Below are 42,507 nucleotides of genomic sequence, written 5' to 3'. Positions count from 1 at the left end.
AATGTTGCTCTACGTTTTTAAAATTAACTATTTTAATAAGTTTTTGATGGTTTGTGAAATTAGGTCTGGAAAGATTTCAAAGCTTATTGGAACATGCAGTCTCTCTGTCCATTGGTGGGCATCCTTCCCAAACGGACCTACATTTAACACAGGCACCTGAAGCTTTTCTAATTCATCAACAGGTAAATCATACCCTTTTTTGAAGAGTGGCATGTTCAATAATAGCGGATCCAACTCCTCTTTTTTCCCTCTGAGTCCTACAAAACTTAAGTCAGATAGACCGGAAAAATAGTGAAGTGGTTTTATGGTCATATCATATGTATCCTTCGCATAAGCTAATAGCTTGTCCTTTGTAGAAGAAATTAACTCTTCTCCACTAGATAGTACAGAAGGATAGTAAGGGGCACTATAGAACAAAACGATCATCGGTGATTGTTCTTTACAAAGTGTCACAACATCTTGAGCTAACTTTATTGAAAATTCCCGATCATCTTCCCCTGAACGTGCAGACACTAACTCACGTTGTCTTTTCTCAATCACTTCACTACCATGCTTATCTACCGCAAGTTTTAATAGCTGTTGATATGTATACACATTTACCTTCATTTTATTTTCGCTAAAACTCTCAAGTTGACGATACTTTTCAACTTGTTTTTCATAATGAAGTTCAATATTTTTAGCAGCAAGATTGACTTGCTGTAACAATAGATCTGTTAATTCCTGTAAAGACCGCTTCATAAATAACACATTGAATAGAGCAGAAGCCATATGAGGAATTTGAACGGAGTATTCCTCTTTCAAATCACGCTGAAAAAGACTCGTTGGTGGTGGTGTAACTTCTCCTTCTACCACCTCACAAAAATCTGTATTAAGCTCTAATACTTTAGTTAATTCTGAAACCATTAAGTTTGCATTTAACCCAGAGAATGGCTCCCCTACATGCGTCTCCTTCCCAGAGCATAAAAAACCCGGAAGGACTTTTCCAATGGAACCTGTATACATGTAATAGTGCTCATCACCTGGGTATTTAGAAAACATAGGTTCAGAATTTAGACAAGCTGCATACTCGATATCATATGAAGCCGCCAAATTAACTAACGTAGGCACAGCACCTATCATCCCAGCAGAGTTTACTTCTTCATCAGGTACAGCTACTAACAAAAGGTTTCCGTCAAATTCTCCATTCGCTGCCCGCTCAAGCATCGACATCTGCAGGGCGAGTCCTGCTTTCATATCCATCGTCCCTCTTCCAAATAACCAGTTCTCGCTTTCTAGGTCCTCTCGAACAGTTTTTGGGAAAAGTTGCTTGTGTTTCTTATATTCTTCAGTCAACTCTTTCGGACGGAACGCTAAATCTTTAAAGCTTCCGTAATCCCCTACTTCCACCACATCAAAATGACTAAGCAAAATAATCGTTTTCTTTACGTTTGGCTTCTTAACCAAAGCTGTAACAAAAAGACGTCCGTCCGTTATTGATTTCAGTTTTAGATGATCTGGATTCTCGTGAAAATACGGTAATTCTTGAAGGGTAGAATGAATAAGCTCTGCCATTTCAATCTCTTCATTGGTACCTGTGATACTTTCCTTCTCTACTAGCTTAGATAGTAAGGCTACAAGTTCTTCCTTTGACTGCCACATTGACATATCGTGCACCTTTCTTTAGACAATTTTTCATACATAGTATACCACTCCCCGTGAGCACTTAACTATGTATATAAAAATGATGGATGCTATAATAGTGGAAGAAAATAGAAAGCAGAAAAGGAGATTGTACATGGAATCAATGCTATTTAGTCCTTACCAAATTAAAAACGTTACATTAAAAAATCGGATTGTCATGTCTCCGATGTGTATGTATTCTTCTCACAATGAAGATGGAAAAGTTGAAAACTGGCATCTTACTCACTATGTGAGCCGTGCCGTTGGCGGAGTAGGGTTAATTATGGTGGAAGCCACTGCCGTTACGCCTCAAGGTAGAATTTCTAGTGGAGACCTTGGAATTTGGGACGATGAACATATTCCTGGACTGTCTAACTTAGTTTCGATGATCAAGGAACAAGGTGCAGCTACGTCTATTCAAATTGCTCATGCAGGTAGAAAAGCAACGGTTGCAGGTGAAATCCATGCCCCTTCTGCTTTGGCATTCAATGAAAAAATGAAAACACCAAAGGAAATGACCGTTGCTGAAATTAAAGAAACGGTTCAAGCTTTCAAAGATGGTGCTAATCGTGCAAAACAAGCAGGCTTTGACATCATTGAACTTCATGGTGCTCATGGCTACTTAATTAATGAATTCTTATCACCGCTTACCAATAAACGTGAAGATGAGTATGGTGGAAGTCCTGAGAGACGCTATCAATTTCTCCGAGAAATCATTGAAGCTGTAAAAGAGGTCTGGGATGGTCCATTATTTGTAAGAGTATCTGCAAACGATTATCACCCAGAAGGACTAACTCCTGAAGACTATATTACATACGCATCTTGGATGAAAGAACAAGGTGTTGACCTAGTAGATGTAAGTTCTGGTGCTGTCGTTCCTGCTCCGATCAATGTCTTCCCTGGTTATCAAATTAGATTTTCTGAGACGATTAAACACGGAGCAAACATTCCAACTGGAGTAGTTGGTTTAATTACAACTGGCATTCAGGCGGAAGAGATCTTGCAAAATAATCGTGGAGATTTAATTTTCATTGCTCGTGAGCTGTTAAGAGACCCATATTGGCCAAGAACAGCAGCTAAACAGCTTGGAGTTTCCATTGAACCGCCGAAACAATATGATCGAGGTTGGTAATGTTTAAGCCGAAGTAACGAAACTTCGGCTTTTTTTTAGTTTATATTATTGGAGATGATTGTTTGGTTGCTTTATTTCATGGAGCATTGCTAGCCATTGGGCTTATCCTTCCTTTAGGAGTCCAAAACGTATTTGTCTTTAACCAAGGTGCTTCCCAGCCAACCTATTTTCGAGTCTTACCTGTCATTTTAACGGCAGCCTTATGCGATAGCTTACTTATAGCTTTAGCGATATCAGGTATTTCCATCTTAATTTTTAAGATCGTTTGGCTAAAAAGTGTGTTTATGTTTATCGGTTTAATATTTCTAGTTTATATGGGATGGACAATTTGGCGTTCGGCAAGTCAGACGCAACTTACAGAGAAACAGAAGCCACTTTCACCTAAACAGCAAATCAGTTTTGCCTTATCTGTTTCCCTATTAAACCCTCACGCCATTTTAGATACAATTGGTGTCATCGGGACGAGCTCCTTGACCTATACAGGAGCAGAAAAACACCTGTTTACGATTGGTTGTATTACTGTATCCTGGCTCTGGTTTTTTCTTTTAGCCTATATGGGTAAATTAGTAGGTAATTTAGATCCAAGTCATCGTCTTCAACGAAATATCAATCGCCTTTCTGCCATAATTATTTGGTTGATTGCTTGTCTATTAGGTTATGATCTAGTTTCTAATATACATAGTGAGTAAGATTACCAGAATGAAGCATCTCCTTTACGGAGAATGCTTTTTTTGTGAGCAAATACTAGTTAACAACAATAACATTATATAATTCAACAATATTTTATTGTAAAACAATAAATAATCCATTAGAATCAATATAACAATATATGTGAGGTGTTTATTATGAAACGAGGTTCCACAATCTTTTTAAAAGTAGCTCTTTTTCTTATCGGTCTTCCGATCCTGGCTTTATGTATGTTTCTCGTGCAAGAGATAGGTAATTATACGGTAGAATTGTATCCTGAGTTTTTTTACATCAAGTATTTCGTATTCATCGTTTTTTATGGAGCAGCCATTCCTTTTTACTTTGCTTTGTACCAAGCGTTTAATCTTTTGACCTATATTGACAAAAACAATGCGTTTTCGGAGCGATCTGTTAAAGCTTTAAAGAAAATTAAATTATGTGCAATTATGATCAGTAGTATTTTTGTGCTAGGTATGCCCCTCTTTTATCTCGTCGCGGAGAAAGATGATGCACCAGGCATCATTATTATTGGAATGATCCTTATCTTTGCTTCGATGGTAATTGCTGTGTTTGCTGCAGTTCTCCAGAAACTACTACAAGAAGCGATCAACATTAAATCTGAAAATGATTTAACGGTCTGAGGTGATAAAAAATGGCGATTATAATTAATATTGATGTAATGTTGGCTAAGCGAAAAATGAGTGTAACCGAACTTTCAGAAAGAGTTGGGATTACGATGGCAAATCTTTCTATACTAAAAAATGGAAAAGCAAAAGCAATTCGATTATCAACTCTAGAAGCAATATGTAAGGCATTAGACTGTCAGCCTGGAGATATTCTAGAATACCGAAGTGAAGAGGATGAGTAAGAAAGCTCCATACAATCATTAAGCATGGGGAGGTTTAAAAGATGAGAACAATCACACAACTCATTCGTTTTGGTTATGAGCAGGCCCTATCATGTTTGTTTCCTGTAGTCATTTTTGCTGCATTGGCCCTAACTCAATTCATCTCCCTCCCTATCCTACCAAGATATGATTGGTTACTTCTAATTTGTCTACTCATGCAGTGGTATATGTTGCGTTCTGGGCTTGAAACACGTGATGAACTGAAGGTCATTACCTTGTTCCACCTGATTGGCCTTGCCCTTGAATTATTTAAAGTCCATATGGGCTCTTGGTCTTATCCTGAAGACGGGTACTCCAAATTCTTTGGAGTGCCTTTATATAGTGGTTTTATGTACGCAAGTGTAGCAAGTTATCTTTGCCAAGCATGGAGAAGGCTTAAAGTTGTATTAGTGAAATGGCCACCGTTATTCATTGTTGTGCCCCTTTCTTCTTCCATATACTTAAACTTTTTTACCCACCATTTTTGGATAGACGTTCGTTGGTGGCTTGGTGGTCTTGTGATAATTGTATTTTGGAAATCATGGGCCACTTACGAGGTGGGAGGAACTCGTTATCGTATGCCACTTGCCCTTTCATTTATACTCATTGGATTTTTTATATGGATTGCTGAGAATATTGCTACTTTCTTTGGTGCTTGGGAATATCCTAACCAAACTGAAGCATGGAGTCTTGTACATTTAGGGAAAGTGAGTTCATGGCTCTTATTAGTAATTGTTAGCTTTCTTATCGTCGCCACGTTAAAGCAGGTCAAGGGAAAGACCCCTACTAAAATTGAGGTGAATAAATCCTTATGACAAATAACTAGTATTAGAAGGAGAAACATATCACTTTGTTGAACTGTTAAAATGTAAAGGCTCTTTTCTAAAACTTGGTTGCCTTTTAGACTATTTTATCTGAAGTTAAGCTTATTTAAATCGATAAAAAGACGTATTTATCGTTAGAAAAGAGCGACTGTCTAGATGAAAAGTAGTAGACATTATACTAGTACAAAAGCAACTATTTATACGAAAATAGCCAAAGTAAAACTAAACTTAGTAAATTAGGAGTTATTATGCAAAGGTATCGTTTTATAGAATCATGCCTATTTTTACCTACCTACTTCAATCATAAAAAGTTAAAAGCCCATCTAACAGGAAAGACTGTCCTTATAACTGGTGCAAGTTCTGGCATTGGCGAACAGGTTGCCTATCAATTAGCAAGCATTAGTTGTCATTTAGTTTTAGTTGCTAGAAGACGAGAAAAGCTTTTACAGATAAAAAATAGAATAGAAACAAAGTCAGCTACTGTAAGTATTTATAAAGCTGATTTACGAAATGATCATGAGATGAATGAGTTCCTGACATTTCTTCATGATTTACCGAATGGTTTAGATATCGTCGTCAGTAATGCAGGTCTATCTATTAATCGTTCTATCTATGATTCTTTAGACCGTTATCATGATTTCACACGAACGATGGCTATTAATTACTTCGCACCGGTTCAATTATTGTTATCTATTTTACCAATTCTTAAGAAGAACCATGGACAAATTATTAATGTTTCGACCATCAATGCGCTACTAGCCCCTGTACCTTATTTTGCAGCTTATCAGGCCTCCAAATCAGCCTTTGATGTTTGGTTGAGGTCCATTTCAACAGAGTTAAGGGCCGAAGGAATAACAACCACAACTATATACTTACCACTAGTGAGAACACCTATGATACAACCAACCATATCATATCAACATATGCCCGCCATGACACCAAGCCATGTTGCCAAGATCATTTGTAAATCCATGTATACACAAAAAAAGAAGTACCAGCCATGGTGGTTACTAATTGGACAGCTAGCCTCTGTTTTCCTTACTAGTTTCGGGGACTTTTCAAATAAGACGAAAAACAGGAAGAAATCATGAAAATAGTTAAGTTTATCTATGTCCTATACAAAATTCAATTGCTATCCCCCATCGGAATTTATAGTCTATTCTCATCAATCTACAGTTCTGGAATAAATTTAATGACTCTACTCCATATTGCAGGAAAGAAATACGGTAATAATATTGCACTAATAGATGACCGTGAAACTATTACTTATCAGCGACTCTTAGCCGAATCTATTAATCTCGCTCACTGTCTTAAACAAAAGACACATCTCCATAGTGGACAGAAAGTAGGCTTTTTATGTAGAAACCATGTCTCTCTCGTTAAATCTATTTTTGCCGTTTCGAGGCTAGGTGCGAATGTCTATCTGTTAAATACGGAAATGAGTAAAAATCAACTCAATCAATTTGTTGCACGTCATGATTTCGATTTAATCATCTATGATGAAGAATTAAGCGAACTACTTGAACAATCTCATTATTCTAAGAAAAAAGTATTAAGCTATCACGACAGATTACCTGCAATTAATAATCTCCAATTAGAGAGTTATGCTTTGCCGGCAATACCAAGAACATATGGTAGTAAGATTGTTCTACAAACTAGTGGTACGACAGGTATTTCTAAAGATGCCGCCCATAAGCCATCATTATTTAACTACTTACATCCATTCATAGCCTTTATTAAACGTTTAAGAATCCTAAAGTATCACTCGGCCTATATCGCTACTCCCATCTATCATGGATACGGTCTTGCCGTCTTACTACTATTCATACCTTTAGGAAAAACAGTAGTAGTTAGTTGTGGATTTAATGCTAAGAAGGCTTGCAACCTAGTTCATGAACATCAAGTTGAGGTCGTCACGGTTGTACCCTCAATGTTACAAAAAATGTTAGAGTCTGATGCAGAAAAATTAGCCTCCCTTCGCTGTGTCGCATCGGGTGGTGCTAAACTACATACAAAGCTTGTGAATCAGACGTTTATGATTCTTGGGAGAGTACTCTACAATTTGTATGGTACATCTGAAGCTGGATTAAACTTTATTGCAACCCCACAGGATTTAGAGTATTCTCCTCTAACTGTCGGGAAAAAGATAAAGGGTATGCGCGTTAAGTTTCTAGATCGTGATATGAATGAGCTTAATAACGGAAAAATAGGGCAGTTATGTATTCAAAATGACTGGTCCATCAAAAATAGAAATAAATCATGGATTCAAACGGGCGATTTAGGGTACCAGGATGAAAATGGGTATTATTTTTTATGTGGACGAACCGATGATATGGTTGTTTCCGGTGGTGAAAATGTTTATCCTATTGAGGTTGAACAAGTGCTAATGGAGCACACTCTAATTGAGGATGTTGCGATAATAGGAGTTCAAGATGATTTGTTTGGCCAGAGGTTACAAGCATATGTACTTCCTAAGGAAAATCAAAATCTTACCGAAAAAGAGTTACTAGAATGGTTACGGCCGAGAGTCGCTAGATTTCAACTACCTAAAGAAATAAAGATTGTTAACAGTTTGCCCTATACTTCTCTGGGGAAACTTAATAAAAAACAGCTCATAAGCGTAAATATGGGTAAAGAGGCCAAGATGTAAATGCTGGCCTCTTTCTGTTTGATATAAACATGGATTAACTTACTGCTTCTGTTACCTCTTTATCATGCTTACGATTAGTTTTACGTCTACTTTTGCCAAGCCTTGTAAAGCTACTTCCTATTGCATCAAATAAGCGATACACAGAAGGGATGAGTAACAATGTAATGAAAGTGGCAAACATTAACCCAGAGATAATAACTGTCGCCATTGGTGCTTGATAGTTCCCCGAGGTACCAGTAGCTAATGCTAAAGGAAGCATCCCACCAACTGTTGTTAATGTCGTCATAAAGATTGGACGCACGCGATTCTTCCCTGCCTCAACAAGAGCATCCTCTACTTTATAGCCTACTTTTCGTAATTGATTTGTACGGTCAATGAGCAGAATGGCATTGTTCAGAACAATCCCTATTAGCATTATTACACCCATTCCAGACATAATACTTAGTTCTCGTTGTGTTAGCAGAAGTCCTAAAATAACACCAACTACCGTCATTGGTATAACAGACATGACAACAATAGGATGGGAAAGGCTATTAAATTGCACAGCCATGACTAAATATACTAGGAAAATAGAGATGGCTAATATCATAATCATTTCCTGCATCAGCTTTTGTTGTTGCTCTAAATCACCCGATGGAGATATTGTATAACCAATTGGAGCTTGGAAATCTTCAATTAAATTTTGAACATCGCGATTAATAGCGCCTAAATCACGTTCTTCTATATCTGCAGAAATTGAAATGAATCTTTCTCCATCATCATGAGAGATTTCATTCGGTGTATCCACACTTTTTAGTGAGATAAAGTTTGAAAGCTTCTTCTCTCCACTTGAGGTTGGAATCTGTAAATCTAAAAGATTAGATTTACTCTCAATCTGCTCATCCCATTTTACCATCATTGGTAATCTCTCTTCTTCAAAAGTCACTTCCCCAACAGGCATCTGTAAAAAGCTAGTTTCAATAAATTGCTTGACTTGAATTTTAGTTAATCCTGCTTCTTCAATGGCTTGTTCATTTAGTTCAATTACTTCTTCTATTGAGGTGCGTTCAATTGAATTGCTAATTCCGACTATTCCTTCGACCTTTTCAAGCTCTGGAATAAATTCAGTCGCTACCGATTGAAGCTCTTCAAAACTCTCACCTTTAATATTTATTTGTACAGGAGATCCTCCACCAGCAGACATAGCGCCCGCAACATTTTTAATAGGTAATACTTTTTCTAATTCACGTAATGATCGGAAAATATCTTCATTAACTTCCTTTTGTTCTCTAGTAATGGCTTCACCTTTTGTCATATTAATAATTGTATATAACATATTTCCATTGTCTAAAACATAATTCGATTCTACATCCTTTACTGAAGAAAGCGCCTGATTTATATTAGCCACAATCTCTTCCTTTTCTTCCAGCGAAACCCCTGTTTCAACCGTAACCATTAATTCTTGATAACGGTTTAACATGTCTGGCATAATCGTCATTGGAATCTTTGTGACAAACGTTAATGAACCGGCGAACATTAAAAAGAAGATGGCTACCACAGCAAAGCTATATCGTTTTTTCTTCACTGCCCAAGCAACTGTTTTACTATATCCGCATAAAAGAAACCCTTCCTTTTTAGGCTTCTTTTTCTTACTCAGCTTTAAAAAGTTTTCCGAAAGAGAAGGTATTAATGTAAATGATACGACGACAGAAGCTATTAATGTTATAGCCACTACAGCAGAAAGCATGACCATAAATTGTCCCATTTCCCCACCAAGTAAACCAATTGGGAGAAACACAACAATAGTCGTTAGCATAGAAGCAATAACCGCTGTTGCCACCTCTCTTTCGTCCCTTCAATGACGGCACTGAAGTTTGGCATTCCTTGCTCTTTTTTACGATAAATGGATTCTAAAATGACTATTGAGGAATCTACCATCATTCCAATTCCTAATCCAAGTCCAATCAACGTAAGAATGTTAAAGCTATAATCAAACAGCCACATCGATGCGAACGTTAGTAAGACAGAAGTTGGAATGGAAAGACCTACAATAATGGTTGCTCTAATATTGCGTAAGAATAGTAATAGAATGATAATTGCAATAAATCCACCGATTAAAATATTACTCGTTACTCCATCAATTGAATTTTTTACATAATCTGCCTGAGCCACCATTTCATTTAGCTCAAACCCATTGACAAGCCCTTCTTCACGAATCTTTTCAATTTCTGCACGTACCGCTTCTGCCATTTCAATTTGTGTTGCATCGGAAACTCGCCCAATCTGAATAAAAATAAAATCTTTTGTTCCATTTTTCCAAACTAAGCTTGAAGTCTCTAATGGTTGAATAGAGACAGCAGCAAATTCCTTCACTTTTATGGTTCCGGTTAGGCTAGGTATTTTCAGATTTTTAATCTCCTCAACGTTTTCAAGTTTCGTATTCCATCGTAATGATGGTGAGCCTTTCTCGCTACTAAATTCTCCAACTGTGGCCTCACTATTCCCTTGTTGAATCATACTAACCACTTGCATAATATCAAGGCCTAATTCATTTACCTTTTCTCTGTTAAACTCAATTGTTACCTCTTTTTCTTCCACTCCTGCAAGTAATACATCATTTACTTCTGGTAACTCTTCTAATCTCGGTTCAAGTATGTCCTTCGCAAAGGTTGTCATCTCTTCCATATCACCGTTAGATACATCCATAAAAAATTCATAACTTTGTGATGTGCTCATTTGATCTGTGACAGCCTCTTTTACACCATTTATAGATGCAGTCTCCGAATTGACAACGGACTGAATTTCTTTGGTTACATCTTCTCCACGGCCACTTTCAATCTTGACCTGAATAGAGCTGCGCCCTATATTAGTTGTAGAAGATACACCTTCTACCCCATCCAACGCTAAAATACGTTGCTCTAATGGTGTGGTAATCGTACGTTCTACCTCAATCGCAGCCATCTCACCCGCATTTACATGCACATAGGCAGCATCGAATTCAATGGCAGGCATCAATTCTTGATCCAATTTTGTAATGGAAAAACTACCTACCATCAACACGAACATGACCATTAGACCAATTAATATCTTTCTCTCAACAAAAAACTTTAACAGCTTCATATTTCTCCCCCGTTCATTTACCTTATAATCTGGTAAAAATGGAAAAAACTAACACAGTTACTAATTATAAATCATTTTTAGGAAAATACTACCATATTTACAATTAGTTTACGTTAGGGAGAAAAATACATCTATTATGAACAATGTGAATATTATAACTTTCTACACAAAAAAAGCATCCATGGTCTGTTACCATGAATGCCTATTATAAAGGTAAAAATACATAAGTCTTATAGAGAATACTCTGCTAACTGCTCACCCCATGGAGCCATTTCTGTCTCTATAAAACCAGCTTTCTTATAAGTCCACTTTGCACCTATATTAGATGGATGATAACCAATCATGATTAAAGGGATGTTGCTATTATTTCTACTTTTAATATCGGAAATGACTAACTCAACAGCTTTCTTTCCGTAGCCATTCCCCTGATAAGCCTGATCAATCATTAAGCGATATATCCAGTAGTTCCCATCATCTGGATCAATACCAAACATTGTAAACCCTATCATCTTCTCTTCTAGATAGATCCCCATTGTTTTGAAGTTTTTAAGAAATTGTACCTCTGCAATGGAATATAGGTTAGAAGCCATGAACTGCTTTTGTTCATCAGCTACGGACAACGAAATGGCCTTCTCCCAATTTTCTTGATTAATATTATGTAAGGAAATATTCAAAAAACACACCTCAACTATTTAGATTCAAGTACATTAATTATTAGCCATAGGATGCTAGATTCCTTCTCAGGAGAGAACTTTTTTATATAGCTCAAGCCCTAAATTCTGATTTCTAATCCTTTCTTCCTCTATGATATGATTAAAAAGGATACAAACCATTTAAAGGGGGAATAACGAGTGGAGAAATCTGAATTTTTAGAACAACTAAAAGAATTGGCAGCTATTCAAGGGGCACCAGGTCAAGAAATGAATGTGGTCCAAAAGTTGGTCGAACTTTTCAAACCATATGCTGATCAGGTTGAGGTGGACCATATGGGAAATCTTTATGCGTACATGAAAGGTAAAAAGCCAGGTCCGACAGTCATGGTATCTGCACATTCAGATGAAATTGGTTGTGTCGTTCGAGATATTGATGATCGCGGCTTCCTGAAAATAGAACGTACTGGTGGGATGATTGAATCCTTACTTATCGGAAGAAAAGTGAACGTAAATGGACACTTTGGTGTAGTTGGCGTGAAAGCTGGACATCTCCAAACTCCCGAGGAGCGAAAAAGAATTCCTTCTATATATGAGCTTTATATAGACGTTGGTGCCCAATCAAGAGAGGAAGTCCATCAACTGGGTATTCAAATTGGAGATCCCATTACTTACATAAGTGAAATTGAGCAGTTTACAAATTCTGAGCTAATCTGTGGAAAAGCCATTGATAATCGTTCATGCTGTATTCTATTATTACAATTGTTTAAAGCACTTCATTCTGAACGTGACTTCTCTGGAACACTTGTTGGAGTTGTCGCTGTACAAGAAGAAGTTGGCCTTCGAGGAGCAAAGGTTGCAACATACAAGGTAAACCCTGATTACGCGATTGTGCTAGACACCATTCCATGTGCAGATACTCCCGATAGCTTAAATAGCGGCTATCCTATTGGAATCGGACGAGGCCCAGTCATTCCAGCTCTTGCTGGTGGATCGATTCGAGGAAACTTAATGTCACCTCAATTCAAACAATTACTAATCCGGTATGCAACTGAGCTTGACATTCCTTATCAACTTGCCGTCATGACTGGAGCGACTACAGACCTCGCTGCCGTACACATAGAGAGAGAAGGCGTATTAGCAGGAGCAATTACGTTTGCGAGACGCTATTCACATTCACCAGTGGAGGTTGCTCATTTGCGTGACTTTGAGCAAGGATTCACTCTATTAACTAAACTAATAACAGATATTGATAATTGGGGAGATCTTGGATTTATTAAGTAGGCTCTAGCTCTTTTGACTTCATAACAAGACGGCTATCGTGTAAAAGCTATAGCCTCCTTTTGTTCATAGTACCCGTTAATGAAGCAAGTAACATTTTGGTTATTTACAAGAAACAGACCAATTAATTGCTAGGACATCTTTTTTCACTATTGGAGTTTTATTGTTATTAAAACAAGATTCCTTGGCGTATTCAAGAGAGTGAAGATTTGAAATAATTGCAGTAGCAAGAAATAATATCGTTATTAACAATGTTGTATAAATACGTTTGATCTTAAAAACCTCCTTTTATTCTTAATAAACACTCTATAATGAAACAGCTTCTATCCCCTCATGTTATTCTAACGGACTTTTATAGTCTTTTACTTTAAGTAATCCTTTTAACCAGATGCACGGTTCTAGTGTCATCAATCTCCTCAAAGATTAGTTAACTAGTCCCCTCGTGGAAAATATTCCATAGGCTCCGTACAATGAACATAACCATTCTTTTTATAATAATTAATAGAATCCTCACTTGGCCATACAATTACAAACTCAAAATCATTCTCTTTAATCCACTGATTTATGGTTTGAAGCATTTCACTTCCTATGCCTTTATTACGATATTCTGGAACTGTATAAACATTTGTCATATAAGCAAACGGGTATGTGATTCTACCTGGGCGTGGTACCTTTTGTATTAATTCTATGTATATGTGTGATACTACTTTTTCACTTTCTTCTGCAACCCATATATACCATTGTCCACTATTAATGGCTTTCTTTAAGAAAGAATAACATTCCTTTTCAAAATCCTCGTATGACGAGTCGTTTTTACTTTCATCGTATTCAACAGTAAAATCCCATCTCATTTTTATTAATTGATTGATATCGTTTAGTTCAGCAAGCCTGATATTCATATATTCCCTCTCCCTTCAATAGTATCCACTTCATTTGTTTTAACTTCTAAGCCTTCTATCTCAGTCAAGTGAATAAGCTTCCTTTTTTAGTTGAATATCTAGTAGTTTACTATATTTGTTTGGTTGTACTTCTTGGTACACTCTTAAGAAATCAACATTAATTGTAGGAAATGGACTTAACTTTTCTTCTGAGAATCCAGCCATATCTTTTAATTCTAAACTAGTTAATCCCCACTGAGTCTGGCCTAATGTTAAATGAGGTACATAGTCGTCTAATTCCATATATTTCTTAACTAGATCTTTTCCTGGAGATATAGCATTAACGACTTTTCTATGTAACTCATAAATCTCTTTCGAATCAACCGTTAAAAACAGGACATTTTCACAAAAAAGGCTGGTTTATCTATTTTTAGATTAAATGGTGAAGTTTCAGTACAGATCCTTTGAACTTCCTTTAGCCATTCCTTGTCTGCTGTTAATCCACCCTGTGCTTTTATAGTAATATGAGGCTCAACAATGTCTGGTAGTAAATTATTCTTCAAGGAGAGCTGAACTTCTTCTATTTTCTCTTTATACTCTTCTGATGGTACAATCCCAATAAAATATTGCATAGTCCTTCTCCTTACAAAACTTTTTGTTTAAACTTAGCTAATATCTGAGACGATAGAAGAAATACAAATTCCCCCCTCTAAACTTTTTTAGACAATAAGTATTTCAACAATTCATGCGGAAATCCTTCATTATACCCATTATATCCTTGAGACCTATTACAAACAGTAAAAGGCAATGACTATCAAAGTCATCGCCCGATATTACACCCCTTATGAACTTAAGACAGTTTATTCTTCCACAACAGGAAGGTCCACAGTAAACGGTTTTAAATCTTCAGTAGAGACAAGGTTTGAAAAGTCGAAAAGTAAGATTGTATCCTCCAGCTTAAAGTTCTGTATGTTTTCATCACCATTTATATCAAATGTAGATTGGTAGTGTGCTGTTGCTGTATCAATCAGTTTTACTTTATTAAATGCAATTCCGTGGTTTTTAGGAGGCCACGGGTTTTCCGGGTCAATCTTTGATAGATATTTGTCATCCACTAACCAAAAAGCATATTCCAGATTATGATTAATAATATCTAGCTTATGATCACCCAAGTTTTTAGGCAGCCCTGTAAGTTGATAATCTACAACCAGTGTCTCACCCTTTTGCGTAACATCATTTACCTGCAGACCTAAATCAAGACGCTGGCTCTTTAAAGTAAATGTTTTCTCACTCAATAACTGCTGCACTTTTGGATCTTTAATCGTTAAACTTGGGTAGATAGTTAGTGAAGTAGCGTTTGGATCTAGCTTAGTCATCTCCGATCGAACGGTAGTAAGATATCCATTTTCTCGTTCGGAGTGTTCGAGAACTGTTTGATTTCCAAATCTATACACGTTCCCTTTATCATCAACTACTTTTGAAATAGTAATGTCGTCTTCCTTATATTCCTCTATGGTCTCATAAACAAGCGATGATGATGCTTTTGCAGTAAGGATCTCATTAATACGGACTTTAACCCCATTGGCCGGATATACATGCTCTTGATTTATAGCAAGTGTATTGTTTTTTTCTTGTTGAATGGGAATATTAAAGTTCCATTCACCTTGAATGCCGTTAATATTATGAATTGTTATTGGGAGAGTAAAATTCTCCTCAATTGTTTTATAGGGATAATCCATTTTCCACTGAAAGATATATCCATTTTCTACTTTCTTAACTTCTCTCGATCCACCTAACCATGGATCATTATCTCCTTTATAATGTTCAAAATTAACATCAAAGCTTACTTCACCTTTTTCGTTCCCGCCTTTTTCAACTTCTTTGTCTACAAAACCTGTAATAGACACCACGTTGCCATCAAAATAGGCACTTGTCAGTTTTACAGTTACTCCATTTTTCGTCGTAGCTTGGTTTAATTCTGTCACTGCATCCTGATGAGCTAACTCTACACCTGTTCGATCATTGAACTCTTGAAAAATCCCACCAATTATAGGTGTATTAGCCAATACATGATTCATAGTAGAATTAAAAAATCCGGAGGCAATCGTAATGCCAAGAATGGCAGCTGAAGTGGCAACACCAACAAAAACCTTCTTTCTCTTTCCATATCCTCCGTTAACGTCTCTGTTTATCCCTTTGGAAATGGCGTCAAACACTTTCTCTTTTGGGACAGGTATTTGGTCAATCATTTCATTGAGTTTCTTATTATCCATGGCATTTGTCCTCCTCACTTTTATAAGTCTTTCTTAACTCTGCTTTCCCTCTGCTTAAGTAAGTTTTTACGGTGTTCTCTGGGATTTCCATCACACCGCTAATCGTCTTAATTGAGTAATCATAATAGTAGAAAAGAATAATGGCCGTACGGTAATTGAGTCTCAGCTGCTGTATGGCATGTAGGAGCTGTGGATCACCTTCACTGTCTACATTTGATTCATCCGGCAGGTTTGACAGGAATTCATCGCTCATTGCTACAACTTTACCTCTTTTTTTAATGACATCAACTGAGCAGCGAATTACGATCCTTGTAAGCCAGGTCGCAAAATACGCTGGATTTTTTAACGAATGGATTGATTTATAAGCCTGATAGGTTGCTTCTTGAACCACATCCAACGCATCTTCTTCGTTATGTACATAAAGATAAGCTGTCCGGTAGACTCTTTCATAATGTTGTTGAACCAATTTCTCAAAGGCAGTTTTGTTACCTTTAATTGCTTTCTTAACTAATCGTTGGGCTTCCATTTCCATCTTTTTTCCCTCCTTCACCTATTAGTGGACTTTATCATTAAGAAAAGTTTCAAATAATTTAAAAAAACATACACATTTTACAATTCTAGTTCCAAAAAATAAGCAGAAACCCTTAGATAGGTTTCCGCTTTCTATTTTGTTGAAAGCTATACGATTCAATAGTGGTTGATACATTTCCTTGTGAAGCACGTTACTGGTTATTGCTGGGTTTTTTCACCTATTTATATAAGGTGAACATTTGTACACATATTTCTCCTGCTTGCGTATCTATTACATCTCCTCGTTCAGATAATGATCAGAAGCTAATCGTTTAAATCCTTTCTCATTGTGCAATTTCATTACTATTTTTGAAATTGGTTCCATAAAGCTTGATCAACGTTAAAATATCCCTCATGTGAACACACTGCCAATACACATTTCTCATCCTGATAAAACATTAAATCTTCCGGTAGTTTTGGGCTTATCCAATAAAAAAGAGATTGACTATACTCTATAAAAAATTGTTTTGTAGCATAATTAAACTGAAAATAATAAACGTAGGCTGTCCCACCAGATAGTCTTGTTGTTTCCCATTTTCGTTGTACTTTTCGATCGAGTAAATGCCCTTTTATATCCATTATTAATTGATCAACATAAGCAATACGGTCTTCTTCAATCTCCATTATTTCTCTATTCTCCACAAAAGCAAATCGGTTGCAATGTTGTGATAGGTAATGGATGAGTTGTTTATATGAATTTCCTTTTACGTTCTCATAGATTGTTAGCATGCTAGCTCCTTCTAAATCTTATCGTGGGTAAAGATTTTAATCGCCATAAAAGATATATAGCCAATGAAAAAACCTATGCTATTTAAAATAAAGTCATCGATATCAAAACTTCCTCTTTTTGTTAGAAGCTGAAGAGTCTCTAAGATTAGTATACAAATGATAAATAGTAGAAAAGACTGAATTAATCTTTTTCTAGTTACTAAAGGAATGAATATCCCAAATGGCACAAAGACACCAATATTCCCCAAAAGATTCATGACCCATGAATATGTATTGAAATTATCAAATTGCATATAAATGATGATGGTTTCAAATGGAGTTAGATTGTACATAAAATCAGGAGAAACCGTTCTGCCGAATCCAAATAACATCCAATAGCCTACAACTAGAGTATAAGCAACAAGGGAAAACAATATTTTTTGGTGGATATTATTCATGATCTACTACTCCTCTACTCTTCACACTGATTTACTTTCTTGTAGGAGTTTTATCTTGCTTCAAGACAACATCCTCCTCATCAATCTCAAAAAAGACTTACCTCTATAATAAGACTTGGCTATGCTTGAAAAATAAATGCCTCTGCCTGTTTAATACTTTTCTTTAGATAAATGGGTGAATTAGGATGACTTAAAACCTCTTCAGTTGTTAACCACATCACGGCTTCTACCTCATCTGGACTCTTAGGTAAGGATTCACCCGATTCATATTCACAAAGAAAAACAATATTTACAACATGTTCCTCTGTATCTGTTACAAAAGTTGTACTGTGTGTATAGTAGACTTTATCTTTTACTTTCACTCCGACTTCTTCAAGAATTTCCCTCTTAACAGTACTTTCTAGTATATCAGATGAATTCCCTACTAGTTCTACTTTACCTCCTACAAGAGAAAGTAGACCGCCAGCATGTTCCTCTTTTTTACTTCTTTCAATGATTAACCACTTATCATTTCTTCTTATAGCACCTTCTACATTTACAATATACAAAAAGGCTCCCCCTCTTGACACTAAATACACCATATTTTACCACAATTAAAAGAGCCACTCCATAAAAGAGTGACTCAATTTATTAACTACTAATTAATTTTAAATTTATTTAGATTACGATTTAATTCTTCCGCAAGTTCAGCAAGGGAACCAGCAGAGGCAGTTACCTCTTCCATCGTAGCTAGTTGCTCTTCGTTTGCGGCAGAGCTTTCTTCACTGAATTTTGCGCTTTCTTTTGCTAGTTCTGATACTTCCGTTACAGATGATAAGACCTGACTACTTACATGAGTCATTTGCTCAATAGCTGTTGCTACTTCTGATACAGTTGTGGATACCTTATCATTTAGCTGTTGAATGAGAACAAATGCCTCAGAAACATCTTTTGTAAAGCGTATTCCTGTTTCTACACGTTCCTGACCATCCTTCATTGAAGATACAGCTTGTCCAGTCTCTTGCTGTATTTCATGAATCATAGAAGTAATTTGTTCAGCTGACTTACGAGATTCTTCTGCTAATTTACGAACCTCATCAGCAACAACCGCAAATCCTTTACCATGTTCACCTGCACGTGCTGCTTCAATGGCTGCATTTAATGCTAACAGGTTTGTTTGATCTGATATAGAAGTGATTAGCTCTAAGATACTACTAATCTCGCCTGATAATTGACCAAGTTTTGAAATTCTACTTGAAGTTTCCGTTACAGATCCTTGAATCTGATTCATTTGTTCAACGACCATAGATACTTTCTCTGAGCCACTAGTCGTTGCCGTTAAGGCATTCTTAGTTAACCCATTCATCTCTTGGCTATTTTGAGATACCTGATTTAATCCTGCAGACAGCTGTTGCATGGATGCCAACACATCTTCCGTACTTGATAGTTGATTGTTTGCACCTGCTGCAGCTGATTGTGCCATGGCAGATACCTGTTCTGCTGCTCTTGTGCTTTGTTCAGCGCTTGCAGATAGCTCTTCGCTTGCTGCAGTTAACTGATGAGTAGACCCTTCAACATGTCCAAGAAGATTTCTTAGATTATGAGATAGCTGGTTGACGGACGTAACTAGCAATCCAAGTTCATTCTTAGATTTTGTTTTCAACTCTTCCCCACTTAAATCCCCTTCAGCCATGACTGTCACACGCTCTGTTACTTGTAAAATTGGCAATGTAATTCTTCTTGCCATAACAAGAGCCACTATAATTCCTATAATAACTCCTACAGCAGCTAATGAAAGATTAATGACAATTAAGGTATTACCCGTTTTAATAAGGTCGGCTGTTAATTCCTCAATTCTCTTTTCTCTTTTCTCTGCTAACTGAGCAAACCCTTCGTCAATTTCTCTTCCAAGTGGTGTAATATGCTGACGAAGAGCCGATAGGGCAAAGCTTTTATTGCCTGTTTCAACTTGTTGAACTAATCTTTCTTCAATCATGATTAAAAATTGATTACTTTTATCAACAAGTTGTTTAACTTCCTCTGAACCAGAGTATTTAAGTAACACTTCTTCGTATGAATTACTCTCCTCGGTTACCTGCTTAAATCGGTCTAAATACTCCTGATCATCAAATAACACATATCCACGAATTAAACCAATTCTCTCTTGGACATTACCACTTAATTTTACATCATTTAGAAGAAGCTTAGATTCATGCTGAATTAAGTCCTCCACCTGATTATTGTAATTAATAATCACTCCATTTGTTCCTACAGCAACAACAATTAAAATGGCTAAAACAATACCGAACGCTGACAATATGTTCCATTTCAAGCTTTTCATATAAGAGTACTCTCCTCATGGTTGGATTGGTGGTGAATCTAGTTGTCTGTTACATATTTCGATATATTTCAACATTGATAGGTTCATTATCATATGATTCATCTAGACTGTCAATCCGTTTTCAGAATTCTCTGGGTAAGTTTTCAAGCCCTTTTCTTCCCTAGTTGATAGCCAATCCAGAGAAATACGATGCTAAACATGAGGAAAAACATAATGATAATAGGCTCTGATAAAACGGCCAAGATTCCTGATGAAAAAAGTTCCGGAATTCTGCTAGAAGTCATGTAATCTATTAATTTACCATTCTCGTAAAGAAAATAAAAAAAGAAAATCATGATTCCAATTAGTAGAAAAAATGCTGCTCTCATGATTCTAATTGCTACTGTTTTGACTTCATTTACTTTTTTCCGTTTTGTTGCTTTTCCGGTTCTTTTCTTTGTTACATGTCGAATAGCCATTCTATCACCTGCCTTTTTCGTACTATCATATTAGTAAGACGCATTCCATATACGTTGAACTTCAGATGTTTTTAAGTGAACTATAAATACATCAGGATTTGTCATAGCTTCCCATTCTTTAAACCCGTAAGATTTATTAAAATGCCTCAGAAGCAAGGTAAGTAAGTTCCCATGGCTTACTATCACTATATGTTCTTCCTCTAGGTATTTAATTTCATTTAAAAATGAAATAACGCGGTTTTCTGCTTCAGAAGAAGATTCTCCATCTTGTAAAGAAAGAGAAAAATCCTCAAATGAGGCTTTTAAAAAATCATACCACCCTGGATAGTCTCCTTTACTTATGATCCTTTCATGTAACCGTTCATCCATCTCAATTTCTAATTCCACCTTACTTGCAAAGGGTTGAATCGTGTCAATAGCTCTTATGTAGGGACTTGAAAATATTCGCTGAACTGGATACGAAGTAAGAAAATCACATAATTCAAGAGCTTCGTTTCGTCCTTCCTCTGTCAGCTCTGCTTCTCGCTCTTGTCCACTTGCTTTACAATGTCTAATCAAGTAAAGAGTTTTCACAGTTTGTTCTACCTCCTGCGGTTGATTTGAAAAGGAAAAAAGTCAGAAGCAATTTCCACGTCTGAAAAGACTTCCTTTGCCTCCTCCATCAACTGTAACGTATCATCCTTTTGATACCGTGAACTGATATGAGTTAATAGTAGTTTTTTAACATTAGCTTTTAATGCTACTTCTGCTGCTTGCTTCGCAGAAGAATGAAAATACTCGTAGGCAAGCTTTGCTTCTTCTCCACTAAATGTTGCTTCATGGACAAGGACATCGGCGTCCTTAGAAAGTTCTACACTTTTTTCACAGATACGAGTATCTCCGAGTATCGTAATCGTTCTACCTGGAGTTGGTTCACTAACGTAATCAACACCCCTTAGAACTCTCCCATCTTCTAAAGTGACAGTTTGACCTAGCTTAAGTTGTTTAAAATGAGGACCTGAGGGAATTCCTTCCTGTTTTAGTTTTTCTATTAACAGCGCTCCTGGCAAATCTTTCTCTTGAACTCTATATCCGTAACTTGGTATTCCATGTTGAAGTAAGCCTGCTTCTACAATAAACTGCTCGTCTTCAAAAATAACCCCTTCTGCAATCTCAACCACTTTTAAGGGATAACGAAGATGAGTACGACTTACCTTCATTGAAATCTCAATAAAATCATGTAAACCTGCAGGACCGTAGACCGTTAAAGGGCCTTCTCCTCCTTGAAAGGAACGACTTCCCAAAAGTCCTGGTAATCCAAAGATATGATCTCCATGTAAATGTGTAATAAAGATTTTCTCTATTCGTCGAGGGCGTATAGATGTATGTAATATTTGGTGCTGAGTGGCCTCCCCACAGTCAAACAACCAAGTTCCACCTCGTTCTTCAAGTAGTTGAAGGGCAATGGAGGTTACATTCCGTTCTTTGGCAGGTATTCCCGCACCTGTTCCTAAAAATACTAATTCCAAGTCTAACACTCCTTACCGGTCATCTTGCAGAAAATCCTTATTAAAGCTCGTTCCCTTCTTATTAGATTCTTCAGCCTTTGAAGGAAGTCCTTTCTTTATCACATTCTGTCCAAACTTAGATTGAAGTTTTTCAATAGTCTGATACAGAGGTTCTTTTTTTGCATCTTCTTGATAAGAAAATAAATCAAGCTGCTTAAAGGCGGCGTTTTTTTCAACCAAATCCTGAGTGGTGATACCGAGCAATCTTACAGGCTGTTCGTTCCAATGCTTTTTCCATAGTTGGTTAATGACAGCTAAGATATCTTTCGATTCTACGATGGGATTATTTATTTTCTTACTCCGTGTGATTGTTTTTCTATCATGATAGCGAATGGTCAATTGAATCGTCCTAGCCAAGGATTCTTTTCGTTTTAACCTTCTTGATACAGAGTCTGACAGTCGTTGTAAAACGGCGAAGATTTCCTGCTCATCTATTGTATCTGCTCTTAACGTGGAAGAGTTACCAATACTTTTAAACTCATATATGGCATCTGGATCAACCGGTCGGTCATCTTTTCCATTTGCACGTTCCTTTAGACGCTCACCGTTAATTCCTAGTATTGCTTTTAATTGGATCACATTAGCTTGAGCTAAATCACCTATTGTTTTAATTTGCAATGGTTCAAGTTTTTCAGCTGATTTCAAGCCTACTCCGTGCATGTCTGAAACGGGCAGTGGCCAAAGCCTTTCTTGTACATCTCGTTTTCTTAGAACCGTAATTCCAAGAGGTTTTTTCATATCAGAAGCCATTTTTGCTAAAAATTTATTAGGAGCAATCCCTATACTACAAGGAAGTTTTAATTTCTCCATCATCTCTGTTTGTATCCGTTTCGCAATCTCAAGCGGTGACCCTAACTCATAACATTCTGTAATATCCATGTAGCCTTCATCAATAGACACAGGCTGTACCATATGCGTATAAGTTCGCAAGTAGTCAAACATGGCGAGGGATGCTTTCCGATAACGATCAAAATTGGGAGTCATTACAATTAATTGTGGGCATAAGCGTTTAGCCTCCCATAGAGGCATCGTTGTCTTAATTCCCAATGCTCTCGCTTCATAACTACACGTCACAATAATTCCTCGCCGTTCTTCAGGATTTCCAGCAATAGCTAACGGTTTACCTGATAATGACGGATCATATGCAACCTCTACAGACGCATAAAAGCTATTCATATCTACATGAAGAATGACTCGCCCTTTTTTCGGATACATGTTCTTCATCATTACACCCACAAAACCCTTCATTTTACTATTAATATCATAATCCCTTTTTGTTTGGTAAAGCAAATAAGATAATCGACGAGTAAAAATCTTTCCTTAGTTGTAGACTTGCACAGAAATAGACGGGAATTCACATAACCTTATCTTCAATATTAAATTAAAAAAAGGCCCATTACTGGACCTATTTTAGCTGTTTTTTTACTTCATCCATTTCCTCTAATGTATGAATTAATTTTGTAGGATCAATAAGTGTAAGTAGTCGTCCATCCAGGTTGGCTACCCCCATCAGGTACGATGTCTGTAAGGAAGCAATCATATTTAGTGGTTGAACGGAGTTGGCAGGAATGTCTAAGATTTCCTTTGCGTCATCCACAATCAGACCAAAAGATAGCCCCTCTGTGTTTAATATGATCATTCTAGTTTGATCGGTATCTTCTGTTTTATTTCCGTATAAAATTTTGCCAGCATCTAAAATCGGTGTAATTTCACCACGTACTGTTGTCACACCATTCATATACTCAGGCATATTTGGTACTGCTGTCAGTGGTTGAAGCTTTTCAATTGAAACGACAAATTGTATAGGTAGTCCATATTCCTCATCCTGAGCTTGAAAGACTACTACCTTATCTATTAAATAATTTTCTGTCATCAGCTATTCCTCCAACGATAATAATCAATTGCATCTATTATACTATATTTTTGTCGTAATTTGTGTCATCACAAAATATTCCAACAATAAATAATAGAAACTTTAGTGAAAATTTTTACAATCTTGTTCTCAAATCTATGAAATCGCATACATCTTTACTATACATAATTTTATTTACATCAGAGGAATAAAAAAGGAGGAATAACAATGATTTTTTCTCAACCTGGTCAAGATGGAGCAAAGGTAAATTTTAAGAGTCGCTATGAAAACTACATCGGTGGAAAGTGGACCGCACCTGTTAATGGGCAGTACTTTGAAAACATTACACCTGTAACAGGGAAAGCATTTTGTGAAGTGGCACGTTCGTCTGCAGAAGATATTGAACTAGCATTAGATGCAGCTCATGAAGCAAAGACAGCGTGGGGACGTACATCTGTTACAGAGAGAGCAAATATTCTAAATAAGATTGCAGATCGAATTGAACAAAATTTAGAGGTGCTAGCAGTTGCTGAAACATGGGATAATGGTAAGCCTGTTCGAGAAACGCTTGCTGCCGACCTTCCATTAGCTGTTGACCACTTCCGCTACTTTGCCGGTACCGTTAGAGCACAAGAAGGTAGTCTATCAGAAATTGATCACGACACAGTCGCTTATCATTACCACGAGCCACTTGGAGTAGTTGGTCAAATTATCCCTTGGAACTTCCCATTATTAATGGCTGTTTGGAAGCTTGCACCTGCACTTGCAGCAGGAAACTGTGTGGTATTAAAGCCAGCAGAGCAAACACCCGCTTCCATTATGGTATTAATGGAACTAATTGAAGACCTCCTTCCTCCAGGGGTAGTAAACGTTGTAAACGGCTTTGGAGTCGAAGCTGGCAAGCCATTAGCTTCTAGCAGTCGCGTGGCAAAAGTTGCCTTTACTGGCGAAACTACAACAGGTCGTCTCATTATGCAATATGCATCTCAAAACCTAATTCCTGTAACACTAGAACTTGGAGGTAAATCACCAAATATTTTCTTTGAAGATGTGATGGCGCAAGATGATGACTTTTTAAATAAAGCAGTTGAAGGGTTTGTCATGTTTGCTCTAAATCAAGGTGAAGTATGTACTTGTCCTTCTCGCGCATTAATACATGAAAATATTTATGATCGTTTCATGGAAAAGGCGATCGCTAGAGTAGCTGAGATTAAACAAGGAAATCCACTAGATACAGAAACAATGATTGGAGCTCAAGCATCTACAGAACAGCTTGAAAAAATCCTTTCTTATTTTGAGATTGGCAAACAAGAAGGTGCAGAGGTTCTTGCTGGAGGGGAAAGAAACTTCTTAGAAGGTGATTTAGAAGGCGGCTATTATGTAAAGCCAACTGTATTTAAGGGCCATAATAAAATGCGAATTTTCCAAGAAGAAATCTTTGGTCCAGTTGTATCAGTAACAACCTTTAAGGATCCTGCTGAAGCTCTTGCCATTGCAAACGATACTCTATACGGCCTAGGCGCAGGTGTCTGGACAAGAGACGTGAATACAGCATACCGCTTCGGACGTGAAATCCAAGCTGGACGTGTTTGGACGAATTGCTATCATGCTTATCCGGCTCATGCTGCCTTTGGTGGATATAAAGCTTCTGGTATCGGTCGTGAGAATCATAAGATGATGTTAAGTCACTACCAACAAACGAAGAATCTATTGGTAAGCTATAGCCCACAAAAATTAGGATTTTTTTAATACATGGTTGAAAAAGTATTAGCAACTGAGAAGGCCATTCACCTCATTCAGCGGTTAAAAACCTTTCATGGAGACCTCCTCTTTCACCAATCAGGAGGCTGCTGTGACGGTAGCTCTCCGATGTGCTTTGCAAAAGGAGAATTTCTAATTGGAGAAGCGGATGTACTACTCGGACATATAGCCGATACTCCGTTTTACATGAGCAAAGCTCAATATGAATACTGGAAACACACGCAATTAATTATTGATGTTGTTCCAGGCCGAGGCGGCATGTTTTCTCTAGAAGGGCCAGAGGGCGTTAGGTTCCTAACTAGGTCTAGAGTATTTACTGAGGAAGAAAGAAGATTCCTATCCGGTTCTAGTTAATGTAATGCCCTCACGTATGTAAATAGCAAAATAATACGTAAAACGCTTGGTTATTGAACTGCACCCCGATTGTTAGACATAAAACTAACAAGTGGAGGTGCAGTTCATATCCAAGCGTTTTTTTAATAGATTGGTACACTAGAGCATCAAAAGAGATGAAACTACGCAAACTTGGAGGCGGGGCTGTCCGCCAAATCAGTGATTCCACGAAAATATCAATTATCTCAGCTTTATAATCGATATTTCCACGAAATTTTTAGTTATTCCACGTTTTTTTTAATGATTCCATACTTTTACCTTGTAATTTCACAAAATGAGGAATAGCAGAAAATGCAACTAATGCTACTGCACCTACTTTTCGTTGGTTCTTTTCCTAGGACTCGCCTCTTCACAGTAAAAATTATTCTAATGCCCTACTCTATTTCTAGCATTAATACTTATATAGTAGGAATAATAATTTAGATTGAAGATGTAGAATTAGTACAGGGATTAATTGAAAAGTTTTTCATTCCCAAACTGGAAACATTCTGGTAAAATTTCATTTTGTAATGCAAAAAATTGGATAGGAGCCATCTCAATGGTTAACGAACATGAGAAGTTACAATTATATACTCCCAAGGAGCTTAGGCAGAAGATTGAACTTCAGCGCGTAGAGCTTATTGAGACGGGTCAGAAATATGGATTATCTAGCGAACGTACCCTTAGAAAAAGCCAGGAACTCGATATTCTTTTAAGCTTATGTCAGGCTTGCTGTCCAAGAGAAGCTCGGCAATCATCCAAAAAGGCTTCATCCTGTTAGATGCTTTGTAAATTAGAGACTGTCCGATCATTAACCTCAGTACCAGTATTGAGTGTCGACTTGGGTTCAAACAATAGTACATGTACTTCTTCTGCTGCCACTGGTAAATGCTCTATTCCTTTTGGGACGATAATAAATTCACCTTCATTTACAGTAACATCGCGATCTCTAAACTTGAGAAGTAGCGTCCCTTTTACTACTAGAAACATCTCATCTTCTTGTTCATGGTGATGCCAAACAAACTCCCCTTTTAATTTGGCAAATTTGACATGCATATCGTTTATTTCTCCAGCAATTCTCGGACTCCAATGTTCATGAAACATCGCAAACTTTTCATTAATATTAATTTTTTCCATCACACTCTTCCTTTCTTTTTAGGAGGCTTTTTTCTAAAACTTTGTTACTTTCTAATCTACTATATCTGAAGTCAAGCTCACTTTAAACGTAAATGCCGTATTTATCGTTTAGAAAAGAGCAACGATCTAGATGAAAAGTAGATGACATTCAACTAGTATTGAAAGCAACAATCTATCCGAGAAGAGCCTTTTAGAATAAGAAAAGAGGCCAAAATAGGCCCCTGATTACTTTGCTACTTCTTCAATTATTGCCACTACTAGTTCAGCAGTCTTTACTAACTCTTCGATTGGCATTCTTTCATTCGTTGTATGAATTTCCTCATAACCAACTGCTAGGTTTACAGTAGGGATACCATGTCCTGCTATGACGTTTGCATCACTACCTCCACCGCTCTTTTGCAATTCTGACGTACGACCAATAGATGCCGAAGCACGACGAGCCACTTCCACAACATGGTCTCCTTCTCCATACTTAAACCCTGGGTACATAACCGTAACTTCAACTTCTGCACGACCACCCATTTCCTCAGCAGCAGATTCAAACGCTTCTTTCATCTTTTGTACTTGTGCTTCCATTTTCTCGCCTACTAATGAACGTGCCTCCGCCAAAATATCTACTCGATCGCACACTATATTTGTTTGTTGTCCACCCTCAAATCGGCCAATATTTGCTGTAGTCTCTTCATCAATGCGACCTAATGGCATTCTTGAGATGGCTTTTGAAGCAATCGTGATGGCGGAAACACCTTTTTCAGGTGCAACCCCTGCATGAGCTGTTTTTCCAAGTATGGTGGCTTTTACTTTGGCCTGCGTCGGAGCTGCAACAATAATATTTCCAACTTTTCCATCACTATCTAAAGCATATCCGAATATAGCAATCACTCTCTCTGGATCTAGAGCTTTCGCACCAACAAGTCCAGATTCTTCGCCTACTGTAATAATGAATTGGATAGTTCCATGAGGAATATTATTTTCCTTCAGGACCTTCACAGCTTCAAGCATAGCAGCTAGACCCGCTTTATCATCTGCTCCTAGTATGGTTGTACCATCTGTCACAACATAACCATCCTGAACAGAAGGTTTAATTCCCTTTCCTGGAACAACTGTATCCATATGAGAAGTAAAGTAAATAGGATCTACCGAAGCTTTCGTACCTTGAAGAGTACATATAAGATTGCCGGCACCATGTCCTGTTACCTCCATTGTTTCATCATCAAATACATCTACTCCAAGTTCTGTAAATTTTTCTTTTAGCACTTTTGAGATTTCAGCTTCAAACTTTGTTTCAGAATCAACTTGAACTAGTTCTAAGAATTCATTTAGTAGTCTTTCTTGATTAATCATCGATGTCCCTCCTGGTTTTACAATGGAATATTTCCATGTTTTTTTCTTGGTCGTTCCTCACGCTTATTTCGAAGCATCTCTAGTGCTTGAATGAGTTTAATTCTTGTCTCTCTTGGATCAATCACATCATCAACCATACCCATTTTAGCAGCAACATATGGATTGGCAAATTTTTCGCGATATTCTTCGATTTTCGCTGCTCTCGTTTTTTCCGGGTCTTCACTTTCGGCAATTTCTCTAGCGAATATAATATTCGCTGCCCCTTGTGGTCCCATGACCGCAATCTCTGCATTCGGCCAAGCATAGACAATATCAGCTCCAATTGCTTTACTGTTTAAAGCAACATACGCTCCTCCATATGCCTTACGTAGAATAACTGTCAGCTTCGGTACTGTTGCTTCTGAGTATGCATACAGGATCTTGGCTCCATGACGGATAATTCCCCCATGTTCTTGTTTTACTCCAGGGAAAAATCCAGTAACGTCCTCAAAAGTAATAATTGGGATATTAAATGAGTCACAGAATCGTATAAATCTGGCTGCTTTATCTGATGAATCAATATCAAGCCCACCCGCCATTACCTTCGGCTGGTTACATACTAACCCTACAACTTCTCCCTTTATCCTCGCTAATCCAACCACAATATTTCTGGCAAAATCCTTATGTATTTCTAAGAAGGAGTTTGTATCTACTACTTCTTCTATTACTTTTCTTACATCGTAAGGTCTAACTGCATCAAAAGGTATGGTTTCTGTTAATTCAGAACGGTAATCATCCTCATCATCTCCAGCTAAAAGAGGGGGCTTTTCTTCGTTGTTCTGAGGCAAATAACTTAATAAGTGACGGACCTGCTCTAACACTTCTTGTTCAGTCGATCCTGAAAAATGCGCATTTCCACTAATCGAGTTATGTACGTCTGCCCCACCTAGATCTTCCGAAGAGATTTTTTCGCCAGTTACCGTTTCAATTACCTTTGGTCCAGTAATGAACATTTGACTTGTTTTTTCCACCATAAAAACAAAATCTGTGATGGCTGGTGAATAAACGGCACCTCCTGCACAAGGACCCATGATGACTGAAATCTGTGGAATTACACCAGAGTAGATTGAATTTCGATAGAAAATATGACCATAACCATCTAATGATACCACACCTTCTTGAATACGAGCGCCTCCTGAGTCATTGAGTCCCACAATGGGTGCACCATTTTTTGCAGCTAAGTCCATAATGGAAGATATTTTTTTCGCATGCATCTCACCTAGCGCTCCACCGAACACAGTGAAATCCTGAGAAAACAGGTAGATTGGACGGCCGTTCACCTTACCATAACCAGTAACTACGCCATCACCTGGTCCCTCTTTTCCTGCTAATCCAAAATCCTGGGAACGATGCTCAATAAATGGATTTAATTCAACAAAGCTGCCCGGATCCACTAATAGGTCAATTCTTTCTCTGGCTGTAAGCTTTCCCTTCTCGTGCTGTTTATCAATTCGCTCATCGCCACCACCTAGTTCTACCTCACGCCTCTTATCATATAATTCATCTATTTTTTGATAAATATCCAAGCTGAATCCCTCCTATTTCTTCTCACAAAGCTCTACTAATACATTGCCTGTTGACTTTGGATGCATGAATGCGATTTGAGCTCCACCAGCCCCTGGTTTAGGCTGTTCGTGAATCATCTTAATTCCATGTTCTTTCATATCCTTAATACGTTCCTCAATGGAATCTACTCCAAGGGCAACGTGATGAATACCTTCTCCTCTTCGTTCTAGAAAAGCAGCTACGGGACTTTTTTCAGACATTGGCTCTAATAGCTCTAACTTTGTTTCTCCAGCTGATATAAAAGCTACCTTTACTTGTTCTGATTCTACAGTTTCTATCCCTAATAGGGGTAGTTGTAAAATGTCAACATAGAACTTTAAGGAATCCTCAATAGATCTTACCGCAATCCCAATATGATCAATTTTCTTTATCATGGAAAGCCCCCCTCATATAAGTTAAGAAAACGCATACACTAATAGTATAATAGATAGAGACAATCTTCTATGTATTTCTATGTTTCAGTCTCGATTTCCTGCCACTATTTATGACTTGTCCTGTATTAGTCATAACGTTAAAATATTATTAATAGGAATTTATAAAGGGGGAAACAAAATGTCCCGTAAAACTCAAAAAATTGTTGTGTACTTAATGATTGGATCTATGCTATTAACCACTCTGTTTACTGGAGCGGCAATGTTCTTTTAAATAGCACGGGACTAAAAAGAACGACTAACTAGTCGTTCTTTTTAGTAGTCTGATTTTGATATAGAGGTGAGTGAATGGTTTTACTATTGTCAATACTGGGTATTTTAATATTACTAATAGGATTTGTGGGCACTCTTGCTCTTGCTGGTAAAGGCGATCAGGAGTACAGCAAATCTACCAAACAGAATGTAACTAGACTAACCTCCATCTATTTATTGTTAGGAATTTTTGTAATGGCAGGATTTGGTTTATATTTTTATTTTTAATCAAGGCTGTTTTCGTAAAGATTTTTACTAGGTAGTACAACGTCCAGTCCTTTAAATAGAGGGAGTTGCTCTTTTCTAACAATTTTTACTTCGTTCTTTCGTACAAAATAGGGTGGATATTTAGAATTATTAGCTTGAAAGCAACAAAGTTTTAGAAAAGAGCCTTAATCAAAGCGTTTAAATAATCATATTATGCTGAGTGTAATGAATAGATTTTGGCTAAAATGGTACTAGAAATGGAGTGTGAAGCAAATTGAAACGACTACTTCTTCTTTTATCATTTTTTCTATGTTTATATACATTTTGGGGTGTGTGGCAGAAAAAGTCAGAGACCAATCAAGAAATTGAGCTTACTCAATATATAAAAGATCAGGCGGAAACTATAAAAGAGAATGAATTTGTAAAAGAATCAATTACTAGAATGTTAGTCACTTTTGATGAAATGGCTATTCAATTGTCTAACAAGCTAGGTACAGATATCGCACCAAAAACAGAAAACGAACCAGTTGAAAAGCCCGTTTTAGCCACTCCTAGTGAGCAACTATTCTCCGTTCATAATATTCAACTTTATGATACAAAAGAAGAAGCAGAACAAGTATTAGGTGATTCCAAGCGTTCTACACTGAATGAATATGGTATTAATTGGACCACTTATCACCAGAATTATCAAAATTTTGTAATGGTCGGCTATGATACTAATAACCAGATTGTCGCCCTTTATACAAATCAGGATTTAATCTCTTCCTCAAACGGAATTATGCACGGAAGTAATCGGGAAGTTGTTTCACAGGAACTAGGGGAGCCGTTGTCGAGTATTAATAAAGGCATGGTGAATTATCAGTTCGATAAAAAGAAAGAGTTTGAAATGTTTTTAATTAATGATACTTATATCTCAGTTTTCTATGATCAACATCAAAACGATACCGTTACAGCTATACAACTGATTAGTAAGTCCCTTGAGGATCAGAAGAAAGATTACTATACAGAAGCAACCGACCTTCTAAAAGAAGGATTTGAATACCAACTATTTGATCTGACAAATGCAGCCCGACTTAAGTTTGATTTATCAACCCTAACATGGGATGACTATGTAAAAGAAACAGCTAGAAAGCATAGCCAAGACATGGCCGTCAATAATTATTTCAGTCATGAAAATCTTGAAGGGCAATCACCTTTTGACCGAATGCTAGAAGATGACATATCATTTACAATGGCAGGAGAGAATCTTGCTTATGGGCAATATAGCAGTATTTTTGCACATGAAGGCCTAATGAATTCAATAGGCCACCGTGAAAATATACTTCAAAAAGACTTTAAATACCTTGGTGTTGGTGTTGCTTTTAACTCCAAATCCCAGCCTTACTATACACAAAATTTCTTTAGTCATTAAGAAGGACTCTTGAGTAATCAAGAGTTTTTCTTTTCTTCAGTCTATTGACTTTTCGCGAAAAATGTCGATATATAGAAAGTAATCTATACTCTAAGGGGCTGTTTTGTATGACTGATAACCAAAAGCAATTAAAACAGATACTAATTGCTGACATTGAGAGGAAGAACAAACTTGTTTTTATCGTTACTTTACTTTCGCTTCTTTTAGCAATCGTGGTCGAAATTGGGTTAAAACAACCGGCTGTATTAATTATAACCATGTCCATTGGCGGGTTTGCTCTACTATCTTTTCTTATCTTCTTAATTTACAAAAAGCTTTTTACTATGCAAGTTCCCTATATTACTATTGTGGGTCTATCTGTTGTTATTTATTTGATTATGATTAGTACAAAAAGTATTACCATGATCTTAATGCCCTTATACTTACTGTCAACCATTGCTATTTATAATAAAAAATCAACAACGATTATGGGCTCGATTGCCGCACTGATTATCTCTATTTTATTTTTTGTTAGCTCCTTAGAAGTGTTGCCGTTGGACTCTTCACGTGTATTTGCATATTATTTAATTTTCGGACTTATCGTTCTTACCTTATTCTTCCAATTAAAAGTTTCAGAGAAAATGAAGCAGGATATGAACGAACTTCAGGTACAAACTCAACTTCTTGCTGCACAACAGCATGAGCAACATAAGCATCTAGCCATTGGTACACAAACGATTAGTGAAAATATCGCTAAAGTTAGAATACAAAGTGAAGAACAACTATTTTCCTTTAAAGAGATGGGGATTGCTGTTAATGAGATTTCCTCTGGCATGCAATCACAAAGTGAAGCAGCAAATTCTATTACAGAATCCGTTGAAAATCTAAATCAAATGGTAACAAAATTAGTATCTAATGCTCACGTTCTTACTAATCAAGTATCGAGTACTAATCAAGCTTCTACTGATGGTACAAAAACCATTGAAGCACTTCTATCAAAGATGACAGAATTTCAGCAATCTATTCAGTCAATGTCTACTACGTTGAGCAATCTAGCAGATAAAATTGTCGAGACAACTTCCTTTTCTAATAGCATCCGTGATATTGCATCACAAACAAATTTACTAGCCTTAAATGCTTCTATTGAAGCAGCACGTGCCGGGGAAAGTGGGAAGGGTTTTGCTGTTGTCGCTGAAGAAATTCGTAAACTATCTGATGTGACGACAGGAGCCGCTAATCGCATTTCGGAGAATCTTACAGAGGTAAATGAGAAGACTAGATTCTCCCAACAACAAATGAGTGAAAATGCTGCAAATATGACAGATAGTGTAGCATTAACCCAAGAAACACTGGATGTTTTTGCTGATATTAATGAAGCCGTACACCATTTAAATACAACCTTTAAAGAGTACGAGGCCATTACTGCATCCATTTCAAATTCATCTACGACAATTGAAACGACAATTAGTGAATTTGCCGCTATTATAGAAGAAACTACTGCATCTCTAGAAGAAATTTCTGCTTCCATTGAAAACCACAACGAGTCTAATGCTGAACTTGTATCCTTTATCCAAAATACAGATGAGGCAACAACTAAATTAATGGAACTTCAAAAATAGTAGACAAAGAGGTCAGCCAATGGCTGACCCTTTTTCTTATTCATTAACGATTATGAATGCTCTATCATGTCTAAAAGACGTGTTTCATTCTCTGAAGAAAGCCGTTCTCTGCTAACCTTGCTGCCGCAATGATTGGAGCTCATTGTAAATTCGCTTTCTGCTCAACAACTACTAAGGTAATAGTTGCTCCTTAACAAGCACTATCTTCTCTTCAATGATAAAGAAGTTATAAAAACCTTTGTATTGACTATTTTTAAAATCATCAAAAGGTTGGTACACTAAAGCTGAATCTTTTAATAGAAAGATAGATACCTCATTAGAAAGAGAACTATGAACCTCTATTCTCACTTCTTCATCGGTCTTATTAACAAGTTCTCCTCCGTTCGGTGCACTTTCCACTGGTACCCATTCCGCCTCATCTATTACAAAATAAGTTCCATTGTCCATTTCAATTTCTTTAATAAATCCTTGTTTTCGAACAATATTCGGGAGATTTTCTACTAAAATCTCATTCATTCTTGACATATTGTATAAGGCATCTTGTTGATTTTTCAAAAAATGAGTCTCTTGTTCTAAATTCTCGATTAATTCTACTCTCCCGCTTAACTCCACTTCCAGTTCGCTTACCTTGTCATTTAACGCAACCACTTCTCTTTTCAACGCAGTTAATTGATCTAATAATGAGGGATCCACTTCTGCTTCTGTTGTTGTACTCAGTGAACACCCAGCTAAAGACAGTGATAGTAACAAAAAACATAATAATTTTTTAGTCATTTAGTTTCTTCCACCTTACATTAGTCTTTTATTTCTTCTTAAGCATTGTTCCAGTTGCTTTTGATATGTTGTTATATATTTTACTTATTAAAAGGCTGTTTTCGCATACTCTGTTGCATCTAGTGAAGTTAGATCCAAGTAACCTACCGATTAAAAAAGAAAATCCTTCCCTAATGTATTCAGTATAGATAACAGAATCCCTTCTTCTTCCATTTATTTTTTACAATAAAAATAACGAGCTTACATTTGGATCAGCTCATCATTTGAAGTTTTGAAACAATCTATAAAACTCTCCTCTTTTTATCTAAAAATGCAAAAAACAGCCATTAGTATTTCTAAGTGTATTTGCACGAAAAGATTTACGACATCGTCATTTATTTAAACTAGTGAAAAGCTAGTAATTTGTTTACAATACTACTAAGGGGGGTGTAAGACTTGATTCAGTTTAGTGAAGTCAAAATAGTTAAATCAACGAACTTAGTTGGAGACTCCAAGGAGATCGTGGTACATGGATTAACGGATACCGATACATTTGAATTTATTCTGTTTAGAGATAAAGCTACTTCTGAATGGTTGTTAGATGAATTAGCTTACATATATTATCGAAACGATCAATCAAACGCATTTCAGATTTTTATTCAACCAAATCAATTTCCAGAATACCAGCAATACCTTGCTCACCATCCAAACGTAAAAGGTCACAACTAAAACCTTTCTATACGTTAAAGGACCTCTGTCATTTACACAGAGGTCCTTTTTCATTACTCTATTTTAAGCTACCACCCGCAGTCTCGTATCGAGCATAAAACTCTTGAACGAACTGATTGGTAATCTCGGCATCATGAATGATTAACATGTTCTCATCATTTACATTGTTTCCGTTGTTACTCCAGTTTGTTGAACCTACTATAACGGTTGGGTCACTCGTTGTTTCTGCATCAATTAACATGGTCTTGCTGTGAAGTTTACGTATTTCAACATCTTGATAAACGGGTGCAGGATTAGCCCAACGAGTGTTAGGATTATTGGCACTCACCTGTGAGGCAGTCCTTCCAGTCATATCTACACTTGCAGACCACCATTGGTTCCAGTAACTTGATTCAAATACACCTTTAATATCAAATCCAGTTAATGTACCCTCTAAGTCATTGTAAGAGCCCTCGTATTTGTATTTCAGCTCATCAACTAGACGCTGATCACTCCAAGCGAAAATTGTAAAATATGCATTGTATTGTGCTTCATTTTTTACTAAATCTGCTAAACGACCAACTGCATTGTCACCAGAGGAAAAATACACTTCAACCTTTTTACCGTTAATATCGACTACCTTTGTTGTATTATCCGCTTTTCGTGTACTGAAATTTGACGCTAAAGGGTCTGGGTTTAAAGCAGAAGTCCCCCACATCTCATTAAATTCAACTTCATATATATTAGCTAACTGTGGCCAGTTAATTTCAACGATTTGATTTTGATTACCATTTAGGTTTCCGGCTGCCATATCCTCATCAGATCCATAAAGCCCTGTCACTGTAAAGTTCCATGTACCCGTAAATACCCATTGATCATCTACTATGGCAAACTTATTGTGCATTTGGTTACCAGGACCGAAATAAGATCCAGCTGACTTTGATTCTGCATCAACAAATAACCTTCCTGTTGTAGATGAACTACCAACCTCAACTGTTACAACTGGTATATCATCAGCTATTGCAGGAAGACCATTATTTGTACGCTTTGTAGGATCTTCAACTGCAAACATTGGAGAATCAGAAAATACAATGATATCGTCTGCTGTTCCAATCACTAAGTCTTTCCCACGTACCATCTTTTCAATAAGCAAACGCATCGTTTCAAAACGCTCTGCATAATGAGGATCAGCAGAATCCTTTGAGTCTGCTATTACACGCACGTCAATTCCATCCGCAGCACGTTGAATAAGTGTATCCACAACACGTGGTAAATTAATTTCATATGTTGCAAAATCAATACTCTTTGTAGCTGAATTTAAACGGTTAATTAATATATTTTCAAAATTTACGTTATAGTTAGCTTTGTTCCCTGTAGTAGCAAATTGAGTATAGGCACATTTGTTAAAGTACACATTAATTGCACCTTCTGCTTGTGACACATTATTGATTTGCTCTGTTGTATCCGTACAAGGGTTAGTAGCTGTCGGTGTATTAGTACCGTAATCACCTGATGATCCTTCTACTGCTCCACTTCCATCACCATTCGTAGAATTGGAACTTTTCGGAGTTCCAAGACCATCTGCATAAGGTAAAGTAGCAGTAGCCCAGTTTGAAGAAAGGTTGCCTGGATCATTTGAGACAGTTCGTTCCATGGTTGCTTTTGAAGTATTGTCACCTGCATACCAATAATCAACACGATCAATGATGACACCTGTTGCATCCGTTAATGTTAATACTTCACTTGTATTTCCCAGCGTGCCAGAATAAATGAGATCTGCAGCTACACTTGTTACAGAATAATCGTCTGTTTTTTCTAATAGAAAATATCCATGAGCTGGAATAGTCCCGGATAAAGCAATAGTAGGATCTCCGTCAGCAGCATGTAAGTACCATCCATTTAAAGAAATAGCTTGGCTTGAGTTATTATAAAGTTCAATCCACTCATCACTGTAACTCTTTGAAGTACCCATCCAAGCAATCTCGTTAATGACGATCTCTTTTAAAAGGGAAGAGCTAGTATTACGAGCTTTCGGAGTACCGAAACCAAATCCATTATTATTTGTAGATGTATTCCAATTCGTAGATTCCAGTCCACCTACCGAGGGGCTTAATCTTTCCATTGAAGCTTTCGTTGTGTTATCTCCAGCAAACCAAGCATTCACACTATCAACTAATACACCAGAAGCATCACGTAATTCAAGATTCTCAGAAGTATTGGATAGACTACCAGAATAAATGAGATCTGCTGTAAGATTAGGAAGTGAGGAATCATCTGTTTTTTCTAGTAAAAAATAACCTTTCGCTGGAATTACTCCAGAAAGTTGAATAGATGGTGCACCATCCTGAGCGTTTAACGTCCAACCTGTTAAGTCTATGTCACGATTTGAGTGGTTGTATAGCTCCATCCATTCATCGCTATAACTAGCGGTCGTCCCCATCCATGCAATCTCATTCAAGACAACACCACTCGTTGTGGTTGCGTTTACTTTTTCCACAGCTAATGATGGTAATACAAGAGAAACTAATAATAATGATGCCGTAAGAACCTGGACTATTCTTTTCAACCTTTCTTCCCCCTTATAATGGTGTAGCTTACAAAACCATTATAAACTGAAAATGTTGTCGAAAGATGTAGAATGTGTAAATATTTTCATAAATTACTAGTCCCATAAGTTATGTATCTCTTAAAGGCTCTTTTCTAAAACTTTGTTGCTTTTCAATCTTATATTTCAGCAATTTCGCATATTCAATATGATTAAACTGATTTTTTGAGGCATAGAAAAGAGCAACTCTCTATGTTTAAAGTAGAGACTTTGAATGAACAAGTAAAATTCCGCTTTTTTGGGATTTTTACGAAGCAACAATCTATACAAAAACAACCTTCTTAAAAAACTGTAATAACAATACCTGTAATGGTAATAACGCAGGCCGTTAGCTTTGCGACAGTAATTCTCTCCTTAAAGTAAAACCATGCTAAAAAGACAGCAAATATTGGTGAAGTGAAAGCTAATGCTACAACTAATGTACCATCTGCAAACGTTAATGCTGTCAACAGACTCACCCATTGAACAATAACCAATAAACCACGAACACTTAAATGAACATGAAGAGATGGAAACCAAATTTTTGGGCGGTAGATCAGATATGTAAGAATGGCAATGCCTGCTGAACGGAAAAAATATAATGTAACTGGGTTAATCCATTGATGAATAAGTAACTGCTGAGATGGAACCATACTTAATCCAAACAAAACAGCCGTCCCAATCCCCAATAAGTTTCCTTTATTCTTAAGCTCTAAAAATGGAGATAGTGGATTTCGGTCTTTTAGATTAAGAAAATAGATCCCTACTGTAATAAACAAGACTGAAATAAGTACAAAGGGATGAAAACCGTACAAAATCGTGTTCGGAATAAACGTGAAAAGAGGGGTTAAAGCCACATATACAGACAAAGTTGACACTTCTATACGCTTCATTGATTTAAAGAAGAGAAAATTAGCTGACATATCAAAGAGGATGACGACGATTAGCAAAGTGATGGAGATAAGATGGGCATTAAAACTATACAACCAAGGTAAAGTCAGTGCTAACAAAAAGGCAATATAGGCGAATGACGCAACAATGAAACTATTATTATCCTTCATCTCAATTATTAATTTCTTGGCATACAAAGTATTGACAGCGTTAAAAAAAGAACTAATAAGTGACAGTAAGAGCATAGTTTCAATCCTACTTCCAATATAAATTTTGAAAATTCAAACATCTATTTCATTATAAGACCTCTTTCACAGCTAATCAATCCACCTCATGTAAATTCATTCCATTTATCAGGTTGAATTATTTATGGAAAAAATTTGAATATTTAGTATGATTAATTTAAAAAGGATGTGTAGTATGAAGATTATTAGTGATACTGCTAGATCAATCAACAGGTATATCCCTTTTAAACTTTATAAACAAGAACGAAAATCAAACTCTCTAACTATCATGTTACCTGGTGCAGGTTATACTACTCAGGCACCATTACTTCATTACACTACGGCCATAATGCTTAATAAAAGGTCAGATGTATTACTTGTTAATTACACTTATTCACAAGAAGAATTATCTTCGATCAGTGAAGAGGAATTAACTTCCGATGTTCAAGCAGTCATAGATTCAATCTTACATAATCATGATTACACAGACTTTACTATTGTTGCTAAATCAATTGGTACCATTGCATTGTCTCATATTCTAAAAAACCCTGATTTTCATTCGGCTAAAGCTATATGGTTAACCCCTTTGTTACAGCGGAACAATGTTTACCTTGCGTTACTTCATAATAAAAACGTTGCACTTTGTATCATTGGTGATCAGGATCCTTGTTATATACCAGAAAAATTTGAAGAAATCAAAAAGAATGCTAGATTACAACCAAGTTTGATTGAAGGTGTTAATCATAGCTTAGAGTTTACAAGTGATATTTTGCATTCTATTGAAGTACTTAAGGATGTCATGTTTAAAATAGAAGAATTTTATGACCGAAATTAAAGGTAAGCCCCCAGAATCTTTATAATTCTGGGGGTTTCTTTTATTTGATTAGTAGTTATAGCCTTCTTTAGGTCATAACCTTATTAAAAGTTCAAAAAAATTTCATAAATATAGAGCCTTACTTACTTATAAAATTAAAAAAAATAAATCCGATAAAAATATTGAACAAAATCAACTTTCACTTACGAGGAGTACAAAATGAAAAGTATCCGATTTAAACTACTAGGAATTAACCTCATTATTGTGTTATTGCTTTCATTATTAAGTATCGCTACTTATCTATTGATCAATAATGCTGAAAAGAATGTAAATGTCATCTTAGAAGAAGAACTTCCCATTCTTATTGCGGATGAAAAATTAGCGTTTAACCTTGCTCAACGAATAGCACTTGCTCGTGGGTATTTACTCTATCCAGAAGATCAGTCATATAAGGAAGCTTTTATGCGATATACCGAGGAAAGCAAACTGCTTCAAGAACAGATTATCAATAGTGGTGCTTCTGAGAGGGGAAAAGAACTCATTAACAAAAGTATTGAATGGAGAAAGATGATCGTTGAAGAAATATTTACTGAAATTGAGAAAGGTAACATAGAAAAAGCAAAGACGATTATGATGGAGGAAGCGACCCCTTTAGGAAGAGAAATTATGAATGGCTTTGAAGAGGTTGCTATAAATAGAGAGAATTCTATTATAACAAATGGGGATACAGCCATAGTTTTGCTAGAAAACTTAAAAAAACTCTTAGTGATCGTATCTTCAGTCGTTATCATTCTGGCAATAGGTTTATCACTTTGGTTATCAAATACAATTACGACACCAATTAAGTTAGTTGTTTCTCGAATGCAACAAATTGCACTTGGGAACCTACAATTTACGAATCTAGTCTCTAAGTCAAAGGATGAAACTGCTCAATTAATGGAAGCTACGAATACCATGGGAATTACATTAAGGGAGATTATGAAGAATCTAACGCAATCAAGTGAAATAGTAACAAATCAAAGTAAAGGTCTTGCTGAATCAGCTAATGAAGTAAGGCAAACAAGCTTCCAAATTACGAAAACGATGGAAGAATTAGCTTCGGGGGCACAAGATCAGGCACAAGACTCTGCTATGCTAGCTGATTCCGTATCAGAGTTTATGAAGAGTATGGTCGTTACAAACCAAGCAGGAGCTAAAGTCCGTACACTGACCGAAGAAGTAAAGCGTTCAACAGAATCAGGTAATCAGCTAATGATTCAATCTGAACAAAAGATGGAAGATATTAATACAATGGTTCAAGAATCTGTTAATCGGGTTGAAGGATTAAATGAGAAGGTTCATAATATCACAAATTTAGTCAATGTCATTACCAGTATCGCCGAGCAAACGAATTTATTAGCATTAAATGCAGCCATTGAGGCAGCCCGAGCAGGTGAACATGGAAAAGGCTTTGCTGTAGTCGCTGAAGAAGTAAGAAAGTTGGCGGAAGAAGTTAAGCACAGTGTGACTGATATAACTTCTATTATTGATGAAGTACAACAAGAAGCGTTAAAAGTAAGCACTTCTTTAACAACCGGATATGAAACCGTGCAAAGTGGCACTCAGCAAATTAAACAAACATCAGATACATTTAAGACCATCTCTACTCTTATTGATAGTATGACAGATGGAGTTTCTAGCATCTCAAAGGACCTAGAACATCTATACGACCAAAGCGAGTCTATGAATGTTGCCATTACTAGTATTGCTAGCGTGTCTGAAGAAGCAGCTGCAGGAATTGAAGAAACGACTGCTTCTTCTGAAGAAACATCAAGTTTAATGGAACAGATTTTAGAGAGTGCTGAAAAACTAGCAAATCAATCTGAACAATTAAACAAGATTACGGAGCAGTTTAAATATTAGGAGTTCTTACTTTGCAAGACCTGACGAGCATTCATGGGATGATAATGTAGCGTATTAAAATATACAGCCTAAATATAAGAGTATGTTTTGAAAAAAAGATTTTTCAAAACGTACTCTATTTTTTTGTTAGCTATTAATTTAAATAGGAAAAATTTGAGTAATCGATTGAACTAAAGTCCTCGATAGTTGAATATTTACCTGTTAATTATCTATAAAACTAAGTTACACAGTTTTTCTTTCTGAAAGATAGCCTGAGCATAAACAATATCTTTTAAAATTAGTTTTACTACACATCTACATTGTTAGATAGTTTTAGCATCGACAAGGCGAATAAATAGTAATACAATTTATTTATGGAATGTATGGAAAAAAATAGAAAAATACTAAAAAATGGATGTGAAATTTAATGTTATTAAAGAATGCTAGTTACTTGAATCATGAATTTAGCTTGGCCAAAGGGGACCTATTTATAAATGATGGGAAAATTATAATAGATGGTCTCCCTCAAGATGATACATTAGAAGTAATAGATTGTGATGACTACGTTATTATACCAGGCTTGTTCAACTCTCATTATCATG

The 42,507-nt window shown here is 36.6% G+C and carries 44 protein-coding genes and 1 pseudogene (1 of these 45 cut by a window edge); 20 read left to right on the top strand and 25 right to left on the bottom strand.

From position 1 onward, the window contains the following. Positions 1 to 27: 27 nt before the first annotated feature. Entirely contained in the window at positions 28 to 1,644 is a 1,617-nt protein-coding gene (locus tag LT143_RS16665; protein WP_246944781.1) for a M20/M25/M40 family metallo-hydrolase, read from the bottom strand. Positions 1,645 to 1,774: 130 nt separating this feature from the next. Here LT143_RS16665 and namA point away from each other — a divergent pair, with 130 nt between their 5' ends. The 7 genes from namA (at position 1,775) to LT143_RS16630 (ending at position 7,838) form a co-directional block, all read left to right on the top strand. After that, a complete protein-coding gene (gene namA / locus LT143_RS16660) occupies positions 1,775 to 2,791 on the top strand; it encodes an NADPH dehydrogenase NamA (RefSeq protein WP_246944780.1) in 1,017 nt (338 codons plus the stop codon). A 62-nt stretch (positions 2,792 to 2,853) separates the two neighbouring features. Next, on the top strand, positions 2,854 to 3,480 hold the full coding sequence (locus LT143_RS16655) for a LysE/ArgO family amino acid transporter (RefSeq protein WP_246944778.1): 627 nt from the start codon (positions 2,854 to 2,856) through the stop codon (positions 3,478 to 3,480). A gap of 156 nt (positions 3,481 to 3,636) precedes the next feature. Further along, positions 3,637 to 4,119: a DUF2975 domain-containing protein gene (locus LT143_RS16650; protein ID WP_246944774.1), complete on the top strand. Its 483-nt coding sequence runs from the start codon at positions 3,637 to 3,639 to the stop codon at positions 4,117 to 4,119. A gap of 11 nt (positions 4,120 to 4,130) precedes the next feature. Continuing rightward, the gene (locus tag LT143_RS16645; protein WP_246944771.1) at positions 4,131 to 4,346 is read left to right on the top strand and encodes a helix-turn-helix domain-containing protein; all 216 of its coding nucleotides are present in this window, start codon (positions 4,131 to 4,133) and stop codon (positions 4,344 to 4,346) included. 41 nt (positions 4,347 to 4,387) lie between these two features. Beyond that, complete coding sequence (locus LT143_RS16640) at positions 4,388 to 5,179, top strand: DUF817 domain-containing protein (RefSeq protein WP_246944767.1); 792 nt, start codon at positions 4,388 to 4,390, stop codon at positions 5,177 to 5,179. A 257-nt stretch (positions 5,180 to 5,436) separates the two neighbouring features. Then, on the top strand, positions 5,437 to 6,279 hold the full coding sequence (locus LT143_RS16635; protein ID WP_246944764.1) for an SDR family NAD(P)-dependent oxidoreductase: 843 nt from the start codon (positions 5,437 to 5,439) through the stop codon (positions 6,277 to 6,279). Next, positions 6,276 to 7,838, top strand: coding sequence for an AMP-binding protein (locus LT143_RS16630; protein WP_246944760.1), 1,563 nt, complete (start codon positions 6,276 to 6,278; stop codon positions 7,836 to 7,838). Before LT143_RS16635 ends, LT143_RS16630 begins: the two co-directional genes overlap by 4 nt. Before the next feature lie 34 nt (positions 7,839 to 7,872). Here LT143_RS16630 and LT143_RS20505 read toward each other — a convergent pair whose 3' ends face one another. From LT143_RS20505 to LT143_RS16620, 3 genes are all read right to left on the bottom strand, one after another. Next, the gene (locus LT143_RS20505) at positions 7,873 to 9,657 is read right to left on the bottom strand and encodes an efflux RND transporter permease subunit (protein ID WP_336296627.1); all 1,785 of its coding nucleotides are present in this window, start codon (positions 9,655 to 9,657) and stop codon (positions 7,873 to 7,875) included. Continuing rightward, on the bottom strand, positions 9,627 to 10,937 hold the full coding sequence (locus LT143_RS20500) for an efflux RND transporter permease subunit (protein ID WP_272495838.1): 1,311 nt from the start codon (positions 10,935 to 10,937) through the stop codon (positions 9,627 to 9,629). Before LT143_RS20500 ends, LT143_RS20505 begins: the two co-directional genes overlap by 31 nt. 230 nt (positions 10,938 to 11,167) lie before the next feature. Continuing rightward, positions 11,168 to 11,611 (bottom strand): GNAT family N-acetyltransferase, encoded by a 444-nt coding sequence (locus LT143_RS16620; RefSeq protein ID WP_246944757.1) that lies wholly within the window; start codon positions 11,609 to 11,611, stop codon positions 11,168 to 11,170. Between the two features lie 177 nt (positions 11,612 to 11,788). On the opposite strand from LT143_RS16620, the gene LT143_RS16615 reads away from it, so the two are divergent. Continuing rightward, positions 11,789 to 12,871 (top strand): M42 family metallopeptidase, encoded by a 1,083-nt coding sequence (locus LT143_RS16615; RefSeq protein WP_246944754.1) that lies wholly within the window; start codon positions 11,789 to 11,791, stop codon positions 12,869 to 12,871. A 428-nt stretch (positions 12,872 to 13,299) separates the two neighbouring features. On the opposite strand, the gene LT143_RS16610 is transcribed toward LT143_RS16615, so the two are convergent. The 14 genes from LT143_RS16610 to LT143_RS16545 form a co-directional block, all read right to left on the bottom strand. After that, positions 13,300 to 13,767, bottom strand: a complete 468-nt coding sequence (locus tag LT143_RS16610) for a GNAT family N-acetyltransferase (protein ID WP_246944751.1) — start codon at positions 13,765 to 13,767, stop codon at positions 13,300 to 13,302. A 60-nt stretch (positions 13,768 to 13,827) separates the two neighbouring features. Next, positions 13,828 to 14,115 (bottom strand): hypothetical protein, encoded by a 288-nt coding sequence (locus LT143_RS16605; RefSeq protein WP_246944815.1) that lies wholly within the window; start codon positions 14,113 to 14,115, stop codon positions 13,828 to 13,830. A 17-nt stretch (positions 14,116 to 14,132) separates the two neighbouring features. After that, positions 14,133 to 14,378: a 2'-5' RNA ligase family protein gene (locus tag LT143_RS16600; protein ID WP_246944748.1), complete on the bottom strand. Its 246-nt coding sequence runs from the start codon at positions 14,376 to 14,378 to the stop codon at positions 14,133 to 14,135. Positions 14,379 to 14,606: 228 nt separating this feature from the next. Beyond that, positions 14,607 to 16,019 carry a DUF4179 domain-containing protein gene (locus LT143_RS16595; protein WP_246944747.1) on the bottom strand — a complete coding sequence of 471 codons (1,413 nt, stop codon included), beginning with the start codon at positions 16,017 to 16,019 and terminating at the stop codon, positions 14,607 to 14,609. Then, entirely contained in the window at positions 16,012 to 16,551 is a 540-nt protein-coding gene (locus tag LT143_RS16590) for a sigma-70 family RNA polymerase sigma factor (protein WP_336296626.1), read from the bottom strand. Before LT143_RS16590 ends, LT143_RS16595 begins: the two co-directional genes overlap by 8 nt. A gap of 341 nt (positions 16,552 to 16,892) precedes the next feature. Beyond that, positions 16,893 to 17,318, bottom strand: coding sequence for a stage III sporulation protein AH (locus LT143_RS16585; RefSeq protein ID WP_246944744.1), 426 nt, complete (start codon positions 17,316 to 17,318; stop codon positions 16,893 to 16,895). 11 nt (positions 17,319 to 17,329) lie between these two features. Next, positions 17,330 to 17,755, bottom strand: coding sequence for a VanZ family protein (locus LT143_RS16580; protein ID WP_246944742.1), 426 nt, complete (start codon positions 17,753 to 17,755; stop codon positions 17,330 to 17,332). Positions 17,756 to 17,874: 119 nt separating this feature from the next. Beyond that, positions 17,875 to 18,303, bottom strand: coding sequence for an NUDIX domain-containing protein (locus LT143_RS16575; RefSeq protein WP_246944740.1), 429 nt, complete (start codon positions 18,301 to 18,303; stop codon positions 17,875 to 17,877). An 89-nt stretch (positions 18,304 to 18,392) separates the two neighbouring features. Beyond that, the gene (locus LT143_RS20780; protein WP_418909846.1) at positions 18,393 to 19,481 is read right to left on the bottom strand and encodes a methyl-accepting chemotaxis protein; all 1,089 of its coding nucleotides are present in this window, start codon (positions 19,479 to 19,481) and stop codon (positions 18,393 to 18,395) included. Positions 19,482 to 20,218: 737 nt separating this feature from the next. Further along, positions 20,219 to 20,533 carry a hypothetical protein gene (locus LT143_RS16565; RefSeq protein ID WP_246944733.1) on the bottom strand — a complete coding sequence of 105 codons (315 nt, stop codon included), beginning with the start codon at positions 20,531 to 20,533 and terminating at the stop codon, positions 20,219 to 20,221. Between the two features lie 30 nt (positions 20,534 to 20,563). Continuing rightward, the gene (locus LT143_RS16560; protein ID WP_246944731.1) at positions 20,564 to 21,106 is read right to left on the bottom strand and encodes a histidine phosphatase family protein; all 543 of its coding nucleotides are present in this window, start codon (positions 21,104 to 21,106) and stop codon (positions 20,564 to 20,566) included. An 8-nt stretch (positions 21,107 to 21,114) separates the two neighbouring features. Next, positions 21,115 to 22,041, bottom strand: coding sequence for a ribonuclease Z (rnz, locus tag LT143_RS16555; RefSeq protein ID WP_246944726.1), 927 nt, complete (start codon positions 22,039 to 22,041; stop codon positions 21,115 to 21,117). 12 nt (positions 22,042 to 22,053) lie between these two features. Continuing rightward, positions 22,054 to 23,304 (bottom strand): DNA polymerase IV, encoded by a 1,251-nt coding sequence (locus LT143_RS16550; RefSeq protein ID WP_246944809.1) that lies wholly within the window; start codon positions 23,302 to 23,304, stop codon positions 22,054 to 22,056. A gap of 181 nt (positions 23,305 to 23,485) precedes the next feature. Further along, positions 23,486 to 23,953 carry a chemotaxis protein CheW gene (locus LT143_RS16545; RefSeq protein ID WP_246944725.1) on the bottom strand — a complete coding sequence of 156 codons (468 nt, stop codon included), beginning with the start codon at positions 23,951 to 23,953 and terminating at the stop codon, positions 23,486 to 23,488. A 207-nt stretch (positions 23,954 to 24,160) separates the two neighbouring features. On the opposite strand from LT143_RS16545, the gene adh reads away from it, so the two are divergent. The 3 genes from adh to LT143_RS16530 all read left to right on the top strand — a co-directional run bounded on the left by adh (position 24,161) and on the right by LT143_RS16530 (position 26,846). Further along, the gene (gene adh, locus LT143_RS16540; protein WP_246944722.1) at positions 24,161 to 25,681 is read left to right on the top strand and encodes an aldehyde dehydrogenase; all 1,521 of its coding nucleotides are present in this window, start codon (positions 24,161 to 24,163) and stop codon (positions 25,679 to 25,681) included. 3 nt (positions 25,682 to 25,684) lie between these two features. Beyond that, entirely contained in the window at positions 25,685 to 26,047 is a 363-nt protein-coding gene (locus LT143_RS16535) for a DUF779 domain-containing protein (protein ID WP_246944720.1), read from the top strand. 577 nt (positions 26,048 to 26,624) lie between these two features. After that, on the top strand, positions 26,625 to 26,846 hold the full coding sequence (locus LT143_RS16530; protein WP_246944717.1) for a Spo0E family sporulation regulatory protein-aspartic acid phosphatase: 222 nt from the start codon (positions 26,625 to 26,627) through the stop codon (positions 26,844 to 26,846). Here the strand turns inward: LT143_RS16530 and LT143_RS16525 are convergent. The 4 genes from LT143_RS16525 to mce form a co-directional block, all read right to left on the bottom strand. Next, on the bottom strand, positions 26,843 to 27,205 hold the full coding sequence (locus tag LT143_RS16525; RefSeq protein WP_246944715.1) for a cupin domain-containing protein: 363 nt from the start codon (positions 27,203 to 27,205) through the stop codon (positions 26,843 to 26,845). The two genes, LT143_RS16530 and LT143_RS16525, sit on opposite strands and share 4 nt — an antisense overlap. 222 nt (positions 27,206 to 27,427) lie before the next feature. After that, positions 27,428 to 28,546, bottom strand: a complete 1,119-nt coding sequence (locus LT143_RS16520) for a tripeptidase T (RefSeq protein ID WP_246944713.1) — start codon at positions 28,544 to 28,546, stop codon at positions 27,428 to 27,430. Positions 28,547 to 28,563: 17 nt separating this feature from the next. After that, positions 28,564 to 30,111, bottom strand: coding sequence for an acyl-CoA carboxylase subunit beta (locus LT143_RS16515; protein ID WP_246944711.1), 1,548 nt, complete (start codon positions 30,109 to 30,111; stop codon positions 28,564 to 28,566). A 12-nt stretch (positions 30,112 to 30,123) separates the two neighbouring features. Next, positions 30,124 to 30,525, bottom strand: a complete 402-nt coding sequence (mce, locus tag LT143_RS16510; RefSeq protein WP_246944709.1) for a methylmalonyl-CoA epimerase — start codon at positions 30,523 to 30,525, stop codon at positions 30,124 to 30,126. Positions 30,526 to 30,703: 178 nt separating this feature from the next. Here mce and prli42 point away from each other — a divergent pair, with 178 nt between their 5' ends. The 4 genes from prli42 (at position 30,704) to LT143_RS16490 (ending at position 34,050) form a co-directional block, all read left to right on the top strand. Beyond that, positions 30,704 to 30,796, top strand: a complete 93-nt coding sequence (gene prli42, locus LT143_RS16505; RefSeq protein ID WP_246944707.1) for a stressosome-associated protein Prli42 — start codon at positions 30,704 to 30,706, stop codon at positions 30,794 to 30,796. Between the two features lie 74 nt (positions 30,797 to 30,870). Further along, positions 30,871 to 31,062, top strand: a complete 192-nt coding sequence (locus tag LT143_RS16500) for a hypothetical protein (protein WP_246944706.1) — start codon at positions 30,871 to 30,873, stop codon at positions 31,060 to 31,062. Between the two features lie 253 nt (positions 31,063 to 31,315). Continuing rightward, entirely contained in the window at positions 31,316 to 32,452 is a 1,137-nt protein-coding gene (locus LT143_RS16495; protein ID WP_246944704.1) for a CAP domain-containing protein, read from the top strand. Between the two features lie 107 nt (positions 32,453 to 32,559). Further along, positions 32,560 to 34,050, top strand: coding sequence for a methyl-accepting chemotaxis protein (locus LT143_RS16490; RefSeq protein ID WP_246944701.1), 1,491 nt, complete (start codon positions 32,560 to 32,562; stop codon positions 34,048 to 34,050). 171 nt (positions 34,051 to 34,221) lie between these two features. Here the strand turns inward: LT143_RS16490 and LT143_RS16485 are convergent, their stop codons facing one another. Then, complete coding sequence (locus LT143_RS16485; protein ID WP_246944698.1) at positions 34,222 to 34,824, bottom strand: hypothetical protein; 603 nt, start codon at positions 34,822 to 34,824, stop codon at positions 34,222 to 34,224. A 435-nt stretch (positions 34,825 to 35,259) separates the two neighbouring features. Between LT143_RS16485 and LT143_RS16480 the strand changes: the two genes are divergently transcribed. Then, complete coding sequence (locus LT143_RS16480; protein WP_246944695.1) at positions 35,260 to 35,532, top strand: hypothetical protein; 273 nt, start codon at positions 35,260 to 35,262, stop codon at positions 35,530 to 35,532. A gap of 58 nt (positions 35,533 to 35,590) precedes the next feature. Here LT143_RS16480 and LT143_RS16475 read toward each other — a convergent pair whose 3' ends face one another. Next, on the bottom strand, positions 35,591 to 38,077 hold the full coding sequence (locus tag LT143_RS16475) for a phospholipase D-like domain-containing protein (protein ID WP_246944691.1): 2,487 nt from the start codon (positions 38,075 to 38,077) through the stop codon (positions 35,591 to 35,593). A 320-nt stretch (positions 38,078 to 38,397) separates the two neighbouring features. After that, positions 38,398 to 39,231, bottom strand: coding sequence for a DMT family transporter (locus LT143_RS16470; protein WP_246944688.1), 834 nt, complete (start codon positions 39,229 to 39,231; stop codon positions 38,398 to 38,400). A 166-nt stretch (positions 39,232 to 39,397) separates the two neighbouring features. Between LT143_RS16470 and LT143_RS16465 the strand changes: the two genes are divergently transcribed. The 4 genes and pseudogenes from LT143_RS16465 to LT143_RS16455 form a co-directional block, all read left to right on the top strand. Then, positions 39,398 to 40,045, top strand: a complete 648-nt coding sequence (locus tag LT143_RS16465) for an alpha/beta hydrolase (protein ID WP_246944685.1) — start codon at positions 39,398 to 39,400, stop codon at positions 40,043 to 40,045. A gap of 198 nt (positions 40,046 to 40,243) precedes the next feature. Beyond that, positions 40,244 to 40,984, top strand: a pseudogene (locus LT143_RS20775) (methyl-accepting chemotaxis protein); the annotation flags it as partial. Continuing rightward, the gene (locus tag LT143_RS20770; RefSeq protein WP_418909845.1) at positions 40,961 to 41,926 is read left to right on the top strand and encodes a methyl-accepting chemotaxis protein; all 966 of its coding nucleotides are present in this window, start codon (positions 40,961 to 40,963) and stop codon (positions 41,924 to 41,926) included. The pseudogene LT143_RS20775 and the gene LT143_RS20770, both read left to right, overlap by 24 nt. 406 nt (positions 41,927 to 42,332) lie before the next feature. Then, positions 42,333 to 42,507 carry the beginning of an amidohydrolase family protein gene (locus LT143_RS16455; RefSeq protein ID WP_246944680.1) on the top strand. The gene runs 1,079 nt beyond the window's last position, so the window shows 175 of its 1,254 coding nt (coding positions 1–175); it begins with the start codon at positions 42,333 to 42,335; the stop codon falls past the right edge of the window.

The sequence above is a fragment of the Bacillus pinisoli genome (genome assembly GCF_023036475.1).
GTDB lineage: Bacteria > Bacillota > Bacilli > Bacillales > SA4 > Bacillus_BS > Bacillus_BS pinisoli.
Note: the sequence above shows the minus strand (reverse complement) of the source record. Positions and strands in the feature narration are given on the sequence as shown.

Excerpts from the sequence above, each read along its gene's own strand:
- LT143_RS20770 (WP_418909845.1), top strand. The coding sequence starts at position 40,961 with ATGGAAGCTACGAATACCATGGGAATTACATTAAGGGAGATTATGAAG.
- prli42 (WP_246944707.1), top strand. The coding sequence starts at position 30,704 with ATGTCCCGTAAAACTCAAAAAATTGTTGTGTACTTAATGATTGGATCT.
- LT143_RS16500 (WP_246944706.1), top strand. The coding sequence starts at position 30,871 with ATGGTTTTACTATTGTCAATACTGGGTATTTTAATATTACTAATAGGA.
- LT143_RS16565 (WP_246944733.1), bottom strand. The coding sequence starts at position 20,533 with ATGGCTATTCGACATGTAACAAAGAAAAGAACCGGAAAAGCAACAAAA.
- LT143_RS16470 (WP_246944688.1), bottom strand. The coding sequence starts at position 39,231 with ATGCTCTTACTGTCACTTATTAGTTCTTTTTTTAACGCTGTCAATACT.
- LT143_RS16490 (WP_246944701.1), top strand. The coding sequence starts at position 32,560 with ATGACTGATAACCAAAAGCAATTAAAACAGATACTAATTGCTGACATT.
- LT143_RS16665 (WP_246944781.1), bottom strand. The coding sequence starts at position 1,644 with ATGTCAATGTGGCAGTCAAAGGAAGAACTTGTAGCCTTACTATCTAAG.
- LT143_RS16585 (WP_246944744.1), bottom strand. The coding sequence starts at position 17,318 with ATGCTAACAATCTATGAGAACGTAAAAGGAAATTCATATAAACAACTC.
- LT143_RS16600 (WP_246944748.1), bottom strand. The coding sequence starts at position 14,378 with ATGCAATATTTTATTGGGATTGTACCATCAGAAGAGTATAAAGAGAAA.
- LT143_RS16520 (WP_246944713.1), bottom strand. The coding sequence starts at position 28,546 with ATGATTAATCAAGAAAGACTACTAAATGAATTCTTAGAACTAGTTCAA.
- LT143_RS16465 (WP_246944685.1), top strand. The coding sequence starts at position 39,398 with ATGTGTAGTATGAAGATTATTAGTGATACTGCTAGATCAATCAACAGG.
- mce (WP_246944709.1), bottom strand. The coding sequence starts at position 30,525 with ATGATAAAGAAAATTGATCATATTGGGATTGCGGTAAGATCTATTGAG.
- adh (WP_246944722.1), top strand. The coding sequence starts at position 24,161 with ATGATTTTTTCTCAACCTGGTCAAGATGGAGCAAAGGTAAATTTTAAG.
- LT143_RS16590 (WP_336296626.1), bottom strand. The coding sequence starts at position 16,551 with ATGGAAATGGAAGCCCAACGATTAGTTAAGAAAGCAATTAAAGGTAAC.
- LT143_RS16610 (WP_246944751.1), bottom strand. The coding sequence starts at position 13,767 with ATGAATATCAGGCTTGCTGAACTAAACGATATCAATCAATTAATAAAA.
- LT143_RS16630 (WP_246944760.1), top strand. The coding sequence starts at position 6,276 with ATGAAAATAGTTAAGTTTATCTATGTCCTATACAAAATTCAATTGCTA.
- LT143_RS16550 (WP_246944809.1), bottom strand. The coding sequence starts at position 23,304 with ATGAAGAACATGTATCCGAAAAAAGGGCGAGTCATTCTTCATGTAGAT.
- LT143_RS16535 (WP_246944720.1), top strand. The coding sequence starts at position 25,685 with ATGGTTGAAAAAGTATTAGCAACTGAGAAGGCCATTCACCTCATTCAG.
- LT143_RS16485 (WP_246944698.1), bottom strand. The coding sequence starts at position 34,824 with ATGACTAAAAAATTATTATGTTTTTTGTTACTATCACTGTCTTTAGCT.
- LT143_RS20500 (WP_272495838.1), bottom strand. The coding sequence starts at position 10,937 with ATGAAGCTGTTAAAGTTTTTTGTTGAGAGAAAGATATTAATTGGTCTA.
- LT143_RS16595 (WP_246944747.1), bottom strand. The coding sequence starts at position 16,019 with ATGGATAATAAGAAACTCAATGAAATGATTGACCAAATACCTGTCCCA.
- LT143_RS16640 (WP_246944767.1), top strand. The coding sequence starts at position 4,388 with ATGAGAACAATCACACAACTCATTCGTTTTGGTTATGAGCAGGCCCTA.
- LT143_RS20780 (WP_418909846.1), bottom strand. The coding sequence starts at position 19,481 with ATGGCAAGAAGAATTACATTGCCAATTTTACAAGTAACAGAGCGTGTG.
- LT143_RS16580 (WP_246944742.1), bottom strand. The coding sequence starts at position 17,755 with ATGAATAATATCCACCAAAAAATATTGTTTTCCCTTGTTGCTTATACT.
- LT143_RS16645 (WP_246944771.1), top strand. The coding sequence starts at position 4,131 with ATGGCGATTATAATTAATATTGATGTAATGTTGGCTAAGCGAAAAATG.
- LT143_RS16635 (WP_246944764.1), top strand. The coding sequence starts at position 5,437 with ATGCAAAGGTATCGTTTTATAGAATCATGCCTATTTTTACCTACCTAC.
- namA (WP_246944780.1), top strand. The coding sequence starts at position 1,775 with ATGGAATCAATGCTATTTAGTCCTTACCAAATTAAAAACGTTACATTA.
- LT143_RS16530 (WP_246944717.1), top strand. The coding sequence starts at position 26,625 with ATGGTTAACGAACATGAGAAGTTACAATTATATACTCCCAAGGAGCTT.
- LT143_RS16650 (WP_246944774.1), top strand. The coding sequence starts at position 3,637 with ATGAAACGAGGTTCCACAATCTTTTTAAAAGTAGCTCTTTTTCTTATC.
- LT143_RS16545 (WP_246944725.1), bottom strand. The coding sequence starts at position 23,953 with ATGACAGAAAATTATTTAATAGATAAGGTAGTAGTCTTTCAAGCTCAG.